Origin of the sequence: Streptomyces humi, from assembly GCF_001005085.2 — a bacterium.
In the GTDB taxonomy this organism is placed as follows: Bacteria; Actinomycetota; Actinomycetes; order Streptomycetales; family Streptomycetaceae; genus Streptomyces; species Streptomyces humi.
The window spans coordinates 1-45,756 of the sequence record NZ_LBMU02000064.1 but is presented as its reverse complement, the minus strand read 5'-3'; the positions used below and the strand labels follow the sequence as shown (position 1 = coordinate 45,756).

34 protein-coding genes are annotated in these 45,756 nt (G+C 72.4%); 27 read left to right on the top strand and 7 right to left on the bottom strand.

All coding sequences use genetic code 11. From position 1 onward, the window contains the following. Positions 1 to 373 precede the first annotated feature (373 nt). The gene (locus AAW13_RS26820) at positions 374 to 2,746 is read left to right on the top strand and encodes a hypothetical protein (protein ID WP_046734651.1); all 2,373 of its coding nucleotides are present in this window, start codon (positions 374 to 376) and stop codon (positions 2,744 to 2,746) included. Between the two features lie 60 nt (positions 2,747 to 2,806). Here AAW13_RS26820 and gndA read toward each other — a convergent pair whose 3' ends face one another. After that, positions 2,807 to 4,246, bottom strand: a complete 1,440-nt coding sequence (gndA, locus tag AAW13_RS26815) for an NADP-dependent phosphogluconate dehydrogenase (RefSeq protein ID WP_046727904.1) — start codon at positions 4,244 to 4,246, stop codon at positions 2,807 to 2,809. Positions 4,247 to 4,600: 354 nt separating this feature from the next. Between gndA and AAW13_RS26810 the strand changes: the two genes are divergently transcribed. After that, on the top strand, positions 4,601 to 5,851 hold the full coding sequence (locus AAW13_RS26810; protein WP_046727903.1) for a transglycosylase family protein: 1,251 nt from the start codon (positions 4,601 to 4,603) through the stop codon (positions 5,849 to 5,851). On the opposite strand, the gene AAW13_RS47030 is transcribed toward AAW13_RS26810, so the two are convergent. Beyond that, positions 5,841 to 7,232 carry a DMT family transporter gene (locus tag AAW13_RS47030; protein ID WP_240528752.1) on the bottom strand — a complete coding sequence of 464 codons (1,392 nt, stop codon included), beginning with the start codon at positions 7,230 to 7,232 and terminating at the stop codon, positions 5,841 to 5,843. The two genes, AAW13_RS26810 and AAW13_RS47030, sit on opposite strands and share 11 nt — an antisense overlap. Positions 7,233 to 7,460: 228 nt before the next feature. On the opposite strand from AAW13_RS47030, the gene AAW13_RS26800 reads away from it, so the two are divergent. The 6 genes from AAW13_RS26800 to AAW13_RS26770 all read left to right on the top strand — a co-directional run bounded on the left by AAW13_RS26800 (position 7,461) and on the right by AAW13_RS26770 (position 16,386). Then, positions 7,461 to 8,228: a (2Fe-2S)-binding protein gene (locus AAW13_RS26800; protein ID WP_046727902.1), complete on the top strand. Its 768-nt coding sequence runs from the start codon at positions 7,461 to 7,463 to the stop codon at positions 8,226 to 8,228. Positions 8,229 to 8,266: 38 nt separating this feature from the next. Continuing rightward, positions 8,267 to 9,418, top strand: coding sequence for a glycogen synthase (gene glgA, locus AAW13_RS26795; protein ID WP_046727910.1), 1,152 nt, complete (start codon positions 8,267 to 8,269; stop codon positions 9,416 to 9,418). 135 nt (positions 9,419 to 9,553) lie between these two features. Next, a complete protein-coding gene (gene glgC, locus AAW13_RS26790) occupies positions 9,554 to 10,774 on the top strand; it encodes a glucose-1-phosphate adenylyltransferase (protein ID WP_046727901.1) in 1,221 nt (406 codons plus the stop codon). 149 nt (positions 10,775 to 10,923) lie between these two features. Next, positions 10,924 to 13,245 (top strand): GH92 family glycosyl hydrolase, encoded by a 2,322-nt coding sequence (locus tag AAW13_RS26785; protein ID WP_046727900.1) that lies wholly within the window; start codon positions 10,924 to 10,926, stop codon positions 13,243 to 13,245. Positions 13,246 to 13,394: 149 nt separating this feature from the next. Continuing rightward, positions 13,395 to 14,726: a wax ester/triacylglycerol synthase family O-acyltransferase gene (locus tag AAW13_RS26775; RefSeq protein WP_046727899.1), complete on the top strand. Its 1,332-nt coding sequence runs from the start codon at positions 13,395 to 13,397 to the stop codon at positions 14,724 to 14,726. A gap of 157 nt (positions 14,727 to 14,883) precedes the next feature. Next, positions 14,884 to 16,386, top strand: coding sequence for an SDR family NAD(P)-dependent oxidoreductase (locus AAW13_RS26770; protein WP_046727898.1), 1,503 nt, complete (start codon positions 14,884 to 14,886; stop codon positions 16,384 to 16,386). Between the two features lie 30 nt (positions 16,387 to 16,416). Here AAW13_RS26770 and AAW13_RS26765 read toward each other — a convergent pair whose 3' ends face one another. Both AAW13_RS26765 and AAW13_RS26760 read right to left on the bottom strand, forming a co-directional pair. Further along, complete coding sequence (locus AAW13_RS26765; protein WP_046727897.1) at positions 16,417 to 17,187, bottom strand: SDR family oxidoreductase; 771 nt, start codon at positions 17,185 to 17,187, stop codon at positions 16,417 to 16,419. A 25-nt stretch (positions 17,188 to 17,212) separates the two neighbouring features. Then, complete coding sequence (locus AAW13_RS26760) at positions 17,213 to 17,590, bottom strand: hypothetical protein (RefSeq protein WP_046727896.1); 378 nt, start codon at positions 17,588 to 17,590, stop codon at positions 17,213 to 17,215. Positions 17,591 to 18,073: 483 nt separating this feature from the next. Here AAW13_RS26760 and AAW13_RS45070 point away from each other — a divergent pair, with 483 nt between their 5' ends. Together AAW13_RS45070 and AAW13_RS26755 are read left to right on the top strand one after the other, a co-directional pair. Continuing rightward, positions 18,074 to 18,247 (top strand): hypothetical protein, encoded by a 174-nt coding sequence (locus tag AAW13_RS45070; RefSeq protein WP_107483413.1) that lies wholly within the window; start codon positions 18,074 to 18,076, stop codon positions 18,245 to 18,247. A 58-nt stretch (positions 18,248 to 18,305) separates the two neighbouring features. After that, a complete protein-coding gene (locus AAW13_RS26755) occupies positions 18,306 to 18,788 on the top strand; it encodes a GNAT family N-acetyltransferase (protein WP_046727895.1) in 483 nt (160 codons plus the stop codon). Positions 18,789 to 18,800: 12 nt separating this feature from the next. Here AAW13_RS26755 and AAW13_RS26750 read toward each other — a convergent pair whose 3' ends face one another. Then, positions 18,801 to 20,144 (bottom strand): amidase, encoded by a 1,344-nt coding sequence (locus tag AAW13_RS26750; RefSeq protein WP_046727894.1) that lies wholly within the window; start codon positions 20,142 to 20,144, stop codon positions 18,801 to 18,803. A gap of 232 nt (positions 20,145 to 20,376) precedes the next feature. On the opposite strand from AAW13_RS26750, the gene AAW13_RS26745 reads away from it, so the two are divergent. From AAW13_RS26745 to AAW13_RS26735, 3 genes are read left to right on the top strand one after another with little or no spacing between them, the layout of a single operon-like run. Then, on the top strand, positions 20,377 to 22,740 hold the full coding sequence (locus tag AAW13_RS26745; protein WP_046727909.1) for an alpha-L-fucosidase: 2,364 nt from the start codon (positions 20,377 to 20,379) through the stop codon (positions 22,738 to 22,740). Beyond that, positions 22,733 to 24,577, top strand: a complete 1,845-nt coding sequence (locus AAW13_RS26740) for a family 20 glycosylhydrolase (RefSeq protein WP_046727893.1) — start codon at positions 22,733 to 22,735, stop codon at positions 24,575 to 24,577. The genes AAW13_RS26745 and AAW13_RS26740 overlap by 8 nt, the downstream gene beginning before the upstream one ends. Positions 24,578 to 24,592: 15 nt before the next feature. Beyond that, positions 24,593 to 26,125 (top strand): alpha-L-fucosidase, encoded by a 1,533-nt coding sequence (locus tag AAW13_RS26735; protein WP_046727892.1) that lies wholly within the window; start codon positions 24,593 to 24,595, stop codon positions 26,123 to 26,125. 84 nt (positions 26,126 to 26,209) lie between these two features. Here the strand turns inward: AAW13_RS26735 and AAW13_RS26730 are convergent, their stop codons facing one another. Continuing rightward, the gene (locus AAW13_RS26730) at positions 26,210 to 27,250 is read right to left on the bottom strand and encodes a LacI family DNA-binding transcriptional regulator (RefSeq protein ID WP_046727891.1); all 1,041 of its coding nucleotides are present in this window, start codon (positions 27,248 to 27,250) and stop codon (positions 26,210 to 26,212) included. A 272-nt stretch (positions 27,251 to 27,522) separates the two neighbouring features. Between AAW13_RS26730 and AAW13_RS26725 the strand changes: the two genes are divergently transcribed. Genes AAW13_RS26725 through AAW13_RS26700 form a run of 6 tightly spaced genes read left to right on the top strand, consistent with a single transcriptional unit; the run spans position 27,523 to position 36,922 of the window. Then, on the top strand, positions 27,523 to 28,815 hold the full coding sequence (locus AAW13_RS26725) for an ABC transporter substrate-binding protein (protein ID WP_046727890.1): 1,293 nt from the start codon (positions 27,523 to 27,525) through the stop codon (positions 28,813 to 28,815). A 7-nt stretch (positions 28,816 to 28,822) separates the two neighbouring features. Next, positions 28,823 to 29,710, top strand: coding sequence for a carbohydrate ABC transporter permease (locus AAW13_RS26720; protein ID WP_046727889.1), 888 nt, complete (start codon positions 28,823 to 28,825; stop codon positions 29,708 to 29,710). Then, positions 29,707 to 30,606 (top strand): carbohydrate ABC transporter permease, encoded by a 900-nt coding sequence (locus AAW13_RS26715; RefSeq protein WP_046727888.1) that lies wholly within the window; start codon positions 29,707 to 29,709, stop codon positions 30,604 to 30,606. The genes AAW13_RS26720 and AAW13_RS26715 overlap by 4 nt, the downstream gene beginning before the upstream one ends. Positions 30,607 to 30,631: 25 nt before the next feature. Beyond that, entirely contained in the window at positions 30,632 to 31,882 is a 1,251-nt protein-coding gene (locus tag AAW13_RS26710; protein ID WP_046727887.1) for a glycoside hydrolase 5 family protein, read from the top strand. Next, positions 31,879 to 33,876 (top strand): endo-beta-N-acetylglucosaminidase, encoded by a 1,998-nt coding sequence (locus tag AAW13_RS26705; protein ID WP_046727886.1) that lies wholly within the window; start codon positions 31,879 to 31,881, stop codon positions 33,874 to 33,876. The genes AAW13_RS26710 and AAW13_RS26705 overlap by 4 nt, the downstream gene beginning before the upstream one ends. 28 nt (positions 33,877 to 33,904) lie before the next feature. Continuing rightward, entirely contained in the window at positions 33,905 to 36,922 is a 3,018-nt protein-coding gene (locus AAW13_RS26700; RefSeq protein ID WP_046727885.1) for an alpha-mannosidase, read from the top strand. An 81-nt stretch (positions 36,923 to 37,003) separates the two neighbouring features. Here the strand turns inward: AAW13_RS26700 and AAW13_RS26695 are convergent, their stop codons facing one another. Beyond that, the gene (locus AAW13_RS26695) at positions 37,004 to 37,735 is read right to left on the bottom strand and encodes a FadR/GntR family transcriptional regulator (protein ID WP_240528751.1); all 732 of its coding nucleotides are present in this window, start codon (positions 37,733 to 37,735) and stop codon (positions 37,004 to 37,006) included. A 163-nt stretch (positions 37,736 to 37,898) separates the two neighbouring features. Between AAW13_RS26695 and AAW13_RS26690 the strand changes: the two genes are divergently transcribed. From AAW13_RS26690 to AAW13_RS26655, 8 genes are read left to right on the top strand one after another with little or no spacing between them, the layout of a single operon-like run. Next, positions 37,899 to 38,969, top strand: a complete 1,071-nt coding sequence (locus AAW13_RS26690; RefSeq protein WP_046727884.1) for a sugar ABC transporter substrate-binding protein — start codon at positions 37,899 to 37,901, stop codon at positions 38,967 to 38,969. Next, positions 38,966 to 40,480 carry a sugar ABC transporter ATP-binding protein gene (locus AAW13_RS26685; protein ID WP_046727883.1) on the top strand — a complete coding sequence of 505 codons (1,515 nt, stop codon included), beginning with the start codon at positions 38,966 to 38,968 and terminating at the stop codon, positions 40,478 to 40,480. The genes AAW13_RS26690 and AAW13_RS26685 overlap by 4 nt, the downstream gene beginning before the upstream one ends. After that, positions 40,473 to 41,498 carry an ABC transporter permease gene (locus AAW13_RS26680; RefSeq protein ID WP_046727882.1) on the top strand — a complete coding sequence of 342 codons (1,026 nt, stop codon included), beginning with the start codon at positions 40,473 to 40,475 and terminating at the stop codon, positions 41,496 to 41,498. Before AAW13_RS26685 ends, AAW13_RS26680 begins: the two co-directional genes overlap by 8 nt. Positions 41,499 to 41,539: 41 nt before the next feature. Beyond that, a complete protein-coding gene (locus tag AAW13_RS26675; protein WP_046727881.1) occupies positions 41,540 to 42,880 on the top strand; it encodes an L-fuconate dehydratase in 1,341 nt (446 codons plus the stop codon). Further along, entirely contained in the window at positions 42,877 to 43,632 is a 756-nt protein-coding gene (locus tag AAW13_RS26670) for an SDR family NAD(P)-dependent oxidoreductase (RefSeq protein ID WP_046727880.1), read from the top strand. Before AAW13_RS26675 ends, AAW13_RS26670 begins: the two co-directional genes overlap by 4 nt. Next, entirely contained in the window at positions 43,629 to 44,615 is a 987-nt protein-coding gene (locus tag AAW13_RS26665; protein ID WP_046727879.1) for an aldo/keto reductase, read from the top strand. The genes AAW13_RS26670 and AAW13_RS26665 overlap by 4 nt, the downstream gene beginning before the upstream one ends. Continuing rightward, positions 44,612 to 44,926, top strand: coding sequence for an L-rhamnose mutarotase (locus AAW13_RS26660; RefSeq protein WP_046727878.1), 315 nt, complete (start codon positions 44,612 to 44,614; stop codon positions 44,924 to 44,926). The genes AAW13_RS26665 and AAW13_RS26660 overlap by 4 nt, the downstream gene beginning before the upstream one ends. After that, positions 44,923 to 45,753, top strand: coding sequence for an amidohydrolase family protein (locus AAW13_RS26655; RefSeq protein ID WP_046727877.1), 831 nt, complete (start codon positions 44,923 to 44,925; stop codon positions 45,751 to 45,753). The genes AAW13_RS26660 and AAW13_RS26655 overlap by 4 nt, the downstream gene beginning before the upstream one ends. Positions 45,754 to 45,756 lie beyond the last annotated feature (3 nt).

The window sequence follows — 45,756 nt, the reverse complement described above, 5'->3', positions numbered from 1 at the left end:
GCCCGGTCCCCACCCCCCAGCCACCCCCGGGGCCCGAGCCGCCACCCCCCCCGCCGCCCCCGGGACCGGGTCCGGTCCCGACCCCGCAGCCCCCCGACCCCGCACCGCCGTCCCCGATCCCGCCGGGTCCGGAGCCGGCCCCGGACCCGGAACCGGGCCCGCCCCTCACCTGAGGGCGGCGTCCACCTGACGGCGCCCCACGGCTCCGTACGAGTGACGGCGTGACGGTGCCCCACGGCTCCGAACGAGTGACGGGTCCTCGAACCCTCTACTGAGGGTGAGATTTTCTGGTACCGCAACTCCGTTGTGTGACGGCTCGATCCCTGTCAGCGTTTTCGCAGGGGGATGTGTCTTCGGGGGACGGGGGTGCGCGATGGACGACGTCGCGTCCGTGGAGGTCGTGGAGCTACAGGTGCCCGGGCTCGGGCCGGTCGACCGGGACAGGCTGCTGACCAGGGCCACCGAGGTCCGCAGGGAGAGCGGTGACGACAAGGCCGGGCTTTACCGCACCCGGCTGGTCGACCTGGACAAACGCCTCGGGACGCACCACGAGGTGTACGACTGGACCCGGCTGACCATCGGTGGCGCCTCGCGTGCCCTGTGGCTGTTCCTGATGCCGTTCCTGCTGGTCAACATGGTCGACTGGATGCAGCCGTACCGTCCGGTCCGCAGCGACGGACGGCTGCGCCGGGTGGCCGGCGGGCTGTACGAGTTCGGGGCGCGGCTGCTGGCCCTGTCGTTCACCGTGCTGGTCGTCGGCGCCTTCGGAGAGCTCGCCCTGGACCAGTTCGCCTGGCAGTGCGCCCCGGAGGCCCGAGGGGTCTGCGACCCCGGCAACCCGGCGGTACGGCTGCTGCGCGGCTGGGACGAGTCCGGTGCGGGGGTCGGGCTGGTGGTGGCCGCGGTCGTGCCGTTCCTGGTGGTGTTCGTCCTGCTGTTCATGGCGCGGGACACCAAGCAGGAGTACCTGCCGGTGCTCAAGACCGTCACCGAGGAGACCGCCAACCGGGCGGTCCGGGAGCAGCACCTCACCCACAAGGAGAACCTGGAACTCGAAGGGTTCTGGGAGTACAACCGCCGTGATCCCGGAATGGCCGCCCAGCACGTGTGGGCGGGGCTGCTCACCACGGCGGGCCTGCTCACCTGGACCCCGCTGGCCCAGGACATGCGCGGCAACGGAGGTCCCACCCGCGCGGGGGTGCTGCTGTTCGCGGTGATCGTGGTGATGGCCCTGCTCACGGTGGCCTCGGTGCCACGCCTGTACCGGGTGGAACTCTCCCGTCCGGCCGTCCTGTTGAGCCGCTGGGCGCGCCGCCCGCTGCCGTGGCTGAGCCGCCGGGCGGCGGCGTCGAAGCCGCTCCCGCTGTGGCCCACCCGCTATCCGAAACTCGCCCTGACCGGCTGCGTCGCCGTGAACGTGGCAGCCGTCCTGTACTGCCTGGTGCCGGACCGCCGGTGGTCGACCGACGCCGAACTGCCCGGCATCCAGGTGCAGTCGACGGTCGTCCTGCTGGTGCAGGCGCTCTGCGTGCTCATCCTGGCCGCGGCCTCCGCCGTGCTGCCGAGGCGCGGCACCCGGCGCCACATGGCGCTGTACGGGGCGGCCGGACCGGCGATGGCGGTCGTCGCCTGTTTCGTGGCCTGGCTGTACACCACCGGCTTCGCCCTGTGGACGGGCGCCTGGCTGGCCCGTGACGGCCAGCGCCCCGACGTACCGAGGCCGGTCGACGTGATGGGGATGGCGCTGCCTCCGGTGCTGCTGCTCGGCACCCTCGCCTGGGCGGTGACCCGGGCCGGCCTCTGGTTCACCTTCCTGGCCCGCGGCGAGCGCTCCGCGAGGCCGCTCTCCCGGCGCGGGCCGGTGCGGCTGGCGCGGGACTTCCTCGCCGCCGTCCGGGACCGGGAGGAGCAGACCGACGACCGGCGCTACGTGGGCGAACTGCGCGCCGCCCGCCGCCGGCACGAGTACCTGCTGCGTGAACTGGACTGGAACCTGGGCGTCCTGGCGGTGCTGATCGCGCTGACCGCCGGATCGTTCTACGTCCGGCCGGTGCACGCCTCCGGGCTGCGCGACGCCTGGGACCTGACGGCGCGCCTCCTCGAGACCGTGAGCCTGCCGCTGTTCGCCGGCCTCGCCGGGCTGATGCTGCTGACCTTCCGCACCCTGGCGATCCGCTCCGAGATGCGTCAGAACGCCGGTCTGGCCTGGGCGTTCGGGGCGTTCTGGCCGCGGGCGGTGCATCCGTTCGCACCGCCGTCCTGGACGGTGCGCGCGGTGCCCGAACTGGTCCACCGGCTGCGTGTGCTGCTGGACCGCGACGACAGACGGGTGCTGATCCGGGCGGCGTCGATGGGCAGTGTCCTGGCGCTCGCCGCGATCTGGCAGCTGGAACCCGACCGGCGGGCCCGCATCGCCCTGCTGACCACCGGCTGCCCGGCCGTCTACTTCTCGCGCACCTACCCGGCGTTCGTCTGCCGCAGGTCCCTGGCGGACCTGGCGCCAGGCGGCCCGGCGGGGCTGGCCGCCTGGACCAACGTGTGGCGGGACACCGACCCGCTGGCCGGGCCCGTGCGGGTGCCGGGCGTCGACCTGTGCTGGAGCGAGCGGAACGTCATCCCGCCGACCCCGTTACGGACCCCGGGGCAGCCGGTGTTCCCGCCGATAGAGGGCCACCGCGGCTACACCTCCGACGACAGGCTCCTCGCCCTGCGCGACACCCTCCTGCGCGCGCTGCGGACGCCGTAGGCCGCACACCCGCGGGGCGTGGCCGGGCCGCCGCCCGGCCACGCCCCGCGACGGCCGGTCCTAAGCGGTGACCTCGTCGCGGTCGCCGCCCCACAGCGTGTGGAACGAGCCGTCCCGGTCCACCCTGCGGTACGTGTGCGCCCCGAAGAAGTCCCGCTGCCCCTGGGTGAGCGCCGCGGGCAGCCGCTCCGCGCGCAGCGCGTCGTAGTACGCCAGCGCCGCCGAGAAGCCGGGCACCGCGACCCCCTGCCGGGTCGCCGCGATGATGACCTCACGCCAGTCGTCCTGCGCCTCGGCGATCTCCCGCGCGAACGTCTCGTCGGACAGCAGGCTCGGCAGGTCGGCACGGGCGTCGTAGGCCGCGCGGATCCGGTCCAGGAACGCCGCCCGGATGATGCAACCGCCCCGCCAGATCGCCGAGACCGCGCCGAGGTCGATGTTCCAGTCGTACTCGTCGCTGCCCGCCTGGATCTCGTGGAAGCCCTGCGTGTACGACACGATCTTCGACGCGTACAGCGCCTGCTCCACCCGGTCGGCGAACGCCCCGGCCTCCGCCTCGGACAGCGGCGCGGGCTTCGGGCCGGCCAGGTCGCGGGAGGCGGCACGCAGGCCGGCGTGGCCGGACAGCGAGCGCGCGAAGACCGCCTCGGCGATGCCCGACACCGGCACTCCCAGGTCGAGGGCGATCTGCACGGTCCAGCGGCCGGTGCCCTTCTGCTCGGCCTGGTCCACGACCACGTCCACGAACGGCCTGCCGGTCGCCGCGTCCACGTGGGCCAGCACCTCGGCCGTGATCTCGATCAGGTACGAGTCGAGCCGGCCCGTGTTCCAGGTGCGGAAGATGTCGGCGATCTGCGCGGGGGAGTACCCGGCGACGTCACGCAGCAGCTGGTACGCCTCTCCGATCAGCTGCATGTCGGCGTACTCGATGCCGTTGTGCACCATCTTCACGAAGTGCCCGGCGCCGTCGGGGCCGCAGTGCGTCACACAGGGCGCGCCGTCCGCCGCCTTCGCCGAGATCTTCTCCAGCATCGGGCCCAGCGAGTCGTACGACTCCTTCGGGCCGCCCGGCATGATGCTCGGCCCGTGCAGCGCGCCCTCCTCGCCGCCGGACACGCCCATGCCGACGAAGTGGATGCCCTGCTCGCGCAGCGCCTTCTCGCGCCGCCTGGTGTCCGCGAAGTGCGCGTTGCCACCGTCGATGATCATGTCGCCGGGCTCCAGGAGCGGGGCGAACTCCTCGATCACCGCGTCCGTCGGACCGCCCGCCTTGACCATGATGACCAGCCGACGCGGCCGTTCCAGCGCCTGGACGAACTCCTTCGCCGTCTCGGCCGCGATGAAGTCGCCCTCGTCCCCGAAGTTCTCCACCAGCTCCTGTGTCTTCGACACCGTGCGGTTGTGCAACGCCACCGTGTAGCCGTTGCGCGCGAAGTTCCGGGCGAGGTTGCGGCCCATGACCGCGAGACCCGTGACGCCGATCTGCGCCGAAGTGCTCATACCGCCTGCTCCTCAAAGATCAAGTCGATCCCGTAGCACGTGCAAGGGATGCTGCTGCCGCTCCTGCCCGGCCAGTATTGCCCAAAGGCCATCCTGACCCGCCGTTCGACCGGCCGCACTTGCAGATACGGATGACATGGGGTCGACGCCTCAGTAACCTCGCGAAACACTCCGGGGAGGTCCTGTCGCCGCCGTTCCGCCGACGTCACGTCAAGTCCGTTTCCGGCCGGTTCCCTTCGCCGGGTGACGGCCGTGTCCCCGGGGGCGAGAGGCGGCTGATTGCTGTCTTGTCATGGCCTGTTCGGGACGCTTACTTTTGGCCTTCCTGATGCGCGTGGCGAGGGGGCTCCAGACATGGCCGAACGCGGCCGGCACCGCCGGTACCAGCCGAACAGGATCAACCGCGCCTCGCTCACCGTCACGGCGGGCGGCGCCGGGCTGGCGATCCCGCTCGCCGCCGCGGGGAGCGCCGAAGCGGCCTCCGTGTCCACCTGGGAGAAGGTCGCCGCCTGCGAGTCCAGCGGTGACTGGCACATCAACACAGGCAACGGCTACTACGGCGGGCTCCAGTTCACCCAGTCCACATGGGAGGCCTACGGCGGCACCAGGTACGCGCCGCGGGCCGACCTCGCCACCAGGGACCAGCAGATAGCCGTCGCGGAGAAGGTCCTCGACGGGCAGGGGCCGGGCGCCTGGCCGGTCTGCTCGGTGCGGGGCGGGCTCACCCGCGGCGGCGGCAGCCCCGACGTGCACACGGGGAGCACGCACACCGGGAGCACGCACACCGACGGCGCCCGGACGCGGCCCGCCAAGAGCTCTGTACGGGATGTGCAGCCCCACACCACGCCGCAGTCGCGGGCCGGCAAGGCCGAGATGTACACGGTGGTGCGCGGCGACACGCTCTCCGGGATCGCCGACGATCACGACGTCACCGGGGGCTGGCACCGGCTGTACGCCGCGAACCGCGCGACGGTCGGCGCCGATCCCGACCTGATCCTGCCGGGTCAGCGGCTGAGCCTGACGGGCCGGGCGGCCAAGGCGGAGCCCGCGGCCGGGAAGACCGAGGCGAAGCCGAAGACCAAGGCGAAGCCCGAGACGAAGAGCCGGACCCGGACCGGTACCGGAACCGGGTCGAAGGCGGGGACCAAGGCCGGGACGAAGGCTGGCACGAAGAAGGCCTCCACCCACACCGGGCACGCACACTCGCTCGTGGCCCCGGTCGACGCCCCGATCGGCACGGCGTACCACGCGTCCGGCTCGCACTGGTCGAAGGGCTACCACACCGGCGTCGACTTCCTCGCGCCCACCGGTTCCTCCGTCAAGGCGGTCGAGGCCGGTCAGGTCGTCACGGCCGGCTGGGGCGGCTCGTACGGCTACCAGGTGGTGATCCGGCACGCCGACGGCCGCTACACGCAGTACGGCCATCTGTCGGCGATCTCGGTGCGGGCCGGGCAGAGCGTGTCCACGGGCCAGCGGATCGGCCGCTCGGGCGCCACCGGGAACGTCACGGGCCCGCATCTGCACTTCGAGGTGCGGACGGGGCCCGGGTTCGGCTCGGACATCGACCCGCTCGCCTATCTGCGGGCCGGCGGCGTCAGGATCTGACCCGCGTACGGTGCCGGTCCAGCACGAAGTCGGCGGCGGGCAGCAGGACGTCGGCCACGTCTGCCTTGGAGGCCGTGCGCTGCTGCGGCATCGAGACCGCCGCGGTGCCCGTCGCGCCGTCGCCGCCGGGGAAAGCACCGGCCGGCGGCGGCCCTTCGCCCGCCCCGGGGGCCTCCGTCACCGGTGGGCCGCCCACGAGTCCGGCCTCCGCGGCCGGCCAGGCACCGGCGAGGTCGCCCCCGGCCGCCCGCGCTCCTGTGAGACCGGCCGAAGCCGGCTCCCCGCCGGGCGCCGGAATCCCCACGAGGCCGCCGTCCGCGAACCGGACACCCGCCGAACCGGTCCGCACCGGCTTGCCCGCGGCGCCCGCCGGGCCCGCCGCCACTCGGCCCGCGTCCGCCAGGCCCGCGTCCGCCAGGCCGGGGTCCGCCAGGCCCGCGGAGGCCGGGGCCGCCTGCTGCGGCAGGACCGTCTCCGCCAGTTCCACCAGCGCCTCGACCAGGGGTTCGGGGGAGGCCGTAGAGGCCGCTGTCTCCGGGGCCGGGTGCGGGGTGCCCTCGATGCGTTCCGTCGTCAGCAGGATCAGGCCGCCCGCCGCCACCACCGCGCAGCCCAGGGCCAGCAGCGTGCCGGTCGCGCCGTAACGGAACGCCTCGCCGAACATCGTGATGCCGACCGCGGCGGCCAGTACGGGGTTGACCACCGTCAGCGTGGCCAGCGGCGCGGCGAGGCCGGCGCCGCGGTAGGACGCCTGGGAGATCATGACGCCCGCCACGGCGTAGGCGCCGATCACGCCGAGCCAGATCAGGTCGGCCGGCGCGATCCCGCCGTCCCAGTCGATCGCCACGACCTTGGTGAACACCGAGGACATGCCGAAGGCTATGCCGGACGCCGTGGCGAGCAGCACGCTGCGCACCGCGGGGTGCCGGTGCGCGGCCCGGCCCGCGATCATCAGCGCGACGACCGCACCGCCGGTGACCAGCGCGACCGCGATCCGTCCGGCGGAGTCGAGGGCGTGCGAGTCGGAGGAGCCGACCAGGGAGAGCAGCCCGGCCAGACCCACGGTGGCCATGATCGCGCCCCGCCAGGCGGTGGCACCCGCCCTGCGGCCGACGAACAGGGCCGCCATGGGCAGCGCGAACACGATGGTGAGCGCTCCCAGCGGCTGGACCAGGCTCAGCGGGCCGCAGGCCAGTGCGACGACGTGCAGCAGGCCGCCGAGGCCGTTGAGCGCCATCGCGCCCCACCAGCCCGGACGGCGCAGCGGCGCGTACTGCTCGCCGGGGGAGGAGACCGCCACCTGCTCCTGCACGATCGCTCCGCCCGCGTAGGCGACGGCGGAGACGAAGGAAAGCAACACGGACAACGCGAGGGCGCTCATCCACGGCTCCTCTGCGTCGGGCGCGGTCTCTCGGTCCCGCGCGGTGATCGGTCGGCTTCCATGAGCAACACTCTGCCCGCCCGGCTGCTTCCCGTCGTCGTACCTGAGCACCCAATGCGTCGTACTGCCGATGGAGTAGGAACGGGTCCCGATCATCCCCAGGGTGGGTGACGCGGGGTGGAGGGCCGGGCAGCCGGGGCGCCAAGAGGCCTGGTACTACTGCTGTTCGTGGACCTGGACCCCGATCTCGCCGCGCTCCGGCCGCTCGGCGGCTTCTTCGTCCTGCGGACGGCCCGGCCGGCGGCCGAAGCCGCGGGGGCGGCGCGGGCCGGCGCGCTGCCGACCCTGGCGAAGGCGTACGAGACAACCACATCGGATGTTCATCGCGATGTCATCGCTTGCCGGGTCGAGACGGTCGGGAAGCGTCTACGGGTCCCCGAGCCCCGGGTCGCCGCCTCCGTCGCCCAGCAGGCGCTGGCCGCCCGGCTCTGGTCCGTCGCCCTCGGCTGCGCCGCCCGGTACGGCCGCCTCCCCGACCTGGACCCCCGGCTGCTCCGCTGGGACACCCACGCCGCCGCCCCCGACGACCTCTGGCTCACCCGGGTGCGCCCGCTGCCCGGCGCCACCGGCCCGGCCGCGCTCGCGGAAGCCGTCGTGCACGGCCACCTCGAACCCCTGGCGGCGGCCCTGCGCGCCCGCTACGGCGTCGCCGCCGGCCTGCTGTGGGGCAACGCGGGCTCGGCGCTGGCCGGAGCCGCCCGCGAACTGGACCGCTGGGCACGCGCCCACGGCGAGCCGGGCGCCGCCCGCCGGACCCGCGCCCTCACCGCCGCCCTGTTCGCGCACCCCCGGCTGAGCGCCACCGGCACCCGCGCCGGGCCGGCCTTCCGCCGCCGCAGCTGCTGTCTCTACTACCGGGTACCCGGCGGCGGGATCTGCGGTGACTGTTGTTTTACACAACCACCGCGCTCTTCCCCGCGCGCCGCTTCTGGGTGACCATGGACCAACCGGCCGTGGAGAGCGAGGGGTTGCGGGTGCGAGTCGGACTGCTGACCCGGGAGTACCCCCCGGACGTGTACGGCGGTGCTGGTGTTCATGTGGAGTTCCTCGCCCGGGAGTTGCGGCCCCTGGTCGACCTGGAGGTGCACTGCTGGGGCGAGGGCCGCGGGGACGGCGTCGTCCGGCACCGCCCCTGGCCCGCCCTGGACACCGCCAACGACGCGCTGCGCACCTTCTCCGTGGACCTCGCCATGGCCGCGGGACTGGACGGCCGCGAACTCGTCCACTCCCACACCTGGTACGCCAACCTCGCCGGGCACGTGGCCAAGATGCTGTACGGCGTCCCGCACGTGGTGACCGCGCACTCGCTGGAGCCGCTGCGCCCCTGGAAGGCCGAGCAGCTCGGCGGCGGATACGCCCTGTCCAGCTGGGCCGAGCGGAGCGCCGTGGAGGCCGCCGACGCGGTGATCGCCGTCTCCGGGGCGATGCGGGAGGACATCCTCACCTGCTACCCGGCCTTGGACCCGGCCCGGGTCCATGTCGTGCACAACGGCATCGACACCGCCCTGTACCGGCCGGACGGCTCGACCGACGTCCTCGCCCGCCACGGCATCGACCCCGGCCGCCCCTACGTGCTGTTCGTCGGCCGGATCACCCGGCAGAAGGGCGTGCCCCATCTGCTGCGCGCCGCCCGCGACATCGACCCCGCTGCACAGGTCGTGCTCTGTGCCGGAGCGCCCGACACCCCCGAGATCGACCGGGAGTTCCGGGACCTCTTCGAGGAGCTGAGCCGGGTCCGCGAGGGCGTGCACTGGATCCCGCAGATGCTGCCGCGCGCCGACGTCATCCAACTGCTCACCCACGCGGCGGTGTTCGTCTGCCCCTCGGTGTACGAGCCGCTCGGCATCGTCAACCTGGAGGCCATGGCGTGCGGCACGCCCGTCGTGGCGTCCCGGGTCGGCGGCATCCCCGAGGTCGTCGAGGACGGCACGACCGGCCTGCTGGTCGACCTCGACGACGACTTCGAGACGGGCCTGGCGCGGGCGCTGGACACGGTGGTCGGCGATCCGGCGACGGCCCGGCGGATGGGTGAGGCCGGACGGGAGCGCGCGGTGGGCGAGTTCGGCTGGGACGCGGTGGCCCGGCGTACGGTCCGGCTCTACGAGGAGATCCTGAAACAGACGTGACGGCCAGGGGCGTCGGGGCCAGGAGATCCTCGAACAGCCGTAACGAACAGGCCGCCTGTTCGACGTGATCCCGGTGCAGGCTTAGCGGATGTGCTCCCAGGGCAGGCATGGAGCACCAGGGTGAGGGGAGCGGCCATGCGTCGTGGTGGACCTTCGGTACTCGGCATCGTGCTGGCCGGCGGGGAGGGCAAACGCCTGATGCCGCTGACCGCGGACCGGGCCAAACCAGCTGTCACCTTCGGCGGGACGTACCGCCTGGTCGACTTCGTCCTGTCCAACCTGGTCAACGCGGACGTGCTGCGCATCTGCGTGCTGACCCAGTACAAGTCGCACTCGCTGGACCGGCACATCACCACCACCTGGCGGATGTCCAGCCTGCTCGGCAACTACGTCACGCCGGTCCCGGCACAGCAGCGGCTGGGCCCGCGCTGGTACCTGGGCAGCGCCGACGCCCTCCTCCAGTCGCTGAACCTCGTCAACGACGAACAGCCCGAGTACGTCGCGGTGTTCGGCGCCGACCACGTCTACCGCATGGACCCCCGGCAGATGCTCCAGCAGCACATCGAGGGCGGCGCCGGGGTCACGGTCGCCGGCATCCGCGTCCCGCGCGCCGAGTCCTCGTCGTTCGGGGTGATCACGCCCGGCTCGGACGGCCAGACGATAGAGACCTTCCTGGAGAAGCCCGCCGACCCGCCCGGACTGCCGGGCGCCCCGGACACCGTGTTCGCCTCCATGGGCAACTACGTCTTCACCACCAAGGCGCTGATCGAGTCACTGCACCGGGACGCCGAGGACGACCACTCGGTGCACGACATGGGCGGCTCGATCCTGCCGCAGCTCACCGCCCGCGGCGAGGCCCAGCTCTACGACTTCGGCACCAACCACGTCCCCGGCGAGACCAGCCGCGACCGCGGCTACTGGCGGGACGTCGGCACGCTCGACGCGTACTACGACGCCCATATGGACCTGATCGCCGAGCGGCCGGCCTTCAACCTCTTCAACCGCAACTGGCCCATCTACACCCACTCCAACCAGCTCTCCCCGGCCCGTTTCAACGCCGGCGGGATGGCGAGCGAGTCCATCATCAGCGCGGGCTGCCTGATCCGCGGCCAGGTCACCCGGTCCGTGCTGTCACCGGGCGTGCGCGTGGACCCTGGAGCGGTGGTCCAGGGGTCGATACTGCACGACAACGTGGTGGTGGGCCGGGGCGCGGTGGTGCGCGGCGCGGTCCTCGACAAGAACGTCGAGGTCCCGCCGGGCGCCACGATAGGCGTCAACCCCGACCGGGACACCGAGCTGTACACCGTCTCCAAGAACGGGGTCATCGCCCTCGGGAAGGGGCAGCTGGTCCCGTAGCCCCGGACCCGTCACGGGCCCGGCGCCGTTCGCGCGCCGGGCCCAACTCGTATGCGACGCGCCGGAAGTGAAAACCCCTATTTGCCGGGCTTTACCGCCTTTCCCCCTCACGATGCAGACAGCGATGTCGAACTTCGGAGGTCATCGACATGAGAGGGACCCGGCGCACACGGCTGTGCCTCGCCGGGGTGCTGACAGCGTCCGCGCTGTTCAGCGCCCCCGCCGCAGGGGCCGTCGATCCGGCCGACGGCCACCTCGCCGACCTGGTGAACCCCTTCATCGGCAGCCAGGACGAGGGCAACACCTTCCCCGGCGCGGCCGTGCCCTTCGGCATGGTGCAGCTCTCCCCGGACACCGGGCACAGCACCGGCTACGACTACTCCCAGCACCGGATCCGCGGCTTCTCGCTGGTCCACCTCTCGGGCGTGGGCTGTGCCATCGGGGGCGACCTGCCCGTGCTGCCCACCACCGGGGACGTCACACAGACGGACTACGCCAGGTACGCCGCCGGGTTCAGCCACGCCGACGAGCAGGCGAGCCCCGGCTACTACCGCGTCGGACTCGACTCCGGCGTCCGGGCCGAACTGACCGCGACCACCCGCACCGGCGTCCAGCGCTACACCTTCCCGGCCACCGGCAAGGCGAACGTCCTGCTCAACGCGGCACAGGCGCTGCACAGACCGGTGAGCAGCGAGGTCGAGATCCTCGACGACCACACCGTCCGCACCCGGATCACCGGCCACGGCTTCTGCCGGGACACCGCCCCATACACCGTCTACACGGTGACCCGCTTCAGCCGCCCCTTCAGCGCCTACGGCACCTGGCACGGAGCCACGGTCACCCCCGGCTCCCGCACCGGAACGGACGGCGCCTACGTCCGCTTCGACACCACAGGGGACCGTACCGTCGAGGCGACCACCGCGCTGTCGTACGTCGACGCGGCCGGCGCCGAGGCCAATCTGCGTGCCGAGGGCGGCCGTTCGTTCGACACGGTACGACAGCAGGCCCGGGACGCCTGGGAACGGCGGCTGGCCGACGTCCGCGTCCAGGGCGGCGACCGCACCCTCCGCCGCACCTTCTACTCGTCGCTGTACCGCAGCTTCCTCGCGCCCAACGTCGGCGAGGACGCCGACGGCCGGTACACCGGCTGGGACCGGCGGATCCACCGCGCCCGGGGCTTCACCTACTACCAGAACTGGTCGCTCTGGGACACCTACCGCACCCAGGCCCAGCTGCTCGCCCTGCTCGCCCCGCGCGAGGCCCGGGACATGGCCCTCTCGGTGCTCAAGGTCGACGAGGAGGGCGGCTGGCTGCCGCGCTGGGGCTACGGCACGGTCGAGACGAACATCATGACCGGCGACCCGGTCACCCCCTTCCTGACCACGGCCTACCAGACGGGCCTGCTCAAGGGGTACGAGGAGCGGGCCTACCGGGCGCTGAAGAGGAACGCCGACGGGGTGCCGCCCGCCGCCAACCCCGGGATCGGCCGCGAGGCCAACGCCGAGTACCTGGCCAACGGCTTCGCGCCCTACCTCAAGGGCCGTCCGCACACCAAGGTCGGCGACTCCGACTACGACCACGGTGCCTCCGTCACCCTGGAGTACGCCCTCTCCGACGCGATGCTCGGCCAGATGGCCCGGGACCTCGGCCACGGCGCGGACGCGGCCCGCTACGCCACCCGGGCGCAGAACTACCGCAACGTGTTCGACCCCTCCACCGGCTTCTTCCGGGCCCGCGACGCCCAGGGCGTCTTCACCGGCGACCCCGACCCGGCCCGCGGCATCGGCTTCCACGAGGGCACCGCCTGGCAGTACCAGTGGCTGGTCCCGCAGGACCTGCCCGGCGTGATCTCCCTGATCGGCGGCGAGGACGCCACCGACCGGCGGCTCGACTCCTTCTTCGCCTACGACAGGCTGCTCGCCGATCCGGCGAGGACCGCCCGCGAGGTGTGGGTGCACGGCAACGCGTACACGTACTACAACGCGGCCGTCTACAACCCGATGAACGAGCCCGACCTCATCGCCCCGTACGCCTACCTCTCCACCGGCCGGCCCTGGAAGACCACCGACGTGGTGCACGCGGCGCTGACCCTGTTCACCGACGGCCCGACCGGGATGACCGGCAACGACGACCTCGGCACCATGTCCGCCTGGAGCGTGCTGTCGTCCATCGGGCTCTTCCCCGTCCAGCCGGGCTACGGCACCTGGGGCCTCTCCACGCCGGTCTTCGACCGGGTCGACGTCCACCTCGACCGCCGCTGGTGGCCGAGCGGCGGCTTCACCGTCACCGCGCCCGGCACCTCGGCCGCCGACCGGTACGTTCAGACCGCCCGGCTCGACGGATCGGAGTACGGCCGGACCTATCTGACGAACGGTTCGCTGCGCTCCCTGCGGTCGCTCGCGTTTACGGTCGGCCCGCGCCCGTCAGAGTGGGGTACGTCACCCGAGGCGGCGCCACCGGCGCTGAAGTGACCTCAGGTGCCCCTTGAGTCCCGCCTCTTTCGGAGGAGGCGGGACTTAATCTGCTGTTAACTGAGCGTAGCGTGATCGTACTTGACCGTAATCAGGTCCCGGCGTTTGACTGCTGATCCACCCTCCGTCGACGCGAGGCACCCCCTTAGATGACTGCGACTGCTGATCTGCTCGCCCCTCTCGATCTGGCGTTCTGGAACATCGAGTCCGACCGGCACCCGATGCACCTGGGCGCGCTCGGCGTGTTCTCCGCGCACTCGCCGACGGCCGGCGCCCACGCCGCCGATCTGCTCGCGGCCCGCGCCGCCGCCGTGCCCGGTCTGCGCATGCGCATCAGGGACGTCTGGCAGCCGCTGGCCTTCGGCGGCGCGGCCCGCGAGACCGCCCCGGACTTCGACCCGCTCGACCACGTCCGGCTGCACGCCCCCACCGGCGACTTCCAGGCCGCCGCGGGCCGGCTGATGGAACGCCCGCTGGAACGCGGCCGGCCGCCGTGGGAGGCGCATGTGCTGCCCGGCGAGGACGGCGTCTCCTTCGCGGTGCTCTTCAAGTTCCACCACGCCCTCGCGGACGGCCTGCGCGCCCTGAAGCTGGCCGCCGGGGTCCTGGACCCGCTCGACCTGCCCGAGCGATCGCCCCGTCCGATCGAGGCCCCCCGTCCGATGCTCGCGCTGCCCGACGTGCGCAGGATGCCCGAGCTGGTGCGCGGCGCGCTCTCGGACGTGGGCCGGGCCCTGGACATCGGCGCCTCCGTCGCCCTGTCCGCGCTCGGCGTCAGCTCCTCCTCCGCGCTGCGGTCCGAGCCCACCGGCACCCGCAGCGTCGCCGGCGTCGACCTCGACATCGACGACGTGCACCGCGTCCGCAAGGCCGTCGGCGGCACCGTCAACGACGTCCTGATCGCCGTCGTCGCCGGGGCGCTGCGCCGCTGGCTGGACGAGCGCGGCGAAGGCACCGCGGGCGTCGCGCCGCGTGCCCTGATCCCCGTCTCCAGGCGCCGTCCGCGCTCCGCCACCCCACAGGGCAACCGGCTCTCCGGGTACCTGATACGGCTTCCGGTCGACGACCCCGACCCGCTCGCCCGCCTCGCGCGGGTGCGCACGGCGATGGACCGCAACAAGGACGCGGGACCCAACCGGGGCGCCGGTGCCGTCGCCCTGCTGGCCGACCACGTGCCGGCGCTCGGGCACCGGCTCGGCGGACCGCTCGTCGGCCAGGCCGCCCGGCTCTGGTTCGACATCCTGGTCACCAGCGTCCCGCTGCCCGGCCTCGGCCTGCGGCTGGGCGGCCACCCGCTCACCGCCGTCTACCCGCTGGCCCCGCTGGCGCCCGGCCAGTCCCTGGCCGTCGCCGTCTCCACCTACCGGAACCAGGTCCACTACGGCCTGGTGGCCGACGCGGCGGCCGTCCCGGACCTCGACGTGCTGGCCCGCGCGGTGACCGACGAGGTGGACTCGCTGACGGAGGTGTGCGACCGCTGACCGCGGACCGGGGGCGGTCCCGGCCCCCTGTCCGCCGCCGTCCCCGCTCCGCCATTCGGGCGGGTTTGGTCCTTCGGCCCGGCGCTCCGTAAAATCCTCCGTTCGAAAGCGGGCGCGAGTCGGAGCGCCGCTGGTGGATCAGGGAAGCGGCGGCGCGATGACGGTGACACAGGACGGCCCGGCGGCCGAGGACACGGTGGAGGCCGTGGTCTACGGCCCCGGCATCGACCCCGAGCGGCTCGCCGTCTGCCTCGGCGTGCTGGCGGAGCTGGACGAGCTGGAGGTCGACCACCCGGACGCCATCGCGGTGCGCCGGGCCACGGCCGGCGTCTACCGCACGGTCAAGCAGCGTCGCCGCCAGGAACGCCGGGCCGCCAAGACCGCCCACGACAAGGCGGTCACCGAGGCCACCGCGACCGGCTCCGCCCAGCGCATCGACGACGAGACCGAGGGCCTGCTGCCCTCCTCACGGACCGACGAGGGCCGGATCGCCGGGATACTCCAGCGCCCCCGCTCCTGCTACACCTGCAAGAGCCGCTACGTCGAGGTCGACTACTTCTACCACCAGCTCTGTCCGGACTGCGCCCGGCTGAACCGCGCCAAGCGCGACGCCCGCGCCGACCTGACCGGCAAGCGCGCCCTGCTCACCGGCGGCCGCGCCAAGATCGGCATGTACATCGCGCTGCGGCTGCTGCGCGACGGCGCGCACACCACGATCACCACCCGCTTCCCGAAGGACGCCATCCGCCGCTTCAAGGCGATGGAGGACTCCGCGGACTGGCTGCACCGCCTGGAGGTCGTCGGCATCGACCTGCGCGACCCCGCCCAGGCGGTGGCCCTCGCGGAGCAGGTCACCGCGGCGGGCCCGCTGGACATCCTGATCAACAACGCGACCCAGACGGTACGCCGGCTGCCGTCCGCGTACGCGGCCCTGGTCGAGGGCGAGAGCGCCCCGCTGCCCGCCGGCGAACTCCCCGCCCACCACGTCATCGGCGCCTTCAACTCGGGTGCCGTCGACGGCCTCGCGGCGCTGCCGCTGGGCAGCAGCGGCCTGGACGCGCAGCAGGTCGCCGACCTCGCGCTCGTCGCGGGCAACGCCAGCGTCGCCCGGCACCTCGACGGCACCGCGATCGACGCGGGCGGCCTCGTCCCGGACGTCGTGGACACCAACACCTGGGTGCAGACCATCGACCAGATCTCCCCGGTGGAGCTCCTGGAGACCCAGCTCTGCAACTACACGTCGCCGTTCATCCTGATCAGCGCGCTGCGCCCGGCCATGGCCGACGCCGCGAGGAAGGCGGCGCGCGGCCGGTCGTACGTCGTCAACGTCTCCGCGATGGAAGGTGTCTTCGGCCGCGGTTACAAGGGCGCCGGACACCCCAACACCAACGCGGCCAAGGCGGCCATGAACATGGTCACCCGGACCAGCGCGACGGAGATGTTCCAGACCGACGGCATCCTCATGACCTCCGTCGACACCGGCTGGATCACCGACGAACGCCCCCACTTCGACAAGCTGCGGCTGGCCGAGGAGGGCTTCCACGCCCCGCTCGACCTGGTCGACGGCGCGGCCAGGGTCTACGACCCGATCGTGCTCGGCGAGCAGGGCGAGGACGTGTACGGGGTCTTCCTGAAGGACTACGCGCCGGGCAAGTGGTGAGCCCCGCGTGAGTGTCGGCGCGTACCGCCGCTAGCCGGCCGTACGCGCCGCCCGTACCCGGGTGCCGCCGTCCACCACCACGTCGGCCCCGGTCACCCACTCCGCGGCGTCGGACGCCAGCCACAGCACCGCCCGCGCCACGTCCGCCGGCTCCCCGATCCGCCCCATCGGCAGGCCCGCCGCGATCTCCGGCTCCCGCGGCTCCCACATGAACCGCGCCATCTCCGTGCGCACCAGCCCCGGCGACACCGAGTTCACCCGCACCCGGGGTGCCAGTTCCCCCGCCAGCTGCTGGGTGAGGTGCAGGAGCGCCGCCTTGCTGGTGCCGTACGCCCCCACGCCGGGCCCCACATGGGCCGCGCCCTCCGTGCAGATGTTGACCACCGCGCCGCCGTGCTCCCGCATCCAGCCCCGCCAGGCGCACTGGGTCAGCCGTAGCGGGGCCTCGACGTTGACCGTGAACGCCTCCCGCCACATGCCGAGGTCGGCGTCCATGAGCGGTCCGTAGGGACGGTTCGTGGCCGCGTTGTTGACCAGCACGTCCAGCCGCCCGAACTCGGCGAGCGCCAGCCGGGTCAGCTCCCGGGCGTGCTCCGGCCCGGCCACACTGCCGGCCAGGCCGACACCGCCCAGCTCCGCGGCCGTACGCCGGACCTCGTCCGGGTCCCGGGCGCTCACGCACACCAGCGCACCGGCCGCCGCGAACGCCTCGGCGACCGCGCGCCCGATCCCGCGCGTGCCGCCGGTGACGACGGCCGCCCTGCCCCGGAGCCCGTACGCCGGCCCGTACGATGACGTCATCGCCGTACCGTCTCATGACGCACCGTCAGTCGACAGCCCCCAGTCGGGAGTTGCGGGCGGCGACCAGTTCCAGGACGGTCCGCCAGTCCTCCAGGACGCCCGCGTCGAAGCCGGCGGTGCGGCTCTCCTCCTGGGCCTGGCGCAGCCGCAGCACGTCCTCGTCGGGGGCGGTGCCGTCCCCGCGGACCAGGCGGTGGACGCGCTCACCGAGCAGGTGGCGCACCGCCCGCGCGGCGCCCTCGGCGGAGCCCAGCAGTTCCTCGACGCCGTGCACCAGGCCCGCCACCTGGAGCTCCTTGTCGGCGGGCCGGCCGCGGCGCAGCAGTGCCGCGGTGCGCAGGGCGCGCTGGTGCCGGCAGGCGTACAGCAGATCCATCAGCTCCTCGACGCTGCGCAGCTCCATGCGTCAGTCCTTCCGCGAGACAGCCGTTGTCCTGCGCCATCGGATCATGTCGAGTTTTCGACCCGGCCAACGCAACCTGAACTGCACAGCCCGTGCGGGGACCAGTGGCCTGTGAATCGTATATGCGTTCGAGCAAGTAGGCCGAGCGAGTGGTTCGCAAACAGGGCATGATGGTACGAACGGGCTTTTTCCAGGCCGCCGAAGCACAGAGCGACTCGCGATAGTTACACCTTGTTTGCACTCCCTATCGAGCGGTGCCCTGCTCATTTGGTTAATCTGTAGGGGACGGACAGCAGTACGGGGTCCCACCCACACCCACGGTCCGTCCCGGGGCGAGCCGGTGGACAACGGCCTGCTCTCCTGCAAGTTACCGGCGCCACCGCGTCCGAACTGGCCTTCCACCCAGACCCGAGCGGGCGTCGAGCACCGGACCGCAGACTGTCCGGTACGCCCCGAGGGTGACCGACACATAAGGAGTGCGCGGTGACACCGGAAAAGACGAATCGCGAACAGCGCCCCAAGGAACGCACCGAGGGCGCGGGCAGCCTGTCAGGGCAGCTCGGCAGCCTCGACGTGTGGGCCCGGTCCGCCCCGATCCGCCTCGCGGGTTACGAGGAGGACCTCGCCGAGCCGCACATCCTGCCCAGCGTGGACTGACCGGCCGGTCAGCCCCGTCGCGATCGCCGACGCGCATGGGCGTGCGAGACTCACGCCCATGCTGATCAGAGAAGCCACCGCGGCCGACTGGCCGCAGATCTGGCCCTTCTGGCACCGGATCGTCGCCGCCGCCGAGACCTACGGATGGGACCCCGACACCTCGGAGGCAGCGGCCCGCGCCCTGTGGATGAGCCCGGCGAAGCGGGTCTACGTCGCCGAGGACCCCACCGGAGCCGTCGTCGGCTCCGCCTACCTCACCCCCAACTACGGGGGCCCCGCGGCCCGGGTGGCCAACGCGGGCTTCATGGTCGACCCCGACCAGGGCGGCCGGGGCATCGGCCGCGCCCTCGCCGAGCACGTCCTCGCCGAGGCCCGGGCGCACGGCTACCGGTCCATGGTCTTCAACGCCGTCGTCGAGACCAACCCCGCCGTCGCCCTGTGGACCTCGCTCGGCTTCACGATCCTCGGCACGGTCCCTGAGGCTCACGACCACCCCGTCCACGGACCGGTCGGCCTGCACATCATGTACCGCGCCCTCTGAACCGGCCGGTCGTCAGTCGAGCGGCGCCGTCCGCCGCCACGGCCGCAGTGTCTCCAGCTGCCTGGCCACGTCCAGCAGCACCGCCTCCGAGCCCGGCCGCCCCACCAGCTGTACGGCGCAGGGGGCGCCCGAGGGCAGGGTGCCGAACGGGACCGACATCGCGGGCCAGCCGGTGAGGTTCCAGGCCGGGGTCAGCGGGGAGTAGTTGGAACCGGCCAGCACGTTGCGGAACCAGCCCCGCTCGTGCCAGGGCGCCGCGGCGGGGGAGCGGCGGGCCAGAGCCGGGGTGAGCAGCACGTCGTACTCGGCGAAGAACGGGGTGAGACGGGCGCGCAGCCGGTCCCGGGCGTCGCTCACCCGCACCCCGCGCAGGAAGCGGCGGCCCACGGCCGCGTGCACCCGGGTCCGCCGCGCCAGCAGGGCGGGGTCCAGGTCCGCCGCGTCCACGGCCGTACCCGCGGTCCAGTGCCGCAGCGCGGTGACCCCGATCGACGCCGGGTAGGGCGGCTCGGCGCGCCGCACCTGATGCCCGGCGCCCGCCAGGACCCCGGCCGCTTCGGCCACCGCGTTCGTATACGGCCTGCTCACGGTCACACCGACCAGAGGGCTGCGCCGCGACACGGCTATCTTCCGCGGCGGGCGCTCCCCGGCGCCCGTGAACTCCCGCTCCGCCAGCACCGAGAGCATCAGCCGGGCGTCCTCGACCGTGGTCGCCAGCGGCCCGTTCTCCGACATGCCGAACCAGTCGCCGTTGCCGATCCCGGCCGGGACCACCCCGAACCCCGGCTTGACGGTGACCAGACCGCAGTTGGCCGCCGGGATGCGCAGCGAGCCCATGCCGTCGTTGCCCACGGCGATCGGCACCAGGCCGGCGGCGACCGCGGCCGCGCTGCCGCCCGAGGAGCCGCCGGCGCTGCGGCTGGTGTCCCACGGGTTGCGGGTGATGCCGTGGGCCCCCTCGGTGGTGCCGAAGACGCACAGCTCGGGCACGTTCGTCAGTCCCACCACCACGGCACCCGCGGCCCGCAGCCGGGCCACGGTGACGTGGTCGGCGTCGGCGGGCGTGTCCGGTGTCGCCGCCGAACCGTCCCGGTGTGCCTCACCGCGCACCGCCAGGTTGTCCTTCACGGCCAACGGCACCCCCGCGAGGGGAAGTCCGCCGAGACCGGCCCGCGCCCCGACCTCGTCCGCCTCGGCGAGCGCGGCCTCGGCCCGGACCTTGCGGAACGCGCCGATCCGTCCGTCCAGCCGGGCGATCCGCTCCAGGTGCTCGGCCACCACCTGCCTGGGGGTGACCTCCTTCTCCCGTACGGCGGCGGCGATCTCGGCGGCGGTCCGGCCGACCCAGTTGGTCACGGGCACTCCCAGGGGTGCGGAGAAGGGGCTTACTCGTCGGTATGAAAGGGCACTCTGCCGCGCCGCGGGCTCCGCGTCGAGAGTGCTCGTCCCGTGAGCCGGTCGCCAGCACCCGCAAGGTCCGCGCAGGTCATCCGACCACTGATTCAACTCCCGTGCGTGCACGCCCCATTGACAGGCATCCGAGCCCGCTCGATCATCAGACATCCGATGAATGGAGCCGCGCATGAGCATGTCTCCCTGTCCAAGACGGCACGTGCTGGCGATCGGGGCGGGAGCCGCCGCGGCGGCCGCCCTGCCGCTCACCGCGACGGCCGAGGCACGGGCGGCCGAGCCGGCCGGTGACCCGGCCGACGGCCGGGCCGCGTCACCGTGGACCCCCGTCCCCGATCCGGTCCCCGTACCGCTCGACTCCCTGTACGACAACGACGGCATCGACACCACCACCGCCCGGGGCGGCGACTTCGACGGCTCCGGCTACACGTTCCCCGGCGAGGAGCTCCCGGCCGGCCGCGTCGAGGTGGACGGTGTCCCCTTCGACTTCCCGGCCGCCACGGCGGGCGCCCGGAACAACGTTGTCGCGCGGGGGCAGCGCGTCGACCTGCCCAGGGGCCGCTACCTGTCGGCCGTCTTCCTCACCGCGGGCAGTTACGGCAACGCCTCCGGCACGGCCACCGTGCACTACGCCGACGGCACGACCGGGACCGCCGGCCTGAGCGGCGGCGACTGGTACGCGGCCGGCGGACCGCTGTCCGCGCCGTACCGGTACCGGCCGGACGGCGGCAAGGACGAGCACAGCGTCGGGATCGGCACCTCGGAGGTACCGGTCGACCCGGAACGGGAGGCCGTCGCCCTCACCCTGCCGGTCACCGGACCTGCCGAGGCCGGCCGGACCGCCCTGCACGTCTTCGCGCTCTCCCTTCAGCCCGTCGCCCAGGGCCGGGCGCTGGCCCTGCGCGGCGCCCGCTCCACCAGCTCCCTGCTGGCCGCCACCGGCGCCCAGAGCGTCGAGGCCACCGTCGTCAACGCGGGTACCGTCCCGATCCTGGCCCGCGACGCGGTGTCCGTGCACGTCGACGTCCCCGGCGCCCGCACCGTCGAGCCCGCCCGCGTCCGCCGCCTCGACCCCGGCGAACAGGCCCGCGTCCGCGTCGGCATCCGCAACCGTCCGGGCACCGCCCCCGGCGCCCGGCAGGACGGCACGGTGAGCGTGCGCGGACGCGGCGCGCAGGTCGTCTCCGCCAGCCGCACGCTGACCCTCGGCACCGCCGACTACCGGCCCACGGAGGCCTCGTTGGGCGGCCACCAGGCGCCCTACTGGTTCAACGAGGCCAAGTTCGGCATCTTCATCCACTGGGGCGTCTACTCGGTACCCGCCTGGGCGCCGGTCGGGGTGCAGTACGCCGAGTGGTACTGGGACCAGATGCAGGACCCGAACAACCCCACGTACGCCTACCACCGGAACACCTACGGCGAGGACTTCGCCTACGACGACTTCATCCCGCGCTTCACCGCCGAGAAGTTCGACCCGCGGGCCTGGGTGGAGCTGTTCCGGGACGCCGGCGCCGAGTACCACGTACTGACGTCCAAGCACCACGAGGGCTTCGCCCTGTGGGACACCGCGCTCTCCGACCGCAACTCGGTCAGGATGGGCCCGGGACGGGACCTGCTCAAGGAGCTGTTCGAGGCGTCCCGGCGCTACACCCCCGAACTCCACCGCGGCCTCTACTTCTCCATGCCCGAGTGGTTCAACCCCGACAGCCCCTGGACGGGCCACGCGCCGCGCAACCCGTACACCCTGGAACCGCTGCCGTACACCGGGTACACCGCGGGCAAGGACTACGTGACGGAGTTCCAGGCTCCGCAGCTGCTCGAACTGGTCCACGGCTACGACCCGGAGATCATCTGGTGCGACATCGGCGGCGCGAACGACAGCGTCGACGTCCTCGCCGAGTACTTCAACCACGCCAAGAACCGCGCGCACCCCGTCGACGTGACCGTCAACGACCGCTCGGGCATCGGCTTCCACGACTTCACCACACCCGAGTACACGACGTACGCCGACACCGTGGTCGCCAAGTGGGAGGCCAGCCGCGGCCTGGACCCGCGCAGCTACGGCTACAACCGGGCGACCCCGGACGACGCCTACATGACCACCGAGGAGGTCGTGCACAGCCTGGTCGACATCGTCTCCAAGAACGGCAACTTCCTGCTCGACATCGGCCCGCGCGCGGACGGCACCATCCCGGAGATCATGCAGACCCGGCTGCGCGAGACCGGTGCCTGGCTCGCGGTCAACGGCGAGGCCATCCACGGCACCACGTACTGGTCGCGGATGCCCCAGCTCGGCGAGGACCTGCGGTTCACGGTCCGTCCCGACGAGGCCTTCTACATCCACTCCCTGACCCGGCCGGGGTCCAGGCTCACCGTCGAGGCGCCGGTGCCCGTCCGCGGCGGCGACAAGGTGACCATGCTCGGCCACGACCGGCCGCTGACCTGGACGGTGTCAGGCGGGGCGCTGGTGATCGACGTACCCGAATCGGCCCGGCGGGCCGGACGGCACGCCTGGGTGTTCAAGGTGGAGTGGCATGGGTGAGCCCGGGAGAGGCCTGCTGCGGCTGTGCGGGCTCGCGGCGGCGCTCGCCCTGCTGACGACGCCGGTCCCCGCGGTCGCGCAGGAGCCGCGGCCGACCCCGCTCACCGTGCCCGCCCTGTCCGACTGGACCGCGGAGCAGGGCACTTACACGTTCGGGCACGCGACACGGCTCGTCGCCGCGGGCGCCGCCGAACGCCGGGTCGCCGCCACCCTCGCCGACGACCTCCGGGCGGCCGGCCACGGAGCCGTCCCCGTCGTCACGGGCACCGCCCGAGCCGGTGACATCGTCATCGACGTCCGCCCCTCGGCCAGGACCACGCTCGGCACCGAGGGCTACGAACTGCGCTCCGGCCGGCAGCTCGCCGTCACCGGCGCGACCGAGACCGGCGCCTTCCACGGCACCCGCACCCTCCTCCAGCTCCTCGCCCAGGGCGACCGGATCCCCGCCGGACACACCACCGACGTACCGCGCTACCGCGAGCGGGGCGTCGGCGTCTGCGCCTGCTACATCCACGTCTCCCTGCCCTGGCTGGAGAACCTGGTCCGCGAGATGGCGTACCACAAGCTCAACCAGCTGCTGCTGGAGCTGAAGGTGAAGAGCGACGCCCATCCCGAGGCGAACTCCTGGGGCTACTACACCAAGGACGAGATACGACGGCTGGTCGCCCTCGGCGACCGCTACCACGTCGAGATCATCCCCGAGATCAACTCCCCGGGTCACATGGACCCGTGGCTCGAGAACCGCCCCGACCTGCAACTGACCGACTCCGACGGCGCCAAGCAGCCCGCCAGGCTCGACGTCACCCGGCAGGCCGCCTTCGACTACTACACGAGCCTCATGGACGAGTACGCCCAGGTCTTCACGGCGAAGTCCTGGCACATGGGCGCCGACGAGTACATGCTCGGCTCGGACTACGCGAAGTACCCGCAGATGCTGGAGTACGCGCGGGGGAAGTACGGCCCGGACGCCACCCCGCAGGACGCCTACGTGGACTTCATCAACCGGGTCCAGGCCTACGCGGAGGGCAAGGGCAGGCACCTGCGCATCTGGAACGACGGCCTCACCGGCGCCAACACCGTCCCGGTGGCCGCCGGGACGACCGTCGAACACTGGCTGGACGTGGCGGTGAAACCGAGCAGGCTCATCGCCCAGGGGTACGACGTGATGAACGCGTCCTACTCCCTGTACCTGGTCCGCGGCGGCTTCCACAGCGACACCGAGGCGCTGTACGACCAGAGTTGGGACCCCCGCTCCTTCGAGGGCGAGAAGCTGGCCTCCGCCGCCGGCGTCACGGGCGCGAAGATCAGCCTATGGCCGGACAACGGCAGCGGCGAGACCGAGAACGAGGTCGCCGCCGAACTCCGGCCCGCGCTCGACCAGATCGCCCAGGCGACCTGGGGCGACCCGCACCCCGACGCCGGCTACGCCGCGTTCGCGGCACGCGGTACGGCCGTCGGGCACGCGCCGGGGTGGCGGGACCTGACGAGGGTGCCGGTGGCCGACGGGACCTACACCTTCCGTGCCGAAGGAGCGTCGTACACCGCGTCCGTGCTCCGCACGGCGGACGGCTACGCGACCCTGCGTGGTGCCGGCGGCTGCCTGGAGGTACGCGGCGGCAGGCGCACGCTCAACGTCCCGCTCCAGCCCGGCGTCGAGGCGACCTGGGAGCCCTGCGACAGCGCGAACACCTTGCAGCGCTGGGAGTTGGAGCCGGCGGCCGGCGGTTACCACCTGATCAACGCGATCACCCGCATGGCGCTGTCCGTGACCGACGACGGCCGGCCGGTCCAGTACCCGCCCGACCAGCGCACCCCCGCCCTCTGGCACCTCTCCTGACCCGAGGAGCAGCCCATGGATCTCTCAAGGCGTGTCTTCGTCACCTCGGCGGCCGCCGTGGCGGTCACGGCCGGCCTCCCGGTCCTCCCCGCCGCCGCGGATCCCGATCTCTCCCGCATCCCGGTCGGCCCCGACGACACCGAGGCCGACCTCGTCCGCAAGGCGTCCCAAGTCCGGCCCACCGCACGGCAGATCGCCTGGCAGGCCCTGGAGCGCACGGCCTTCCTGCACTTCGGCGTGAACACCTTCACCGGCCTGGAATGGGGCACCGGTGACGAGGACCCGGACGTTTTCCAGCCCGCCGGCCTCGACACCGACCAGTGGGCCCGCGCCCTGCGCGACGGCGGTTTCCGCCTCGCCGTCCTCACCGTCAAGCACCACGACGGCTTCGTCCTCTACCCGTCCCGGTACACCGGCCACACGGTCGCCGGGAGCAGTTGGCGGAACGGCCGCGGTGACGTCCTGCGCTCCTTCGCGGACTCCATGCGCCGGTACGGTCTCAAGGTCGGCGTCTACCTCTCGCCCGCCGACGAGAACCAGTACCTGCACGGCGTCTACGCCAACGGCAGCACCCGGTCGCCCCGCACGATCCCGACACCGGTGGACGGCGACGACCGCACCCCGTCCCGTTCCTTCACCCTGGACGCCACCGACTACGGCGCCCACATGCTCAACACCCTCTACGAGGTGCTCACCGAGTACGGCCCCGTCGACGAGGTCTGGTTCGACGGCGCCCAGGGACACATCCCGCCCGACAAGGTGGAGAACTACGACTGGGACAGCTGGTACACGCTGGTCCGTTCGCTGGCCCCGGACGCGTCGATCGCCGTCACGGGCCCCGACGTGCGCTGGGTCGGCAACGAGGGCGGCCTCGCCCGCGAGAACGAGTGGAGTGTCATCCCCGTCAAGGAGAACCAGTACGGGCGCACGGACTGGGCGCTGTCCTACGACACCGCCGACGAGGGCAGCCGCACGGCCCTCGTCTCGGCCTTGCCGAAGACCGACTACCTCCAGTGGTGGCCGGCCGAGTGCGATGTGTCGATCCGGGACGGCTGGTTCTACCACCCCGAGCAACAGCCGAAGTCCGTCGAGGAGTTGACGGAGATCTACTTCGGTTCGGTCGGCCGCAACGCCGTCCTCCTGCTCAACGTCCCCCCGGACACGGACGGCCTGCTGCACACCACGGACGTGGTCCGGCTGCGCGAGTTCCGGGAGCGGGTGGACCGGGAACTCCCCGGGGACCTGGCACGGGGCGCACGGCGCTCCGTCACGCCGGGCGCCGTGACCGTGGACCTGGGCCGTGAGCGGGAGGTGGACCGCGTCCGGCTGGCCGAGGACATCCGGTACGGGCAGCAGGTGGAGGGGCTCGTGATCGAGGCCCACGTGGACGGGGCGTGGTCACGGGTCGTGGCCGCCGGGACGGTGGGCGCGAGCCGCATCCTCCGCCTGCCGCAGCCGGTCCGGGCCCGCAGGTGGCGGGCGCGGGTCACCGGGGCGCGGGGTCAGGTACGCCTCGCGGAGTTCGGCCTGTACCGGTCACGCGGCTGACGAACCCGCCGTGCGCCCGGCGGACGCCGGGAGTCCGTTGACGAACCCGCCGTGCGCCCGGCGGAGGCCGGGAGGGCGTGGTGACTAGCCCGGACCGGCGGTCTCGCCGCCCCCGGTCCGGGACACGGCCGCCCCCGTGCTGCCCCGGACCGTCAGCCGGGGTACCGGAACCCGTACCGCCCGGGCCGCGCCGCCGTCCAGCAGGGACGTCAGCTCACGGGCCGCCGTGCGGCCGAACTCCGTGCTGTCCCGTGAGAGGGCGGACAGCCAGGGCTTGACCATCCGGCACAGGGCCGAGTCCTCCCAGGAGACGACGGAGACGTCCGCGGGCACGGAGCGGCCGAGCTCGGCCGCCGCCGCGACCCCGGCGACCGCCATCACGTCGTTGTCGTAGATCAGGGCGGTCGGGGGCGGGGAGGCGCGCAGGACGCGGCGGGTGACGGCCGCGCCCTCGGCGTCGGAGTAGTCGGTGGTGACCGAGTGGACCTCGGAGAGGCCGCGCCGGTCGGCCTCGGCCCGCAGCGTCCTGATCCGGCGCTGGGTGTGCGCGAGGCCGGGCAGCCCCGCGATGTGGACGATCCGCCGGTGGCCGAGGCCCGTCAGCTCGTCCACCACCGACGCCATCGCGGCCGCGTCGTCCGCCCACACCGTGGACAGGCCGGGGTGGCGTTCGTCGGGGGCGCCGCCGATCACGACGGCGGGCAGCCCGAGTTCGTCGAGCAGGTCGGGACGGGGGTCGTCGGCGCGCGGGTCCACCATCAGGAGGCCGTCGACGCGGTGCTCGGCCCACCACCGGCGGTAGACGGCGCACTCGTCGGCCACGTCCTCGGCCATCTGGAAGAGCAGGCCCAGATGGCGTTCCGCGAGCACCTCCTGGATGCCGGAGACGAGTTGCAGGAAGAAGGAGTCCACGCCGAGGGAGTGCGCGGGGCGGGCGAGGACGAGACCGACGGTGGCCGCGCCCTCGCCGGACAGCGCACGGGCCGCCGTGCTGGGCCGCCAGCCGAGCTGTTCGGCGACTCCGCGGACCCGCGCCCTGGTCGTCTCGGAGACCCCCGGGCGGCCGTTGAGCGCGAAGGAGACCGCGCTCTCGGAGACCCCGGCACGGCGGGCGATGTCCTTCATCGTCGGCCGCCGCGCGGGAACGCGTTTCTCCACCAACTCTGTGCCTCATTCGGTCCGGACGGTGATCTGCTAATGCGCTTGAGTGTGAACACCCTAAAGCGGATTAGTGATCTGCCGCAATAGCCGGGAAGTACCGTGCTGAGCAGGGGTTTTGAGCCACTAATGAATTTAGCTGGACCGAATCCATTGACGTGGCACGGAAACGGCGTGCAAGGTCTGGCGCGGCACCTCAGCCCGACCCCGCCGCCCCCGCTGCAAAGGAGCAACGGACCATGCCCGTCCCCCGCAGAGCCCTCGTCCTCGCCACCGCCGCCCTCCTCGCCCTGCCGCTGAGCGCCTGCGGTTCAGGGGAGGACGGAGGCGGTTCCTCCGACGCCTCGGGCAAGGTCCAGGGCGACATCACCTTCCAGACCTGGAACCTGCGCGCGAACTTCAAGTCGTACTTCGAGGGCGTGATCGCCGACTTCGAGAAGAAGTACCCGGACACGCACGTGAAGTGGATCGACCAGCCGGCCGAGGGCTATGCCGACAAGATCAGCGCCGACGCGGCCGGCGGCACGCTCCCCGACGTCGTCAACGTCTCCCCGGACCTGGTCGCACCGCTGGCCAAGGCGGGCCTCGCCCTCGACCTCGACAAGGCGGCGGCCAAGTACAAGCCGGAGTACCTGGACGGGGCCTGGGCCAGCCACGAGATACCGGGGATGAGCGGGACCTACGCGTTCCCCTGGTACCTGAACACCGGACCGCTGTTCTACAACAAGACCCTCTTCAAGCAGGCCGGGCTCGACCCCGACCGGCCGCCGACGACGTACGACGACCTGTTCACCGACGCCCTGAAGATGGCCGGGCAGAGCGGCGGCAAGGTGGCCACCCTCGCCAACGTCCCCACCATCGAGGACTTCGGCCGCTACGGCGCCGAGCTGATGGACAAGCAGGGCACCGGGTTCGCCTTCAACGACGCCAAGGGGGTCGAACTGCTCACCAAGTACAAGGAGTTGTTCGACGCCAAGGCCCTCGACCCGCAGGCACTGACCGCGACCCCGGAGTCCACCGGCAAGAAGTTCCTCACCGGCGCGGTCGCCATGAACCCCGGCAGCGCCCTGGACCTCGACAACTTCAAGAAGCAGGCGCCGAACCTGTACAAGAACATCGGCATCACCGACCAGATCACCAGCACCGGGCACGTCAACATGTACGTGATGGGCGTGATGGTCAACACGAGGACCAAGCACACCCCGGCCGCCGTCGCCTTCGCGCACTTCGTGACCGACGCGCAGAACCAGATGTCCTTCGCCAAGAAGGTCGCCATCTTCCCCAGCACGGCCGGCTCCCTGGACGACCCGTACTTCACGAAGGAGGACGGCACCGACGAGACCCGGGTGCGGATCGCCGCCGCCAAGTCGCTGAAGAACGCGGTCAACTACACGCCCGTGCTGTTCAGCGACCAGATGAAGACGGCACTGCGCAACGAGGTCGCCAAGGCGCTACAGGGCAAGGAGAGCCCCAAGGCGGCCCTCGACAACGCTGTCAAGGCCTGCGACCGCCTGCTCCAGCAGGAGGGCTGACGAACCGATGGCCGGCGTGTCTCGCGTGCGGCGCCAACTGCCCACCAGCCCCTGGCTGTTCGCCGCCCCCGGGCTGCTGGTCGTCGGTGCCTTCGTGCTCTACCCGTTCGTCTCCACGGTGGTCAACTCCTTCACGGACCGCCGTACCCTGCTCCCGGGCCGCTTCGTCGGCCTCGCCAACTTCCGTGAGCTGATCCACGACGACATGTTCTGGACCGGCCTGCGCAACAGCACCCTGTACATCGTCGGGGTGGTGCCCGCCCTGGTGGTCCTGCCGCTGCTGCTCGCCCTGCTGGTGCAGAAGAACATCCCCGGCATCACCTTCTTCCGGTCCGCCTTCTACACCCCGGTCGTCGCCTCCATCGTCGTGGTCGGGCTCATCTGGGTCTGGCTCCTCGACGAACGCGGCCTGGTCAACTCCCTGCTGGAGACCGTCGGGATCGGCCGGATCGGGTTCCTCAGCGACCAGTGGCTGCTCCTGCTGAGCGCGATGGCGGTCACCGTCTGGAAGGGCCTCGGGTACTACATGATCATCTACCTGGCCGCGCTCGCCAACGTGCCGCGCGAGCTGCACGAGGCCGCCGCCGTGGACGGCGCGGGAGCGGTGCGCCGCTTCCTCACCGTCACCGTGCCCGCCGTGCGCTCCACGATGGTCCTGGTCGCCGCGCTCTCCTCGGTCGCCGCCTTCAAGGTCTTCTCCGAGGTGTACCTGATGGCCGGGCCGGACGGCGGCCCGGCCGGCGAGGACACCACCCTCGTGATGCTCGTCCAGCAGACCGGCACCGGACTGACCGGCCGGGTCGGCTACGCCTCGGCGCTCTCCGTCGTCGTCTTCGTCGTCACCGTCGCGCTGATGCTGCTCGTGCTGCGCGCCGACCGCGGGGAGCGGGCATGACCGTCACCGAGGAACGGACCGGGACGGCGCCCACGGCCAGGGAGGCCCGCGTCACCGACGAGCACGGCCGCCGCGTCCGGATCGGCGAACTCGCCTGGCGGTACGCGCTGTTGCTGCTGGTGCTCGCACTCACCGTGGGCCCTTTCCTGTGGCAGCTGTCCACCTCGCTCAAGGGCCCCACCGAGGACATCTTCGGCTCGCCGCCGAGCTTCCTGCCCGAGCACCCCACCCTGCACAACTACGAGCGGGTCGCCGACACCATCCCGGTCTGGGACTACGCCCTCAACTCGCTGAAGGTGGCGGGCGCGAGCGTGGTCACCAACTGCGTCGGCTCCGCGCTCGCCGGGTACGCCCTGGCCCGGCTGCGCTACCGGGGCCGCCGGGTCGCCACCCTCGTGTTCATCCTCGCGATGCTGGTGCCGGTGGAGGGCATCATCATCGCCCAGTTCACCACCATGCGTGAACTCGGCCTCAACAACACCCTGATCGGCGTCGTGCTGCCCGGCTCGATCGGCGCCATGAACGTGCTGCTGATGCGCAACGCCTTCCTCAACCTGCCCTACGAGATCGAGGAGGCGGCCTACGTCGACGGCGCCAACGCCTGGCAGCGGTTCCTGCGGATCGCCCTGCCCTCGGTCAGGGGCACCGTCGCCGTCGTGGCGATCTTCGCCTTCATGGGCGCCTGGGACGACTTCCTGTGGCCGCTGATCGTCCTCAGCGACCCCTCCAGGTTCACGCTCACCATCGGACTCAACTACCTGCACGGCACCTTCGCCAACGACGAACGCCTCGTCGCCGCCGGCACCGTGATCGCCGTGGCCCCCCTCATCGCCCTGTTCGCCTGCCTCCAGCGGTACTTCTTCCGCGGGGTCGGCGAAGGCGCCGTCAAGGGCTGACCCCCCGTTCCCGCGAGGAGACCGCATGCCTCCTGCCGTGCCGCGCTTCGGCGTCAACTACACCCCCAGCGAAGGATGGTTCCACCACTGGCTCGACTTCGACCTGGACTCCGTACGGGCCGACCTCGACTCGATCGCCGCGCTCGGCCTCGACCACATCCGGGTCTTCCCGCTGTGGCCCTACTTCCAGCCCGACCGCACCCTGATCCGGCCCCGCGCCGTCGAACAGCTCGTCGCGCTCGCCGACGCGGCGGCCGAACGCGGCCTCGACGTCAACGTGGACGGTCTCCAGGGACACCTCAGCAGCTTCGACTTCCTGCCCGCCTGGACCCGCACCTGGCACCGGCGCAACCTCTTCACCGACCCGGACGTCGTCGAGGGCGAGGCCGCCTACCTGCGGACCCTCGCCGCCGCCCTCGCGGACCGCCCCAACTTCATCGGCATGACCGTCGGCAACGAGGTCAACCAGTTCGCCTCCGGCCCGCACCCGGACCCGGACCGGGTCACCGAGGAGGAGACGGCGCGATGGCTGACGCGCCTCCTCGACGCCTGCGCCGAGGGCGCCCCCGGCCGGACCCACCTGCACGCCTCCTACGACGCCGCCTGGTACCAGGACGACCAGCCCTTCACCCCGGCCCACTCGGCCCGGCTCGGCGACGTCACCGCCGTCCACTCCTGGGTGTTCAACGGCACCGCCCAGCGCCACGGCCGGACCGCCCTCCAGACCGAACAACACGCGGCCTATCTGGTGGAGTTGAGCAAAGCGTGGGCGGACCGCCCGCACCGGCCGGTCTGGTTGCAGGAAGTGGGCGCGCCCGCGCCGCTGATCCCCGCCGAGCACGCGGCCGCCTTCGCCGAGGCGACGATCACCGCCGTACTGGACTGCCCCGACCTGTGGGGCGTCACCTGGTGGTGCTCGCACGACGTCAGCCGCGGCCTCGCCGACTTCCCCGAACTCGAATACGGCCTCGGCCTGCTCACCAACGACCGCAAGCCGAAGGAGATCGCGCACGTCCTCGCGGCGGCGCGGCCCCGCATCCCACCCGAGCGCGGCACGGCACTCGTCGTACCCGCCGACCCGGCCCGGCGCTCCGCGTGCGCACCCGGCGGACCCGTCTACGACGCCTACTTCCGGCTCGCCGCCGACGGCGCCCGCCCCACCACCGTCCTCGACACCCGCGCCACCGACCGGGACCATCTGGTCGCGCGCGGCATCACCGAGGTCGTCCGTCCCGATCAGGTACTCCCCACCCCACAAGGAGGCACCCGCTCGTGAACCCCAGCAGACGCACCTTCCTCGTCGCCACCACCGCGGCCGCCCTGGCGCCCGCCCTGCCGGCGGCGGCCGCTCCGCGGGCCGCCGCGGTCACCCCGCCGTACGCCTCCTACTGGTACCCGGACTCCTTCCCCTCCGGCAGTCCGGGCGCCGGTATCACCTGGCGCAGCCTGAAGAGCTGGACGGCGGCCGGTGACCCCGACCTCGCCTTCAACGCGGCCTCGGTACCGCTCGCCGGCCGCTTCACCCCCACCCCGGCCAACACCACCGCCCGCTCCGGGCAGGCCCGCGTCCAGGCCCTGGTGTCCTTCGGACCGACCTCCGCCAACCCCGCCCAGGGCTCGGCCACCGCCGACTCCTACGCCCTCACCCACTGGGCCTACCTCGACGAGCTGGTCTTCTGGGGCGGCTCGGCGGGCGAGGGGCTGATCCTCGCGCCGAACGCGCCGATCGTGGACGCCGCCCACCGGCACGGCGTCCCCGTCCTCGGCAACATCTTCCTGCCGCCGACCGCGTACGGCGGCCGGCTCCAGTGGACCCGCGACCTGGTCCAGACGGACGCCTCCGGCCACCACCCGCTCGCCGACCGGCTGGTCGCCGTGGCCGCCGCCTACGGCTTCGACGGCTGGTTCGTGAACGCCGAGACCGGCGGCGGCGACACCGCCCTCGGCACCGCGATGCTCGGTTTCCTGACCGAGCTGAAGTCCCTGGCCGCCGCCCGTGGACAGCGCGTCACCTGGTACGACGCGATGACCGTGAACGGCACGGTCAGCTGGCAGGGCGCGCTGGACAACCAGAACCAGGCCTTCTTCCAGAGCGCCGACGACATGTTCGTGGACTTCCGGTGGAGCGCGTCGACCCTCGCCTCCTCCGGCACCAGGGCCACCCAGCTGGGGCGCGGCCGCTACGAGCTGTGGGCCGGTGTCGACGTCGAGTCGAACGGCTCCGGCACCTCGGTGAACTGGGACGCGATCGTCCCCGCGGGGTCGGCGCACGTCACCTCCGTCGGTTTCTACCGGCCCGAGTGGACCCGCAACCACCTGCCCGCGAGCCGCACCCCCGGTGACTTCCACACCGCCGACGACCGCTTCTGGACCGGCCGTTCCCTCGACCCGTCCCGCCCCGACGGCACCGATCCGTGGCGGGCACCGGCCGTGTGGGTGGCGGACCGGTCGACGGTGACGGCGGTGCCGTTCGCCAGCGTGTTCAACACCGGGCACGGGCTGCGCTGGTACGAGAAGGGCGAGGTCGCCTCGGAGGCGGCCTGGAACCACCTCGGTCTCCAGGACCGGCTGCCGTCCCGGCGCTGGGTGGTACGGACGGCCGGCACCAGCCCGACCGTGACCCTCGACTTCGCGGACGCCTGGCGGGGCGGCAGCAGCGTGCTGGTCGCCGGTGACCCCGACCAGCCCGTGGTGCTGGACCTCTACGCGACCCGGCTGCCCCTCACGGCCGGGACGGTCGTCGAGCTGACGTACCGCACGGACACCGGCAGCGTCGACGTCGAACTGGCCGTCGCCACCGCCGAACCGGCCGCCGCCGGCGCGGCACCGCCGTACACCTACCTGCCGGTGGACGCCGGAGACGGCTGGTCGACCGTGACCGTCCCGCTCACCGGGCTCTCCGGCACCGTGCACGCCCTCGGCGTCCGCCTCACCGCGACCGCCGGGCCCGTGCGCTGGCGGCTCGGCGCCATCGCCGTACGGGACACGGTGACCACCCCCGCCGCGCCCGCCGGCCCGCGGGTCACCGCGGCGAGCGGTGGCGACCTGCGCCTGGCCTGGGACGCGGCGCCCGGGGACGTGCGGCACTACACCCTGCACCGGCTGCTCCCCGACGGCACCCGGCGCTTCCTCGGCGCCACCGGCCAGCGGGCCTTCTTCCTGACCGGACTCCAGCCGGAGCAGGGCGAGACGGCGGCACGGTTCGAAGTGCGTGCGGTAGGGGAGCTGTACACCGCGTCGGACCCCGTGACCGTCACGCACACCTGGTAACCGGTAACGAACAAACGGAGCACCCCACATGCATGACGACCGCAGCCTGGTCGAAGCCCGCCTGAAGCGCGTCCTCGACGAGCGCATCCGTCCCGCCGTGTACCCCGAGTCCGTGCCGCTCGACGTCGCCGTGTGGCACGCGCCCGGAGAGCCCGTGCCGGTCGCCGAGGGGCTCGCGGCCCGGCCCGAGCCGATCGCGGTGGGCGCCCGCTGGGGTGCTCCGTGGGGCACCAGCTGGTTCCGGGTGACCGGGACCGTCCCCGAGGAGTGGGCCGGCCGGACCGTGGAGGCCCTGCTCGATCTCGGGTTCGACGAGAACATGCCCGGCTTCCAGTGCGAGGGCCTGGTGTACCGGCCCGACGGCACCCCCGTGAAGGGACTCAACCCGCGCAACCAGTGGGTCCGGATCGGTGCCCCCGTGGCGGGCGGTGAGGAGGTCCGGCTGCACGTCGAGGCCGCCTCCAACCCGGTGATCCTCGACTACCACCCCTTCCTGCCCACCCGGCTCGGCGACAAGGACACCGCCGGGCACGAACCGCAGTACACGCTCACCAGGATGGACCTCGCGGTCTTCGACGAGACCGTGTGGCAGCTGGTGATCGACCTGGAGGTGCTCGGCGAGCTGATGGCCGAGCTGCCGGCCGACGCCCAGCGGCGCCACGAGATCCTGCGCGCCGTCGAACGCGCCCTGGACGCGGTCGACCTCCAGGACGTGGGCGGCACGGCGGCCGAGGCACGTGCACGGCTCGCCGGGGTGCTGGCCGTCCCGGCGGCGCCGTCCGCCCACCGGATCAGCGCGGTCGGGCACGCGCACATCGACTCGGCGTGGCTGTGGCCGCTGCGCGAGACGGTCCGCAAGGTCGCCCGCACCACCGCCAACATGACCGCCCTCATCGAGGACGAGCCCGACTTCGTGTTCGCCATGTCCCAGGCCCAGCAGTGGGCGTGGGTGAAGGAGCACCGGCCCGAGGTGTGGGCCCGGGTGAAGAAGGCGGTCGCGCAGGGGCGGTTCGTGCCGGCCGGCGGGATGTGGGTGGAGTCGGACACCAACATGCCGGGCTCGGAGGCGATGGCCCGTCAGTTCGTGCACGGCAAGCGGTTCTTCCTCGACGAGTTCGGCATCGAGAACGACGAGGCGTGGCTGCCGGACACCTTCGGATTCGCGGCGGGGCTGCCGCAGATCATCAAGGCGGCCGGCGCCACGCGCCTGCTCACCCAGAAGATCTCCTGGTCGCAGACGAACAGGTTCCCGCACCACACCTTCCAGTGGGAGGGCATCGACGGCACCCGGATCTTCACGCACTTCCCGCCTGTCGACACCTACAACTGCTCCATGAAGGGCAGCGAACTCGCCCACGCCGGCCGCAACTTCAAGGACAAGGGCCGGGCCCGGCACTCCCTGGCCCCCACCGGCTGGGGCGACGGGGGCGGCGGCACGACCCGCGAGATGGTCGCCAAGGCGGCGCGGGTACGGGACCTGGAGGGCTCGCCCACCGTCGTCTGGGAGACACCGCAGGAGTTCTTCGACAAGGCGGAGGCCGAGTACCAGGACCCGCCCGTGTGGGTGGGCGAGCTCTACCTCGAACTCCACCGCGCCACCCTCACCAGTCAGGCGAAGACGAAGCAGGGCAACCGGCGCAGCGAACACCTGCTGCGGGAGGCCGAGCTGTGGGCGGCCACGGCCGCCGTCCGCGCCGGGTTCCCCTACCCCTACGAGGACCTGGACCGCATCTGGAAGACGGTCCTGCTGCACCAGTTCCACGACATCCTGCCGGGCTCCTCCATCGCGTGGGTGCACCGGGAGGCGCGGGCGACCTACCGGCGGATCGCCACGGAACTGGACGGGATCATCGACGCGGCCCAGCGGGCGCTGGCGGGGGAGGGCGACCGGCCGCTGCTGTTCAACGCGGCACCGCACGGCCGGGCCGGGGTCCCGGCCGGGGGCGCCGGGCAGGAGCGGCCGTCCGGTGACGTGACGGTCTCGGCCCGGCCCGGTGGCGGACACGTCCTCACCGACGGCGTCCTGCGCGTCGAGATCGACGCCCGGGGCCTCGTCGTGTCCGCCCGCGACCTGGTCGCCGACCGCGAGACGGTCGCCCCCGGCGCGGCCGCGAACCTGCTCCAGCTCCACCCGGACTTCCCCAACATGTGGGACGCCTGGGACGTGGACGCCTTCTACCGCAACGCGGTCACGGATCTGACGGACGTCGAGGAGCTGGCCCCCGGCGAGGACGGCCGCTCCGTCCGTCTCGTCCGGACCTTCGGCTCCTCCCGGGTCACCCAGGTGCTGTCCCTGCCGCCGGGGGAGGGCCGGCTGCTGATCGAGACGGAGGTGGACTGGCACGAGACGGAGAAGTTCCTGAAGCTGGCGTTCCCGCTGGACGTGCACGCCGAACGCTACGCGTCCGAGACCCAGTTCGGGCACTTCCACCGTCCCACCCACACCAACACCTCATGGGAGGCCGCCAAGTTCGAGGCGTGCAACCACCGTTTCGTCCAACTGGAGGAACCGGGCTGGGGGGTGGCGGTCGTCAACGACTCGACGTACGGCCACGACGTGACCCGCAGCGTCCGCTCCGACGGCGACCGGGGCACCACGACCACGGTCCGTGTCTCGCTGCTGCGCGCCCCGCGTTTCCCGGACCCCGAGACGGACCAGGGCATCCACCGCTTCCGGCACGCCCTCGTGCCCGGTGCGGGGATCGGCGACGCGGTGCGCGAGGGCTGGCGGATCAACCAGCCCGAGCGCCGGGTCACCGGCGCCCACGAGGTCGCCCCGCTGGTGACGGTCGACGACGACGCGGTCGTGGTCACGGCGGTGAAACTGGCCGACGACGGCAGCGGGGACGTCGTGGTCCGGTTCCACGAGGCGCACGGCGGCCGGGCCCGGGCCACGCTGACAGCGGGCTTCGCGGTGGCGGACGTGACGGTGACCGACCTGCTGGAGCGGCCGACCGACACGCCGGCCCCGGAGCGGGCGGGCGACGCGGTGGCGCTGCGCCTGCGGCCCTTCGAGCTGGTGACCCTGCGGTTCCGGCGAGCCTGAGCCGACGCCCGGACCGCGTCGGGGTGCGCGGTCCGGGCGGGTGTCACGGCCCCGTGCTCGGCCCGGGGGCCGGGGCGAGGGTCACAGCTGTTCGCGCAGCTGGGTCCGTAGCCACTGCTCCACCTCTCCCACGTGCGCGGCAGCCGCGGCCCGGGCCGCCTCCGGGTCCCGGGCCACCAGCGCCCGGTGGATCGCCGCGTGCTCCCGGCGCGTCCGGGCGAACGCCCCCTCCTCCTCGTACCCGCGCCACACCCGGGCCCGGAACGTCCGTGACGACAGTCCGTCCAGGATCGCGGCCATCGTGTCGTTGCCCGCGGCTCCCGCGATCACCCGGTGGAACGCGAGGTCGTGCGCGAGGATCTCCTCGGGGTCGTCCGTCACGTTCATGGCCGTCAGGTGCTTCTCCACCTCGGCCAGCTGGTCGGCCGTGATCCGCGCCGCGGCCAGCGCCGTCGCCGTCGACTCCAGTACCCGCCGCACCTCCAGGAGTTCCACCAGCCGGGGCCCGCGGGACAGGTCGGCGACCACCCCGAACGTCTCCAGCAGGTCACCCGCCTCCAGCTGGGTGACGTAGATGCCGGAGCCGTGCCGGGCCTCCAGGACGCCCAGCACCGTCAGCGCGCGGATCGCCTCGCGCATGGAGCTGCGCGAGATACCCAGCCGGGCGGCGAGGTCCCGTTCGGTGGGCAGTCGCTGGCCCGGCTCCAGCCGGCCCTCCGCGATCATCGCCTTGATCTGCTCGATGGCGCGCTGCGTCACCGTGCCCTTGGGCGCGGCACCCACGCCGTTCTCCGCTTCCCCGGTGTCCGCCACGCCGTTCCTCCTGTCGCCGGTGCGCCGAAGTCTAACCAGCCAGGTGGTCTGACCACTACAGCTCGTTCGACGGGAAATTCGCGTCTGGAGGGTGTTGAAAGCGCCGAGTGGTCTGATAAGTATGCGGTCATCTGCTCGAACACGCTCGATGAGGAGCTGCCAGATGCCCGGCAGAACACTGAGGAAGCGGAACCGGTCCCGGATCATCGGCGCGACGGCCCTGGCCGTCGGCGCCTCGCTCGCACTCGCCGCCTGCGGCAGCACCAAGGACACCGGCAGCGGCAGCGCCGGAGGCGGCGGCACCGGCAAGGTCGGGGTGATCCTGCCCCTGCTGACCTCGCCGTTCTGGCAGTCGTACAACGACTACGTGCCCAAGATGGCGAAGTCCGAGGGGGTCGACGCGCTGAAGACGGTCAACTCCAACAGCGATCCCTCGCAGCAGATCACCGACATCAACAACGAACTGAACCAGGGCGTGAAGGGGCTGGTCGTCGCCCCGCTGGACAGCGCCGCCATCGAGGCCGGCCTGGACCAGGCCGAGCGCAAGGGCGTGCCGGTGGTCGCCGTCGACGTGGCGCCGGACAAGGGCAAGGTCGCCATGGTGGTGCGCGCCGACAACGTCGCCTACGGCACCAAGGCCTGCGACTACCTCGGCGCTCACGTCACGAGCGGCAAGGTCGTGCAGATCATGGGCGACCTCGCCTCGGTCAACGGCCGGGACCGCTCCGAGGCGTTCCGCTCCTGTGTGAAGAAGAAGTACCCGAAGCTCAAGGTCCTGGAGATCCCCGCCAAGTGGGAGTCCGACACGGCCGCCTCCCAGCTGGGCACCCTGCTCAACGCCAACCCCGACATCAAGGGCATCTACATGCAGGCCGGCGGTGTCTACCTCGCGCCGACCCTCCAGACCCTGAAGTCCAAGGGCATGCTCAAGACCGCCGGGCAGAGCGGGCACATCGTCATCGTGTCCAACGACGGCATCCCGCAGGAGTTCGACGCCATCCGCAAGGGCCAGATCGACGCCACCGTCTCCCAGCCCGCCGACGCCTACGCCAAGTACGGCATGTACTACATCAAGGCGGCGATGGAGGGGAAGACGTTCAAGCCGGGCCCGACCGACCACGACTCCACGATCGTCAAGCTGTCGAGCGGCATCCTGGAGGACCAGCTCCCCGCGCCGCTGGTCACCAAGGACAACGTGGACGACCCGAAGCTCTGGGGCAACACGGTCAAATGATCACGCCACTTGTTGAGGCCCGGGACATCGTCAAGCGGTACGGCCCCACGGTCGCCCTCGCCGACGGCCGGCTCACCGTGCTGCCCGGCGAGTCCCACGCCCTCGTCGGCCGCAACGGAGCCGGCAAGTCCACCCTGGTCAACGTGCTCACCGGCCTCCAGGTCCCGGACGAGGGCACGGTCCGCTTCGACGGCGAGCCCGCGCCCCCGCCCGCCGACCGGGACGCCTGGCGGCGCAAGGTCGCCTGCGTCTACCAGAAACCCACGGTCGTCCCGGAGCTGACGGTCGCCGAGAACCTCTTCATCAACCGGCAGCCGGTGCGGCGGGGCCTCATCAGCTGGCGGCGGCTGCGCGCCGAGGCCGCGGCGCTCCTCGACACCTGGGACGTCCGGGTCGACCCCGACGCCCGTACCGCCGACCTCAAGGTCGAGGACCGCCAAATGGTCGAGATCGCACGGGCGTTGAGCTTCGGCGCCCGGTTCATCGTGCTCGACGAGCCGACCGCGCAGCTCGACAACCGGGAGATCGAGCGGCTGTTCAGCCGGATGCGGGCCCTCCAGGACTCGGGCGTGACCTTCCTGTTCATCTCGCACCACCTCCAGGAGGTGTACGAGGTGTGCCAGACCGTCACCGTGCTCCGTGACGCCCGCTGGATCACCACCGCCCCCGTCGCCGACCTGCCCAGGGCCGCCCTGGTGGAGGCGATGGCGGGGGAGGCCGTCACCCGGCAGGAGCAGCAGGCCCGGGACGCGGTGCCCGCCGGGGCGCCGGTCGTCCTCGACGTACGCGGGCTCACCTCCGAGTCGTACGACGGCATCGACCTCACCGTCCGCAGCGGCGAGGTCGTGGGACTGGCCGGCATCAGCGGCAGCGGCAAGATCGAGCTCGCCGAGACCGTCGCCGGACTCCGGGCGCCCACCGGCGGCACCGCACGACTCCAGGACGGGGAACTGCCGTTCGGGGACGTCCGCGCCGCGCTGAGGGCCGGCGTCGGCTTCGTGCCCCGGGACCGGCACGACCAGGGCCTGGTCCCCGGGATGAGCATCGGCGACAACGCCACCATGACCGTGCTCGACCGGCTCGGCCGGGGCGGTTTCGTCGGCACCGACCGCAAGCGCGGTGTCGCCACCGGGCTCATCGAGCGCCTCGACATCCACGCCGAGGGCCCCGAACAGCCCGTCTCGGACCTGTCAGGCGGCAACGCGCAGAAGGTGGTGATGGCCCGCGCCCTCGCCTCCGACCCCCGCCTGCTCGTCCTGATCAACCCCACCGCGGGCGTCGACGTGAAGTCCAAGGAGTCCCTGCTGGCCCGCGTGGACAGCGCCCGTGAGGACGGCACCGCGGTACTGGTCGTCTCCGACGAACTCGACGACCTGCGCCGCTGCGACCGCGTCCTCGTCCTCTTCCACGGCCGGATCGTCGCCGAACACCCGGCCGGCTGGCACGACCACGAGCTGATCGCCTCCATAGAAGGAGTGGACTCCATGCCCGAAGGAGTGGACCATGGCTGACACCAAGGCCCCGCCGCTCACCCCGGTGCGCTCCCCGGACCCCCGCGCGGCCCGCGCCGTCATCCTGCGCAGGGCGCGCGAACTCGCCCTCGTCCCGGCACTGTTGCTGCTGATGGTGCTCGGCGCGGTGGTCAACGACTCGTTCCTCACCGAACGCAACCTGATCTCCATCCTCGGCGCCTCCGCGGCCCTCGCGATGGTCGTGCTCGCCGAGTCGCTGGTCCTGATCACCGGCAAGTTCGACCTCTCCCTGGAGTCGGTCGTCGGTATCGCGCCGGCCGTCGGCGCCCTCCTCGTGCTCCCCGCGGCCGAGTCCGGCTGGGGCACCGAACTCCCCGCCGCCCTCGCCATGGTGGCGATCCTGGTGGTCGGCGCGGCGGTCGGCGCCTTCAACGGCATCCTGGTCGTCAAGTTCAAGCTGAACGCCTTCATCGTGACGCTCGCGATGCTGATCGTGCTGCGTGGTGTGCTGGTCGGCGCCACCAAGGGCAAGACCCTGTTCGGGATGCCGGACAGCTTCTTCACCCTGGCCACCACCACCTTCCTCAACGTCCCCATGTCGGTGTGGCTGGCGGCGGTGGCCTTCGCGGTCACCGGACTCGTCCTCAAGTACCACCGCGTCGGACGCGCCCTGTACGCCATCGGCGGCAACGCCGACGCGGCCCGCGCCGCCGGCATCCGCGTCGACCGGGTGATGCTCGGGGTGTTCGTGGTCGCCGGGGTCCTCGCCTCCGTCGGCGGGATCATGCAGACCGGATACGTGGGCGCGATCAGCGCCAACCAGGGCAACAACATGATCTTCACGGTGTTCGCGGCGGCGGTGATCGGCGGCATCAGCCTGGACGGCGGCAAGGGCACCATGTTCGGCGCCCTGACCGGCGTACTCCTGCTGGGCGTCGTACAGAACCTGCTCACCCTCGCGCAGGTGCCGTCGTTCTGGATCCAGGCCATCTACGGGGGCATCATCCTCGTCGCCCTCATGATCGCCCGTGTCACCACGGGACGGGCCCAGGACTGACCGGCCCGCGTCCCGAACCACCCCCGAACGAAAGGCAATCCGTGTCCGCGAGCCCGGCCCGCGTCACCGCGGTAGACACCTACGACATCCGCTTCCCCACCTCGCGCGAGCTCGACGGCTCCGACGCGATGAACCCGGACCCCGACTACTCGGCGGCCTATGTCGTGCTGCGCACCGACGCGGCCGACGGGCACGAGGGCCACGGGTTCACGTTCACCATCGGGCGGGGCAACGACGTCCAGGTCGCCGCGATCGACGCGCTGCGGAACCATGTGCTCCACCGCCCGGTCGACGAGATCTGCGGCGACCCCTCGGTCCTCTACCGGGACCTGATCGGCGACAGCCAGCTGCGCTGGCTCGGCCCCGAGAAGGGCGTGATGCACATGGCGATCGGCGCGGTGATCAACGCCGTCTGGGACCTCGCCGCCCGCCGCGCGGGCAAACCGGTGTGGCAGCTGCTCGCCGACGCCGAACCCGAGTGGATCGTGCGCCAGATCGACTTCCGCTACCTCACCGACGCCCTCACCCCCGAGGAGGCCCTGACGATCCTCCGCCGGGGCCGCGAGGGCGCCGCGGAGCGCCGGGCCCGCCTCCTGGAGCGCGGCTTCCCCGCCTACACCACCTCCGCCGGCTGGCTCGGCTACGACGACGAGAAGCTCACCCGGCTGGCCGCCGCCGCGGTCGCCGACGGCTTCCGGCAGATCAAGCTGAAGGTCGGCGCCGACCTCGACGACGACATCCGGCGCTGCCGGGTCGCCCGCGCGGTCGTCGGCCCCGACATCCGGCTGGCCGTCGACGCCAACCAGCGCTGGAACGTCGACGAGGCCATCCGCTGGACGAAGGCGCTCGCCGAGTTCGACCCGTACTGGATCGAGGAGCCCACCAGCCCCGACGACATCCTCGGCCACGCGGCGATCCGCCGGGCCGTCGCCCCGGTCAAGGTCGCCACCGGCGAACACGTCCAGAACCGGATCGTCTTCAAGCAGCTGCTCCAGGCCGGCGCCCTCGACGTCGTCCAGATCGACGCGGCCCGGGTCGGCGGCGTCAACGAGAACCTCGCCGTCCTGCTGCTCGCCGCCAAGTTCGGCGTCCCGGTCTGCCCGCACGCCGGCGGCGTAGGACTGTGCGAACTCGTCCAGCACCTCTCGATGTTCGACTACCTCGCGGTCGCCGGCACCACCGACGACCGGGTCATCGAGTACGTCGACCATCTGCACGACCACTTCCTCGACCCGGTGGTGATCAGGGAAGGTCACTACACGGCACCCACCGCACCGGGCTTCTCGGCCGCCATGCGACCGGAGTCCGTCGCGGAGTACACCTACCCGGGCGGCACCTTCTGGGCCGCCGACGCGCAGACGCAGAAGGGACAGGCGGCATGACCGACTTCGAGGGCCTGAAGGCGCTGGTCACCGGCGGCGCCTCCGGGATCGGGCGGGCCACCGCCGAACTCCTCGCCGAACGCGGCGCCCAGGTCGCCGTCCTCGACCTCGACCCGTCCGCCGTGGAGAAACCCCTGCTCGGCTTCCGGGCCGACGTCACCGACGACACCTCCGTGCGGGCGGCCGTGACGAGCGCCGTCGAAGCCCTCGGCGGACTCGACGTCCTGGTCAACAACGCGGGCATCGGCGCCCAGGGCACCGTCGAGGACAACGACGACGACGAATGGCACCGGGTCTACGACGTCAACGTCCTCGGCATGGTCCGCACCGCCCGCGCCGCCCTCCCGCACCTGCGCCGCTCCCGGCACGCCGCGATCGTCAACACCTGCTCCATCGCCGCCACCGCGGGCCTGCCGCAACGCGCCCTGTACAGCGCCACCAAGGGCGCGGTGTACTCCCTCACCCTGGCCATGGCCGCCGACCACCTCCGCGAGGGCGTCCGCGTCAACTGCGTCAACCCCGGTACGGCGGACACCCCGTGGATCGGCCGGCTGCTCGGCAAGGCCGCCGACCCGGCCGCCGAACGCGCCGCCCTGGAAGCCCGCCAGCCCTCCGGCCGACTGGTCTCCGCCGCCGAGGTCGCCGGCGCCATCGCCTACCTGGCGAGCCCGCTGTCCGGCGCCACCACCGGCACCTCCCTCGCCGTCGACGGCGGCATGCAGGGCCTGCGGCCGCGGCCGGTGGGCCAGTGACCGCCCTCGGCCGGAGCGGCGTCCGGGTCGGACCCCTGGGCCTCGGCGCCGCCGTGATCGGCAACCTGTACACCGCGCTCCCGGACCGGCAGGCGTACGACACCGTCACCGCCGCCTGGCAGCAGGGCATCCGCTACTTCGACACCGCCCCGCACTACGGCCTCGGCCTGTCCGAACGGCGGCTCGGCGAGGCGCTGCGCGAGTACGACCGTACGGCCTACACCCTCTCCACCAAGGTCGGCCGCCGACTGGAGCCGGGACCCGGAGACGGTGACGACCTCGCCAACGGCTTCGCGGTGCCCGACACCCTCCGCCGGGTCTGGGACTTCACCGCCGACGGCATCCGCCGCACCCTGGAGGCCAGCCTGGACCGGCTCGGCCTCGACCGGGTCGACGTCGTCTACCTCCACGACCCCGACGACCACGCCGAACAGGCCTTCCGGGAGGGCTACCCGGCCCTGGAGAGGCTCCGTGCGGAGGGCGTCGTCGGCGCGATCGGCGCCGGGATGAACCAGACCGAGATGCTCACCCGCTTCGTCCGCGACACCGACGTGGACGTGGTGCTCTGCGCGGGCCGCTACACCCTGCTCGACCAGAGCGCCCTCGCCGACCTGCTCCCGGCCGCCGAGGAACACGGCACCTCGGTGGTGATCGGCGGCGCGTTCAACTCCGGTCTGCTGGCTGACCCGAAGCCGGACGCGACCTACAACTACGCCCAGGCCCCCGAGGAGTTGCTCACCCGCGCCCTGCGGCTCAAGTCGCTCGCGGAGGTGCACGGCACCACCCTCCGCGCCGCCGCCCTCGCCTTCTGCGCCGCCCACCCGGTCGTGGCGAGCGTCCTGGTCGGCGCCCGCTCGGCGGCCGAGATCGAGGACGGGGCACGGCAGTTCGCCACCCCCGTGCCCGCCGCCTTCTGGCAGGAACTGCGCGCCACCGGCCTGCTGCCGCCCGACGCGCCCCTCCCGATCGAGGAGCCGTCATGAGAGTCGCCCTGCACACCAGGGTCCGCGCCGACCGCGTCGCCGCGTACGAGGCCGCCCACCGCGAGGTCCCCGTCGAACTCACCGACGCCATCCGCGCCGCCGGCGCCACCTCCTGGACGATCTGGCGCAGCGGCACCGACCTCTTCCACGTCCTGGACTGCGCCGACTACGGCCGCCTCCTCGCCGAACTGGACAAGCTCCCGGTCAACGTGGTCTGGCAGGCCCGGATGGCCGAGCTCCTCGACGTGGTCCACGACTACTCCGCGGCGGGTTCGGAGGCCGGCCTGCCCGTCGTATGGGAGCTGCCGTGACCGTCGACGCCCACCACCACGTCTGGGACCTCTCGGTACGGGACCAGGACTGGCTCATGGGCCCCGAACTCCAGTCGCTCAGGCGGAACTTCACCGTCGAGGATCTCGAACCGGAGGCGCGCGCGGCGGGTGTCACCCGGACCGTCCTCGTCCAGACCGTCACCGTCGCCGAGGAGACCCCCGAGTTCCTGGCCCTCGCCGAGGCCCACGACCTGGTCGCCGGAGTCGTCGGCTGGACCGACCTGACCTGCCCGGACATCGCCGGGGAACTCGCCCGCCTCCGTGAACTCCCCGGCGGGCGCTACCTGAAGGGCATCCGCCACCAGGTGCAGGGCGAACCGGACCCGGAGTGGCTGCTGCGCCCGGACGTCCACCGGGGGCTCGACGCGATCGCGGACGCGGGCCTGGTCTACGACCTCATCGTCCAGGCCCGGCAGCTCCCGGCCGCGGTCCGGGCGGCGACGGCGCATCCCGGGCTCACCTTCGTCCTCGACCACCTGGGCAAACCCCCCATCGCCGACGGCACCCTGGAACCCTGGGCCGGCGCGGTACGTGCCCTCGCCGCCCTGCCCAACACCGTCTGCAAGCTCTCCGGCATGGTCACGGAGGCCGACCCCGCCTCCTGGAAGGTCGAGGACCTGCGTCCGTACGCCGAGACCGTGCTGGACGCCTTCGGCCCGGACCGGCTGATGTTCGGCTCGGACTGGCCGGTGTGCACCCTGGCCGGAAGCTACGCCGAGGTCTTCGACGCGGCGGGCCGACTGGTCTCCCCGGCCGAACACACCGCCGTCTTCGAAACCACCGCCACCCGTACCTACACCCTCTGAACC

Bases quoted from the DNA above. Each gene is read 5' to 3' on its own strand.
- AAW13_RS26820 (WP_046734651.1), top strand. From the start codon at position 374: ATGGACGACGTCGCGTCCGTGGAGGTCGTGGAGCTACAGGTGCCCGGG.
- gndA (WP_046727904.1), bottom strand. From the start codon at position 4,246: ATGAGCACTTCGGCGCAGATCGGCGTCACGGGTCTCGCGGTCATGGGC.
- AAW13_RS26810 (WP_046727903.1), top strand. From the start codon at position 4,601: ATGGCCGAACGCGGCCGGCACCGCCGGTACCAGCCGAACAGGATCAAC.
- AAW13_RS47030 (WP_240528752.1), bottom strand. From the start codon at position 7,232: ATGAGCGCCCTCGCGTTGTCCGTGTTGCTTTCCTTCGTCTCCGCCGTC.
- glgC (WP_046727901.1), top strand. From the start codon at position 9,554: ATGCGTCGTGGTGGACCTTCGGTACTCGGCATCGTGCTGGCCGGCGGG.
- AAW13_RS26785 (WP_046727900.1), top strand. From the start codon at position 10,924: ATGAGAGGGACCCGGCGCACACGGCTGTGCCTCGCCGGGGTGCTGACA.
- AAW13_RS26775 (WP_046727899.1), top strand. From the start codon at position 13,395: ATGACTGCGACTGCTGATCTGCTCGCCCCTCTCGATCTGGCGTTCTGG.
- AAW13_RS26770 (WP_046727898.1), top strand. From the start codon at position 14,884: ATGACGGTGACACAGGACGGCCCGGCGGCCGAGGACACGGTGGAGGCC.
- AAW13_RS26765 (WP_046727897.1), bottom strand. From the start codon at position 17,187: ATGACGTCATCGTACGGGCCGGCGTACGGGCTCCGGGGCAGGGCGGCC.
- AAW13_RS26760 (WP_046727896.1), bottom strand. From the start codon at position 17,590: ATGGAGCTGCGCAGCGTCGAGGAGCTGATGGATCTGCTGTACGCCTGC.
- AAW13_RS26755 (WP_046727895.1), top strand. From the start codon at position 18,306: ATGCTGATCAGAGAAGCCACCGCGGCCGACTGGCCGCAGATCTGGCCC.
- AAW13_RS26745 (WP_046727909.1), top strand. From the start codon at position 20,377: ATGTCTCCCTGTCCAAGACGGCACGTGCTGGCGATCGGGGCGGGAGCC.
- AAW13_RS26740 (WP_046727893.1), top strand. From the start codon at position 22,733: ATGGGTGAGCCCGGGAGAGGCCTGCTGCGGCTGTGCGGGCTCGCGGCG.
- AAW13_RS26735 (WP_046727892.1), top strand. From the start codon at position 24,593: ATGGATCTCTCAAGGCGTGTCTTCGTCACCTCGGCGGCCGCCGTGGCG.
- AAW13_RS26730 (WP_046727891.1), bottom strand. From the start codon at position 27,250: ATGAAGGACATCGCCCGCCGTGCCGGGGTCTCCGAGAGCGCGGTCTCC.
- AAW13_RS26725 (WP_046727890.1), top strand. From the start codon at position 27,523: ATGCCCGTCCCCCGCAGAGCCCTCGTCCTCGCCACCGCCGCCCTCCTC.
- AAW13_RS26720 (WP_046727889.1), top strand. From the start codon at position 28,823: ATGGCCGGCGTGTCTCGCGTGCGGCGCCAACTGCCCACCAGCCCCTGG.
- AAW13_RS26715 (WP_046727888.1), top strand. From the start codon at position 29,707: ATGACCGTCACCGAGGAACGGACCGGGACGGCGCCCACGGCCAGGGAG.
- AAW13_RS26710 (WP_046727887.1), top strand. From the start codon at position 30,632: ATGCCTCCTGCCGTGCCGCGCTTCGGCGTCAACTACACCCCCAGCGAA.
- AAW13_RS26700 (WP_046727885.1), top strand. From the start codon at position 33,905: ATGCATGACGACCGCAGCCTGGTCGAAGCCCGCCTGAAGCGCGTCCTC.
- AAW13_RS26690 (WP_046727884.1), top strand. From the start codon at position 37,899: ATGCCCGGCAGAACACTGAGGAAGCGGAACCGGTCCCGGATCATCGGC.
- AAW13_RS26685 (WP_046727883.1), top strand. From the start codon at position 38,966: ATGATCACGCCACTTGTTGAGGCCCGGGACATCGTCAAGCGGTACGGC.
- AAW13_RS26680 (WP_046727882.1), top strand. From the start codon at position 40,473: ATGGCTGACACCAAGGCCCCGCCGCTCACCCCGGTGCGCTCCCCGGAC.
- AAW13_RS26670 (WP_046727880.1), top strand. From the start codon at position 42,877: ATGACCGACTTCGAGGGCCTGAAGGCGCTGGTCACCGGCGGCGCCTCC.
- AAW13_RS26660 (WP_046727878.1), top strand. From the start codon at position 44,612: ATGAGAGTCGCCCTGCACACCAGGGTCCGCGCCGACCGCGTCGCCGCG.